The organism is Halorubellus amylolyticus (assembly GCF_034808145.1).
Taxonomy (GTDB): domain Archaea; phylum Halobacteriota; class Halobacteria; order Halobacteriales; family Natrialbaceae; genus Halorubellus.
The window spans coordinates 1-54,402 of record NZ_JAXHGM010000002.1 but is presented as its reverse complement, the minus strand read 5'-3'; the positions used below and the strand labels follow the sequence as shown (position 1 = coordinate 54,402).

Annotated in this window: 59 protein-coding genes and 3 tRNA genes (1 of these 62 only partly in view); 26 read left to right on the top strand and 36 right to left on the bottom strand. The window is 67.6% G+C overall.

All coding sequences use genetic code 11. The annotated features are described in order from the left end of the window. The 3 genes from SM754_RS05985 to SM754_RS05975 form a co-directional block, all read left to right on the top strand. A protein-coding gene (locus tag SM754_RS05985) for a group I intron-associated PD-(D/E)XK endonuclease (protein ID WP_323675317.1) crosses the window boundary here: on the top strand, positions 1-160 show its 3' end. 254 nt of this gene lie to the left of the window's left edge; 160 of the gene's 414 nt are visible here — the last part of the coding sequence; the start codon falls outside the window, past its left edge; its stop codon occupies positions 158-160. A 102-nt stretch (positions 161-262) separates the two neighbouring features. Then, positions 263-335 (top strand) — tRNA-Asp (locus SM754_RS05980). A gap of 457 nt (positions 336-792) precedes the next feature. Further along, positions 793-1,242 (top strand): Ig-like domain-containing protein, encoded by a 450-nt coding sequence (locus SM754_RS05975; RefSeq protein WP_323675316.1) that lies wholly within the window; start codon positions 793-795, stop codon positions 1,240-1,242. Between the two features lie 36 nt (positions 1,243-1,278). On the opposite strand, the gene SM754_RS05970 is transcribed toward SM754_RS05975, so the two are convergent. The 4 genes from SM754_RS05970 to SM754_RS05955 form a co-directional block, all read right to left on the bottom strand. Then, positions 1,279-2,013: a protein-L-isoaspartate O-methyltransferase family protein gene (locus tag SM754_RS05970; RefSeq protein ID WP_323675315.1), complete on the bottom strand. Its 735-nt coding sequence runs from the start codon at positions 2,011-2,013 to the stop codon at positions 1,279-1,281. Between the two features lie 24 nt (positions 2,014-2,037). Continuing rightward, complete coding sequence (locus SM754_RS05965) at positions 2,038-3,036, bottom strand: class I SAM-dependent methyltransferase (RefSeq protein ID WP_323675314.1); 999 nt, start codon at positions 3,034-3,036, stop codon at positions 2,038-2,040. A 96-nt stretch (positions 3,037-3,132) separates the two neighbouring features. Further along, the gene (gene pcm / locus SM754_RS05960) at positions 3,133-3,765 is read right to left on the bottom strand and encodes a protein-L-isoaspartate O-methyltransferase (RefSeq protein WP_323675313.1); all 633 of its coding nucleotides are present in this window, start codon (positions 3,763-3,765) and stop codon (positions 3,133-3,135) included. Between the two features lie 89 nt (positions 3,766-3,854). Beyond that, positions 3,855-4,508, bottom strand: coding sequence for an HVO_0476 family zinc finger protein (locus tag SM754_RS05955; protein WP_323675312.1), 654 nt, complete (start codon positions 4,506-4,508; stop codon positions 3,855-3,857). Positions 4,509-4,643: 135 nt separating this feature from the next. On the opposite strand from SM754_RS05955, the gene SM754_RS05950 reads away from it, so the two are divergent. Next, positions 4,644-5,333 (top strand): DUF5806 family protein, encoded by a 690-nt coding sequence (locus SM754_RS05950; RefSeq protein ID WP_323675311.1) that lies wholly within the window; start codon positions 4,644-4,646, stop codon positions 5,331-5,333. Between the two features lie 574 nt (positions 5,334-5,907). On the opposite strand, the gene SM754_RS05945 is transcribed toward SM754_RS05950, so the two are convergent. Next, positions 5,908-6,432 carry a DUF7529 family protein gene (locus SM754_RS05945; protein WP_323675310.1) on the bottom strand — a complete coding sequence of 175 codons (525 nt, stop codon included), beginning with the start codon at positions 6,430-6,432 and terminating at the stop codon, positions 5,908-5,910. A 161-nt stretch (positions 6,433-6,593) separates the two neighbouring features. On the opposite strand from SM754_RS05945, the gene SM754_RS05940 reads away from it, so the two are divergent. The 5 genes from SM754_RS05940 to SM754_RS05920 all read left to right on the top strand — a co-directional run bounded on the left by SM754_RS05940 (position 6,594) and on the right by SM754_RS05920 (position 13,568). After that, positions 6,594-9,149 carry an ABC transporter ATP-binding protein gene (locus SM754_RS05940; protein WP_323675309.1) on the top strand — a complete coding sequence of 852 codons (2,556 nt, stop codon included), beginning with the start codon at positions 6,594-6,596 and terminating at the stop codon, positions 9,147-9,149. A 130-nt stretch (positions 9,150-9,279) separates the two neighbouring features. After that, positions 9,280-10,962, top strand: coding sequence for an ABC transporter substrate-binding protein (locus SM754_RS05935; protein ID WP_323675308.1), 1,683 nt, complete (start codon positions 9,280-9,282; stop codon positions 10,960-10,962). Between the two features lie 227 nt (positions 10,963-11,189). Beyond that, on the top strand, positions 11,190-12,233 hold the full coding sequence (locus SM754_RS05930; RefSeq protein ID WP_323675307.1) for an ABC transporter permease: 1,044 nt from the start codon (positions 11,190-11,192) through the stop codon (positions 12,231-12,233). 1 nt (position 12,234) lies between these two features. Beyond that, on the top strand, positions 12,235-13,182 hold the full coding sequence (locus SM754_RS05925; RefSeq protein ID WP_323675306.1) for an ABC transporter permease: 948 nt from the start codon (positions 12,235-12,237) through the stop codon (positions 13,180-13,182). A 5-nt stretch (positions 13,183-13,187) separates the two neighbouring features. After that, positions 13,188-13,568 (top strand): DUF7268 family protein, encoded by a 381-nt coding sequence (locus SM754_RS05920; RefSeq protein ID WP_323675305.1) that lies wholly within the window; start codon positions 13,188-13,190, stop codon positions 13,566-13,568. 19 nt (positions 13,569-13,587) lie between these two features. On the opposite strand, the gene SM754_RS05915 is transcribed toward SM754_RS05920, so the two are convergent. Together SM754_RS05915 and SM754_RS05910 are read right to left on the bottom strand one after the other, a co-directional pair. After that, entirely contained in the window at positions 13,588-14,970 is a 1,383-nt protein-coding gene (locus SM754_RS05915; protein WP_323675304.1) for a dihydroorotase, read from the bottom strand. A gap of 66 nt (positions 14,971-15,036) precedes the next feature. Then, positions 15,037-15,756, bottom strand: a complete 720-nt coding sequence (locus tag SM754_RS05910) for a lipoate--protein ligase family protein (protein WP_323675303.1) — start codon at positions 15,754-15,756, stop codon at positions 15,037-15,039. Between the two features lie 55 nt (positions 15,757-15,811). Here SM754_RS05910 and SM754_RS05905 point away from each other — a divergent pair, with 55 nt between their 5' ends. After that, on the top strand, positions 15,812-16,777 hold the full coding sequence (locus SM754_RS05905; RefSeq protein ID WP_323675302.1) for a DUF8155 domain-containing protein: 966 nt from the start codon (positions 15,812-15,814) through the stop codon (positions 16,775-16,777). A gap of 84 nt (positions 16,778-16,861) precedes the next feature. On the opposite strand, the gene SM754_RS05900 is transcribed toward SM754_RS05905, so the two are convergent. The 3 genes from SM754_RS05900 to SM754_RS05890 all read right to left on the bottom strand — a co-directional run bounded on the left by SM754_RS05900 (position 16,862) and on the right by SM754_RS05890 (position 19,097). Beyond that, positions 16,862-17,281, bottom strand: coding sequence for an ester cyclase (locus SM754_RS05900; protein WP_323675301.1), 420 nt, complete (start codon positions 17,279-17,281; stop codon positions 16,862-16,864). Positions 17,282-17,453: 172 nt separating this feature from the next. Continuing rightward, positions 17,454-18,587, bottom strand: a complete 1,134-nt coding sequence (locus SM754_RS05895) for a DHH family phosphoesterase (protein WP_323675300.1) — start codon at positions 18,585-18,587, stop codon at positions 17,454-17,456. 81 nt (positions 18,588-18,668) lie between these two features. Further along, positions 18,669-19,097 (bottom strand): universal stress protein, encoded by a 429-nt coding sequence (locus SM754_RS05890; RefSeq protein ID WP_323675299.1) that lies wholly within the window; start codon positions 19,095-19,097, stop codon positions 18,669-18,671. A gap of 129 nt (positions 19,098-19,226) precedes the next feature. Between SM754_RS05890 and SM754_RS05885 the strand changes: the two genes are divergently transcribed. Beyond that, a complete protein-coding gene (locus tag SM754_RS05885) occupies positions 19,227-19,691 on the top strand; it encodes a universal stress protein (RefSeq protein WP_323675298.1) in 465 nt (154 codons plus the stop codon). Between the two features lie 42 nt (positions 19,692-19,733). On the opposite strand, the gene SM754_RS05880 is transcribed toward SM754_RS05885, so the two are convergent. The 4 genes from SM754_RS05880 to SM754_RS05865 form a co-directional block, all read right to left on the bottom strand. Continuing rightward, positions 19,734-20,282 (bottom strand): GNAT family N-acetyltransferase, encoded by a 549-nt coding sequence (locus SM754_RS05880; protein ID WP_323675297.1) that lies wholly within the window; start codon positions 20,280-20,282, stop codon positions 19,734-19,736. Beyond that, complete coding sequence (locus SM754_RS05875; protein WP_323675296.1) at positions 20,279-20,647, bottom strand: universal stress protein; 369 nt, start codon at positions 20,645-20,647, stop codon at positions 20,279-20,281. Before SM754_RS05875 ends, SM754_RS05880 begins: the two co-directional genes overlap by 4 nt. Before the next feature lie 105 nt (positions 20,648-20,752). Then, complete coding sequence (locus SM754_RS05870) at positions 20,753-21,709, bottom strand: aminopeptidase (protein WP_323675295.1); 957 nt, start codon at positions 21,707-21,709, stop codon at positions 20,753-20,755. Between the two features lie 120 nt (positions 21,710-21,829). After that, on the bottom strand, positions 21,830-22,036 hold the full coding sequence (locus tag SM754_RS05865; protein WP_227133310.1) for a hypothetical protein: 207 nt from the start codon (positions 22,034-22,036) through the stop codon (positions 21,830-21,832). Between the two features lie 198 nt (positions 22,037-22,234). On the opposite strand from SM754_RS05865, the gene SM754_RS05860 reads away from it, so the two are divergent. After that, positions 22,235-23,248, top strand: coding sequence for a type II glyceraldehyde-3-phosphate dehydrogenase (locus SM754_RS05860; RefSeq protein WP_323675294.1), 1,014 nt, complete (start codon positions 22,235-22,237; stop codon positions 23,246-23,248). A gap of 92 nt (positions 23,249-23,340) precedes the next feature. Further along, positions 23,341-23,730: an Hsp20/alpha crystallin family protein gene (locus tag SM754_RS05855; RefSeq protein WP_323675293.1), complete on the top strand. Its 390-nt coding sequence runs from the start codon at positions 23,341-23,343 to the stop codon at positions 23,728-23,730. A 119-nt stretch (positions 23,731-23,849) separates the two neighbouring features. Here the strand turns inward: SM754_RS05855 and SM754_RS05850 are convergent, their stop codons facing one another. The 3 genes from SM754_RS05850 to SM754_RS05840 form a co-directional block, all read right to left on the bottom strand. Then, positions 23,850-24,746 carry an ATP-grasp domain-containing protein gene (locus tag SM754_RS05850; RefSeq protein WP_323675292.1) on the bottom strand — a complete coding sequence of 299 codons (897 nt, stop codon included), beginning with the start codon at positions 24,744-24,746 and terminating at the stop codon, positions 23,850-23,852. Positions 24,747-24,906: 160 nt separating this feature from the next. Continuing rightward, on the bottom strand, positions 24,907-25,437 hold the full coding sequence (locus SM754_RS05845) for a 50S ribosomal protein L16 (protein WP_323675291.1): 531 nt from the start codon (positions 25,435-25,437) through the stop codon (positions 24,907-24,909). A gap of 324 nt (positions 25,438-25,761) precedes the next feature. After that, on the bottom strand, positions 25,762-25,995 hold the full coding sequence (locus SM754_RS05840) for a TrmB family transcriptional regulator (protein ID WP_323675290.1): 234 nt from the start codon (positions 25,993-25,995) through the stop codon (positions 25,762-25,764). A 503-nt stretch (positions 25,996-26,498) separates the two neighbouring features. On the opposite strand from SM754_RS05840, the gene SM754_RS05835 reads away from it, so the two are divergent. From SM754_RS05835 to SM754_RS05820, 4 genes are all read left to right on the top strand, one after another. Then, a complete protein-coding gene (locus SM754_RS05835; RefSeq protein WP_323675289.1) occupies positions 26,499-26,828 on the top strand; it encodes a hypothetical protein in 330 nt (109 codons plus the stop codon). Positions 26,829-27,162: 334 nt separating this feature from the next. After that, positions 27,163-28,362 (top strand): glycosyltransferase family 2 protein, encoded by a 1,200-nt coding sequence (locus SM754_RS05830; RefSeq protein ID WP_323675288.1) that lies wholly within the window; start codon positions 27,163-27,165, stop codon positions 28,360-28,362. A gap of 175 nt (positions 28,363-28,537) precedes the next feature. Continuing rightward, the gene (locus SM754_RS05825; RefSeq protein ID WP_323675287.1) at positions 28,538-28,900 is read left to right on the top strand and encodes a hypothetical protein; all 363 of its coding nucleotides are present in this window, start codon (positions 28,538-28,540) and stop codon (positions 28,898-28,900) included. 1 nt (position 28,901) lies between these two features. Continuing rightward, on the top strand, positions 28,902-29,414 hold the full coding sequence (locus SM754_RS05820) for a hypothetical protein (RefSeq protein ID WP_323675286.1): 513 nt from the start codon (positions 28,902-28,904) through the stop codon (positions 29,412-29,414). Positions 29,415-29,526: 112 nt separating this feature from the next. Here the strand turns inward: SM754_RS05820 and SM754_RS05815 are convergent, their stop codons facing one another. Further along, positions 29,527-29,772, bottom strand: coding sequence for a DUF8593 domain-containing protein (locus SM754_RS05815; RefSeq protein ID WP_323675285.1), 246 nt, complete (start codon positions 29,770-29,772; stop codon positions 29,527-29,529). 343 nt (positions 29,773-30,115) lie between these two features. Between SM754_RS05815 and SM754_RS05810 the strand changes: the two genes are divergently transcribed. Then, positions 30,116-30,997, top strand: a complete 882-nt coding sequence (locus SM754_RS05810) for a DUF5995 family protein (protein ID WP_323675284.1) — start codon at positions 30,116-30,118, stop codon at positions 30,995-30,997. Positions 30,998-31,025: 28 nt separating this feature from the next. On the opposite strand, the gene SM754_RS05805 is transcribed toward SM754_RS05810, so the two are convergent. From SM754_RS05805 to SM754_RS05775, 7 genes are all read right to left on the bottom strand, one after another. Next, on the bottom strand, positions 31,026-31,418 hold the full coding sequence (locus SM754_RS05805) for a methylglyoxal synthase (protein WP_323675283.1): 393 nt from the start codon (positions 31,416-31,418) through the stop codon (positions 31,026-31,028). Between the two features lie 68 nt (positions 31,419-31,486). Continuing rightward, the gene (locus SM754_RS05800) at positions 31,487-32,446 is read right to left on the bottom strand and encodes an NAD(P)-dependent oxidoreductase (protein WP_323675282.1); all 960 of its coding nucleotides are present in this window, start codon (positions 32,444-32,446) and stop codon (positions 31,487-31,489) included. 148 nt (positions 32,447-32,594) lie between these two features. Further along, positions 32,595-33,038 (bottom strand): DoxX family protein, encoded by a 444-nt coding sequence (locus tag SM754_RS05795; protein WP_323675281.1) that lies wholly within the window; start codon positions 33,036-33,038, stop codon positions 32,595-32,597. A 74-nt stretch (positions 33,039-33,112) separates the two neighbouring features. Then, entirely contained in the window at positions 33,113-34,069 is a 957-nt protein-coding gene (locus SM754_RS05790; RefSeq protein ID WP_323675280.1) for a hypothetical protein, read from the bottom strand. Between the two features lie 166 nt (positions 34,070-34,235). Continuing rightward, a tRNA-Phe gene (locus SM754_RS05785) sits at positions 34,236-34,309 on the bottom strand. Positions 34,310-34,367: 58 nt separating this feature from the next. Continuing rightward, positions 34,368-34,892 carry a GNAT family N-acetyltransferase gene (locus SM754_RS05780; RefSeq protein WP_323675279.1) on the bottom strand — a complete coding sequence of 175 codons (525 nt, stop codon included), beginning with the start codon at positions 34,890-34,892 and terminating at the stop codon, positions 34,368-34,370. 69 nt (positions 34,893-34,961) lie between these two features. Further along, positions 34,962-35,035 (bottom strand) — tRNA-Val (locus tag SM754_RS05775). Between the two features lie 83 nt (positions 35,036-35,118). Here SM754_RS05775 and SM754_RS05770 point away from each other — a divergent pair. Together SM754_RS05770 and SM754_RS05765 are read left to right on the top strand one after the other, a co-directional pair. Next, positions 35,119-35,649 carry a DUF192 domain-containing protein gene (locus SM754_RS05770; protein WP_323675278.1) on the top strand — a complete coding sequence of 177 codons (531 nt, stop codon included), beginning with the start codon at positions 35,119-35,121 and terminating at the stop codon, positions 35,647-35,649. 205 nt (positions 35,650-35,854) lie between these two features. Then, entirely contained in the window at positions 35,855-37,780 is a 1,926-nt protein-coding gene (locus SM754_RS05765) for an ABC transporter ATP-binding protein (protein WP_323675277.1), read from the top strand. 208 nt (positions 37,781-37,988) lie between these two features. Here SM754_RS05765 and SM754_RS05760 read toward each other — a convergent pair whose 3' ends face one another. Next, positions 37,989-38,252 carry a DUF7511 domain-containing protein gene (locus tag SM754_RS05760; RefSeq protein WP_323675276.1) on the bottom strand — a complete coding sequence of 88 codons (264 nt, stop codon included), beginning with the start codon at positions 38,250-38,252 and terminating at the stop codon, positions 37,989-37,991. 109 nt (positions 38,253-38,361) lie between these two features. After that, positions 38,362-38,550, bottom strand: a complete 189-nt coding sequence (locus tag SM754_RS05755; RefSeq protein WP_323675275.1) for a DUF7511 domain-containing protein — start codon at positions 38,548-38,550, stop codon at positions 38,362-38,364. A gap of 172 nt (positions 38,551-38,722) precedes the next feature. On the opposite strand from SM754_RS05755, the gene SM754_RS05750 reads away from it, so the two are divergent. Beyond that, positions 38,723-39,454: a creatininase family protein gene (locus SM754_RS05750; RefSeq protein WP_323675274.1), complete on the top strand. Its 732-nt coding sequence runs from the start codon at positions 38,723-38,725 to the stop codon at positions 39,452-39,454. 43 nt (positions 39,455-39,497) lie between these two features. On the opposite strand, the gene SM754_RS05745 is transcribed toward SM754_RS05750, so the two are convergent. Further along, positions 39,498-40,772, bottom strand: coding sequence for an MFS transporter (locus SM754_RS05745; RefSeq protein ID WP_323675273.1), 1,275 nt, complete (start codon positions 40,770-40,772; stop codon positions 39,498-39,500). A 103-nt stretch (positions 40,773-40,875) separates the two neighbouring features. On the opposite strand from SM754_RS05745, the gene SM754_RS05740 reads away from it, so the two are divergent. Next, positions 40,876-41,781, top strand: coding sequence for a DUF7351 domain-containing protein (locus SM754_RS05740; protein ID WP_323675272.1), 906 nt, complete (start codon positions 40,876-40,878; stop codon positions 41,779-41,781). Positions 41,782-41,832: 51 nt separating this feature from the next. Here SM754_RS05740 and SM754_RS05735 read toward each other — a convergent pair whose 3' ends face one another. After that, positions 41,833-42,249: a DUF5790 family protein gene (locus SM754_RS05735; protein ID WP_323675271.1), complete on the bottom strand. Its 417-nt coding sequence runs from the start codon at positions 42,247-42,249 to the stop codon at positions 41,833-41,835. Positions 42,250-42,409: 160 nt separating this feature from the next. Next, a complete protein-coding gene (locus tag SM754_RS05730) occupies positions 42,410-42,766 on the bottom strand; it encodes a dihydroneopterin aldolase family protein (RefSeq protein WP_323675270.1) in 357 nt (118 codons plus the stop codon). 653 nt (positions 42,767-43,419) lie between these two features. On the opposite strand from SM754_RS05730, the gene azf reads away from it, so the two are divergent. Further along, complete coding sequence (gene azf, locus SM754_RS05725) at positions 43,420-44,172, top strand: NAD-dependent glucose-6-phosphate dehydrogenase Azf (protein WP_323675269.1); 753 nt, start codon at positions 43,420-43,422, stop codon at positions 44,170-44,172. 51 nt (positions 44,173-44,223) lie between these two features. On the opposite strand, the gene SM754_RS05720 is transcribed toward azf, so the two are convergent. Next, entirely contained in the window at positions 44,224-44,691 is a 468-nt protein-coding gene (locus tag SM754_RS05720) for an HVO_2922 family protein (RefSeq protein WP_323675268.1), read from the bottom strand. 143 nt (positions 44,692-44,834) lie between these two features. Here SM754_RS05720 and SM754_RS05715 point away from each other — a divergent pair, with 143 nt between their 5' ends. Continuing rightward, positions 44,835-45,260, top strand: a complete 426-nt coding sequence (locus tag SM754_RS05715) for a hypothetical protein (RefSeq protein ID WP_323675267.1) — start codon at positions 44,835-44,837, stop codon at positions 45,258-45,260. Positions 45,261-45,291: 31 nt separating this feature from the next. Here the strand turns inward: SM754_RS05715 and SM754_RS05710 are convergent, their stop codons facing one another. Further along, positions 45,292-45,942 carry a DUF309 domain-containing protein gene (locus SM754_RS05710; RefSeq protein WP_323675266.1) on the bottom strand — a complete coding sequence of 217 codons (651 nt, stop codon included), beginning with the start codon at positions 45,940-45,942 and terminating at the stop codon, positions 45,292-45,294. Positions 45,943-46,091: 149 nt separating this feature from the next. On the opposite strand from SM754_RS05710, the gene SM754_RS05705 reads away from it, so the two are divergent. After that, positions 46,092-46,652 (top strand): hypothetical protein, encoded by a 561-nt coding sequence (locus tag SM754_RS05705; protein ID WP_323675265.1) that lies wholly within the window; start codon positions 46,092-46,094, stop codon positions 46,650-46,652. A gap of 640 nt (positions 46,653-47,292) precedes the next feature. Here the strand turns inward: SM754_RS05705 and SM754_RS05700 are convergent. From SM754_RS05700 to SM754_RS05690, 3 genes are all read right to left on the bottom strand, one after another. Further along, the gene (locus SM754_RS05700; protein WP_323675264.1) at positions 47,293-51,009 is read right to left on the bottom strand and encodes an Eco57I restriction-modification methylase domain-containing protein; all 3,717 of its coding nucleotides are present in this window, start codon (positions 51,007-51,009) and stop codon (positions 47,293-47,295) included. Between the two features lie 69 nt (positions 51,010-51,078). Beyond that, positions 51,079-51,306, bottom strand: a complete 228-nt coding sequence (locus tag SM754_RS05695; protein ID WP_323675263.1) for a DUF8139 family protein — start codon at positions 51,304-51,306, stop codon at positions 51,079-51,081. 332 nt (positions 51,307-51,638) lie between these two features. Further along, positions 51,639-52,139, bottom strand: a complete 501-nt coding sequence (locus SM754_RS05690) for an SWIM zinc finger family protein (RefSeq protein ID WP_323675262.1) — start codon at positions 52,137-52,139, stop codon at positions 51,639-51,641. Between the two features lie 207 nt (positions 52,140-52,346). On the opposite strand from SM754_RS05690, the gene SM754_RS05685 reads away from it, so the two are divergent. Continuing rightward, a complete protein-coding gene (locus SM754_RS05685; protein ID WP_323675261.1) occupies positions 52,347-52,571 on the top strand; it encodes a hypothetical protein in 225 nt (74 codons plus the stop codon). 347 nt (positions 52,572-52,918) lie between these two features. On the opposite strand, the gene SM754_RS05680 is transcribed toward SM754_RS05685, so the two are convergent. Next, positions 52,919-54,208: a hypothetical protein gene (locus tag SM754_RS05680; RefSeq protein ID WP_323675260.1), complete on the bottom strand. Its 1,290-nt coding sequence runs from the start codon at positions 54,206-54,208 to the stop codon at positions 52,919-52,921. Positions 54,209-54,402 lie beyond the last annotated feature (194 nt).

Below are 54,402 nucleotides of genomic sequence, written 5' to 3'. Positions count from 1 at the left end.
GGAGGTCGCTGACGCGTTCATCGTTCGATTCCCCGAGGACGACCAGCTCTATTGGGTGGACGTCGAGGATGCGACGGAGCAGAAGATGGAGTTACGGTTCGAGGCAGCGATCGATCACCCATCGATCAATTGGGCGTCTGACTTCGAGTTCCAGCCCTGAATAGCTCGCTCAGTACGCTAGTCAAACGGCGTGTTACCACGCTTCATCCACGCCTCCGATTGAAAAGGTATAAAAACACGAGTCACCTCGGTACTGTTGCAAGCCCGGGTGGTGTAGTGGCCCATCATACAACCCTGTCACGGTTGTGACGCGGGTTCAAATCCCGCCTCGGGCGCTTCTCCGAACGCAAAACTCTGAGCGGTGAGCTTGCTCGCCGCGAACAACCCCGTTCGGAGGACGGAGGGCATTTTCTGCGGCGTCGAACGAGGAGCGTCGTCTCTGTACTGGGGCGCGTTGAGTCCGGTTCGTGATCGGTGAGCTGTGACCGTTGGTGGTGGCTGTGGCGTGTGGTCGTGGGGAGAAGGTGTCAGAGGCGGTGGCGTTGGGGCACTTCCATCACCAGAGTGCCACCGGTTGGGGGGTCGTCGACAGGCGTCTCCGTAGTGGATGACAGGCAGTCCCGTCGACGATTCCATCTTCTGTGGGTACGGTATTAGTGTTCCCGGAGGGTCAAGTGCGCGTTTGATACTCCGTGGTTGGGGTGGGTGTCGTTGGAGTGTTGCGTGGGGTAGCGTGGGACTGGTGGGTGCTGGGGCGTGGGTTCTTGTGAGAGGGGGCGGCGAGGGTGGGGTATGCGTCTGGCTGTGTTCGGTCGTGATGGTCGTGCTATCGAGGGGTTACCGGTTCGGCTCGTAATCGCGCTCGTGGTGGGTGTGGCGAGTCTGTCGGTGATGATGAACATGCTCGCTGGCGTGGGTGGGTTGGCGGTGCACGAGGTGGATGCGCGGCCGACGCCGGCGGTGGTGTCGGAGGGCGAGTCGTCGGTGACGGTGCGGGTGGTGGACGATGCCGGGGAGCCGGTGGAGAACGCGACGGTGGTGTTGACGTCGGGGTCGGCGGACCTGGATGAGGTGGTGACCGGGAAGACTGGTGAGGACGGGCGGGTGTCGGTGTCGGTGTCGGCGTCGCTGGCTGCGAACCGCGATCAGGGGACGGTGGAGGTGGTGGTGAAGCCGCCGGCGAGTGGCGGGTTCGTGGACGACCGTGAGAACGAGATGCTGCTGGTGGTCGAGGACGGCTAGGCGCGGGTTGGGGGGTCGGTCGAGTGACGCGTGGGGTCAGTCCCACTCTATCCAGTCTTGCTCCCAGCCGGTCTGGGATTGGGCGGCGCGGGCGGCGCGTTCGGCGTCTTCGCGCGCGGTGCGGTTGCGTTCGATGGCGCCGGCTTGTTCGCCGTCGGCGAGGAGTGGCTGGAAGGCGACGGGGCCGTGCGTGGTCTCGGTGCCGTCGGCGGTGACGGCGACGAGGGTCTGTCGGGGGCCGCGTCCGCTGGGGAGGACGAGGCGGCCGTCGGTGGCGAGTTGGTCGCGGAGGGGTCGTGGTGGGTCGACGGCGGCGGCTTCGACGAGGATGCGGTCGTAGGGGGCGTACTCGGGGAGGCCGCGGGCGCCGTCGCGGCGGTCGACGAGGACTTCGGGGTAGTCGGCGTCGGCGAGGTTCCGTCGGGCGTCGTGGACGAGTTGGCGGGTGATGTCGACGGCGTGGACCCTTCGACTCCCGACGATTTCGGCGAGGACGGCTGCGGTGTAGCCGACGCCGGCGCCGACGACGAGGACGTCGTCGCCGGGTTCTGGTTCGAGGACTTCCAGGAGGCGGGCGGCGGTGCTGGGCGCGAGGACGCGCGTGCCGCGGTGTTCGAGGGACTGGTCGGTGTAGGCCTTGCGTTCGTCGTCGACGAACGCTTCGCGGGGGACGGTTCGCATGGCGAGGCCGACAGCGTCGGTGTCGACGACGCTCTTGGCGTCGTGTTCGAGGCTGTCGACCATGTCCTCTCGCAACGCCGCGGGCTCCATACCTGAACGTTCGGGTGCGAGGGATTAAGTGCTTCGTGGAGTTGCGACGATGGTTTGGGCGTCGAGTCCGGGGACGGCGTGGACGTCGACGTGTTGGAAGCCGGCGGTTTCGAGCGCGATACGGAGGGTGCGTTCGCTGCGGTGGTCGCCGCTGGTGCCGGTCGCGAGGGCGTCGAGGCGGCGCGTGGGGGTGCGTGGGGAGTCGTCGCGGAGGTGTTCGACGAGGACGAGTGCGCGCGTCGGTCGTCGGGCGGCGTCGGCGGTATCGAGGTCGGCGTCAAGGGCGGCGTCGGCGTTGCGGGCGAGTGCGTCGTGGGCGGTGGCTGCGAACGCGTCGAGGGCGTCGTCGTCGAGGCGTGGTGTGAGGTCGGTCGCGAAGACGAGGTCGGTCGTCGGGATGGGGTCGGTGAGGGTGCCGGGGTCGAGTTCGATGTCGCGGGGGGCGAGGAGTGGCCGTGCGGCGTCGACGCGCTCGGGGGTGTCGCGGAGCGTGACGTCGTGGCCGCGGGCGGCGAACTCGGTGGCGTGCTGGCCGGGGCTGCCGCCGACGTCGACGACGGTCGTGGCGCCGGGAGCGCCTCGTTGGGCGGCGCTGACGGCGGCGTTCACGGCGGCGTCCGGGGTGGCTTGGCGGGCGCCGAGGCGGTTGCGTTCGTGGTCGTCGCCGCGTGCCTCTTGGGCGGCCTCGGTGGGGTCGGCGGCGGCGAGCGTCTCGGGGAGGGCGGCGTACGCGTCGAACCGGTCGACGTCCCGTGGGGTGGTGCCGATGGAGCGGAGGTCGGTCTTCGTGAGGAGCCCGAGCGCTCGGTTCGTCGGTTCGTACGCGCCGTCGACGAGTTCGAAGAACCCGCGGTCGGCGAGGACGTCGACGAGGACGCTCGCGGCGCGGTCGTCGAGGCTGGTTCGGGCGGCGACGTCGCTCGGGGTGTCGGCGTCGTCGAGGAGCGCGTCGAGCGCACCGGTCTCGCGGGCGGTGCGGAGTGCGGCGACGGTCGCGAGGGCGTCGCGTGCGTCGTCGTTCATACGACGGCGGTCGGTCGCGGATGCCGTAAGTCCGCCGCCTGCGGGTGCGGTGGTGCCAGCGGCAGCGTCGGTCGCGAGCGGGGCTTGGAGCGCCGCTCACCCGCGCATGGTGACGAACCGGACGCCGCCGCGGTCCTCGCGGTCGAGGTCGCCGTCGCGTTTCTCGGCGTACACGAGGCGCTGGGTGCCGTCGCCGATCGGTGCGAGGAGTCGGCCGCCGTCGCGGACCTGGTCGACGACCGCGTCGGGGAGGTCGCTCGCGGCGCACGTCAGGTACGCGGCGTCGTAGGGCGCGTGCTCGGACCAGCCGTCGCGGCCGTCGCCGACGCGCACTGCAACGTCGCCGTACCCGATTTCCTCGAGCGTCTCGCGGGCGGTTTCGGCGAGGCGTTCGCTGTACTCGACGCTGTACACGTGCTCCGCGCCGACGACGGCGGCGGTGACGGCGGCGTGGTACCCGCAGCCGGTCCCGACCTCGAGGACGCGCTCCCCGGGGTCGAGTGCGAGCGCGTCGGTCATGATGGCGACCATGTGCGGCGCGCTGATCGTCTGTCCGTCCGCGATCTGGAGCGGGCGGTCCTCGTAGGCCGCGGAGCGGTCGCCGTCGCGGACGAACGCCTCGCGTGGGACGGCGCGCATCGCGTCGAGCGTCGACTGTCGCGAGACGTCCCGCCGCTCGGCGAGCCGGCCGACGAGCCTGTCGCGCCGCTCGGCGAAGTCGGACGTCACGGTTCGAGTATCGGTTCGCGTCGGCAAGAAGGTTCGCGTCGGGTCGCTCCGAGCGCAGTCCGCGACGACGCCAGACGTAGTCGGGGTCGTTACCAGGCGGACCAGGCGGTCGTGTTCTCGTCCCAGGCGTACACGCGCTTGACGTCTTTCGCGACGACAGTGTCGCCTTCGTGGTCGCGTTTCTTGAAGTCGTGGCTGACGGCGTCGTCGCGGACGGCGATGTTCTTGATCGTGAACTCGTCGTCGCCGAAGCTCTCGGTCTCGCCGACGGTGAACTCGAAGTCACCGGGGACGTACACTTTGAGGGAGCGCGTCTCGTCGTTCGAGCCGTCTCGCGGGTTCGCGGTGACGTTGACGGGGACGTTGTCGACTTCGCGCGTCCAGATCGTCTGGACGTCCTCGGCGGTCGCCTGCTGGCGGCGTTTCTGTTCGTCGAGTTCGAGGCTCGTGATGCGGACGGTCATGAGGGCTTCGGGCGTGTCGAGCACGAACTCCTCGCCGACGGCGAGGGTCTCCTCGGCGGGGACTTCGGCGCTCGAACTGAACGATTCGCCGTCCTGACTGACGACGACGTCGGTGTCGATCGTTCGTTCCTCCTCGATGCGGGTCTTGTGGGTGTGGTCGCACTCGGTGCAGCGGACGGTGTGCTGCGCGCCCGTCGCGGTGAGTACCTCGTGAACCGTCTGCGTCGCTGGCGCGCACGAGGGGCACGCGAGCGCGACGCGCTCGGCGGTATCGCTCATATCCGGGATACCGCGTCCAGCCCTAAAAGCCGTCCGAGTTGCGTTCGAGTCGATTCGAGTGGAACCGGTGTGACGTCGGGCAGCGGGTGTCTCGTGGGCGAACGCTTTTTGCCGCGGGCCGGGCAACGGAGCGGTATGACCGAGAACCCGCCGGCGGCGGCGGACGACGACGGCGAACGCGACCGGGTTGACGCGTCGACCGCCGGAGACCGCGAGGACTCCAGTACGGATGCGTCGACCGCCGGAGACCGAGAGGAGTCTAGCGTGGACGCGGCGGGCCGTGGGAGTGACGGGCCGTCGCCCGGCGTCCCCGACGATTCGAACCTGCCGAGTGACGACGAGGTTCCGGCGGACGTCCAGAAGTACGAGCGGTTCACGAAGATGGACGGTGCGCAGTACGAGCGCGTGAACGACTTCATCCGGGAGCGGACGTACGTGACGGCTCGCGAGTGGGCGATCGCGCGGTTGTGCGCCGACTTCCGGACGGAGACGGGCGTGGAGATGACGAAGATCGGTGAGAACCTCCCGGAGCTGGTGCCGTTCATGACGGACACGTACACGCCGCAGGCGGTGAATCAGGCGCGGGCGTCGTTCGAGGAGAAGGTCCGGAAGGCCGGTGCGACGTTCCTCTACGGTGCGATGTGTGATTTCTTCACGGCGGAGGAGTTGGACGACGTGATGTACGAGTCGACGGAGGTGGCGAAGTTCCTGCTTGAGGTCGAGGGCGTCGATCTCTCCGTCGAGGAGGAGTTGGACGCCGAGGAGCGGATCTCGTCGGTGATGCGGGAGGTCCGGCAGGCGAGCGAGGAGTTGCGCGACGAGTAGCAGTCGGTTACGTGGTGTTCGGGCGCTATTGCTGCGAGTATGCCGTGTCTTCGATGGGTCGAGAATCCGGGGAGAGCGTAATGGTGCGGTGCGTCGCGATCGGCCTCCACCCCCGTGATGGCCGACGGGACCGTCCACCGCGATACGTGCGTGGAATCGAGCCGCCCGTTGTGTCGGGTTGGCCTGCCTCTGCGTTCCGGCCGACGCGCCGTCGGCGGTGAACGCTATCCTACCGTGTGGGAGCGTCGTAGATAAAGGGGGAGAACCGTTTGGGACGGTTTCGGTGGGTATAGCGCTTCTTGCCCGGTTTCAAGCGGTGTTCGCTGGTTCTCTGCGGCCGGTTGAACGCCGGTTGGCGACGGGTCGGGAGCAGTTCCGAATCCACCCGGTCGAAACCGGTTTCGTCTTGCGATTCAAGGCCCGGTTGAGGTGCTTCTGGCGGGGGTATCTTCAGCGCGAAACGCGGATGGTGTAATATACCCAACCACTGTCCGACGGCTGTTGGGTTCCCAACCATTTCGCGTGGTAGTCGCGACGCGAACCCGTCACGTGGCTCGCGCGCGCCGACCGAGCTCTACTCCTCGCCGGGCGGGAAGAACAGCGACGGGTCGTCGTGCGTGAACGTCGCGACGTTCTCGGAGGCGAGGTCGCGGACGTGCGTCCGCATCTCGCCCTCGCGAGTCGCTCGCTCGATCATGTCCTGGGCGACCTCGTCGTCGCTGTCGTAGAACGCCGGGGCGATCACCGCGACGTCGCGGCCCGCGTCCTCGACGACGACGACCAGGAACACGATACCGGCCTCGACCGCGCGGAACACCGAACACGCGTCGAACGCGGCGTCCTGCGCCCTCACGAGCTCGGAGAGTTCGCGCGCGAGTTCCCCGGGGACGACGAGGTCGAGGCCGAACCGGTCGACGGTCGCGTGCTGGCCCGACACCGGCGCGATGTCGCCCGGGAACACCTCGACGACGTCCCAGCCGTCCTCGCGGTACTCTTCGACCGTCGCCTCCATGTCGGCGACGACCGCGTCCCAGTGGTCGAGGACGCCCTCGGGCGGCAGGTGTGCTTCGGGGTCGACGTCGACGTGGTCCTCGTTCATGCTCGACTCCGCGTGACCCCGCTCCAAGAGGGTTTTGGAAGCGAGCGCGCACCCCGTCGGCCGGAACCGCCAGATTCCACTCGCTCGACCGGCGAACGTATCCGTTCCGCCGGAGTTCGTGTGGAAACGTTTTTCACGAGTGGATGTGCCACGTGCGGATAGTGACTGATCTACTCTCCATCTCCGGCCTGCACACCCGGTTCGATACCGATCGAGGGACGGTTCGCGCGGTCGAGGACTTCGATCTGACCATCCCAGAGGGGAAGACGGTCGGGCTCGTCGGCGAGTCCGGCTCCGGGAAGTCCGTGACCGCGCTGTCGGCGATGGGGCTCGTCGACGACCCCGGATACGTCGCCGAGGGCGCGGTCGAGTTCCACGACCGCGACCTCGCCGCGCGGTTCGCCGAGGAGTACCCGAAGCAGGCGCCGAACTTCGTCGACGAGGGACGCGGCGTCGTCGACCTGACGCAGGCGCCGGAACCGGCGATGCGGTCGGTGCGCGGCGGCGAGATGAGCATGATCTTCCAGGACCCGATGACGTCGCTGAACCCGGCGGTGACCGTCGGCGAGCAGGTCGCGGAGAGCCTGCGCCTGCACCGGTACGGCGACCGGTCACCGGACACGTGGTGGAGCGCGGTCCGAGAGATACTCCCGAAGTTCAGCGGCGACGGGATGCGCGAGGAGGTCCTCGAGGACACCGTCGACATCCTCGAGGAGGTCGGTATCCCGGAGCCGACCGCTCGGCTCGACGAGTACCCCCACGAGTTCTCCGGCGGGATGCGACAGCGCGTCCTCATCGCGATCGCGCTCGCGTGCCAGCCCCAGCTCCTCGTCGCTGACGAGCCGACGACCGCGCTCGACGTCACCATCCAGGCGCAGATCCTCGATCTCATCAACGAGCTCCAGGCCGAGCGCGGCATGAGCGTCCTGTTCATCACGCACGACCTCGGCGTCGTCGCCGAGACCTGTGACCGCGTCGCGGTGATGTACGCGGGGAACGTCGTCGAGGAGGGCCCCGTGGAGGAGATCTTCGCGAACCCGTCGCATCCGTACACGTACGCGCTCCTGGAGTCCATCCCGCAGGAGGACAAGGAGCGGTTGACGCCGATCGAGGGGAACGTCCCGGACCTCATCGACATGGACGAGGGCTGCCACTTCGCGGACCGGTGTCCGTGGGCGCACGAGGCGTGCGTCGGCGAGGAGGTGCCGTACCGCCAGCACGGCGGCGCGGGCGTCGACCACGTCTCGAAGTGCGTGCTGGACGACTTCGACGAGGCGGAGTACGCGAGCGGCCGCGAGGGCATCCGGTCGACCGACGAGACCGCGGTCGGTGACCCGCTCGTGGAGGTCCGAGACCTGAAGAAGCACTTCTCGCGAGCGGACGACCTCCTCGACAAGTGGCTGTCGACGGAGCAACAGAGCGTGAAGGCGGTCGACGGCGTGAGCTTCGACATCCGCGAGGGCGAGACCCTCGGGCTCGTCGGCGAGTCCGGGTGCGGGAAGTCGACGACCGGGGAGACCATCCTTCGACTGCTGGAGCCGACGGACGGGAGCGTCGTGTTCGCGGGCGAGGACCTCGCGGACCTGTCGGGCCAGGACCTGCGCGCGAAGCGCCGGGACATGCAGATGATCTTCCAGGACCCGCTGTCGAGCCTGGACCCGCGGATGACGGTCGGGCAGATACTCATGGAGCCCCTGCAGATCCACGACCTGCCAGAGGAGCAGCCCGCGGAGGGGCAGAGTCGGCGCGAGCAGCGCCGCGAGCGCGTGATGGAGCTCATCGACGAGGTCGGGTTGTCCCGCGATCAGGTCGACCGGTATCCCCACGAGATGTCCGGCGGGCAGCGCCAGCGCGTCGGGATCGCGCGAGCGCTCGCGGTCGACCCGGACTTCATCGTGTGCGACGAGCCCGTGAGTGCGCTGGACGTGTCCGTGCAGGCCCAGATCCTGAACCTCCTGGAGGACCTCCAGGAGGAGTTCGGGTTGACGTTCCTGTTCATCGCGCACGACCTGAGCGTGGTTCGGCACGTCTCGGACCGCGTCGCGGTGATGTACCTCGGCGAGGTCGTGGAGGTCGCGGACACGCAGTCGCTGTTCGCGAACCCGAAGCATCCGTACACGCAGGCGTTGCTGTCGTCGATCCCGGTCCCGGACCCGACGGTGGATACGGACGACCGCGTCATCCTGGAGGGGGACGTGCCGAGCCCAATCGACCCGCCGTCGGGCTGTCACTTCCGGACGCGGTGCCCGCAGGTCATCCCGCCGGACGACGTCGACCTCCCGCAGGAGACGTACCGGGAGGTGATGAACGTCCGGCAGCGCATCGAGGACGAGGCGATCGACCTGGAGTTGGCGTGGAACATGGCCGAGGAGTCGGCGGCGGCGACGGACGGGGGGACGGCTGTCGATGAGGGCGGGTCGATGCCGACGTCCGTGGACGCGTTCGTGGACGCACTGTGGCGCGAGCTGTTCGACGACCCGTCGGTCGTCGGCGGGCGTTCGCGGGCGCTGCTGGACGAGGCGTTCGAGCAGTTGGCGCGCGAGGACTGGGAGGGGGCGGCTGCGACGCTCGCTGATCGGTTCGAGAGCGTCTGCGAGACGCGTAATCCGGTCCTACAGGACGACGAGCATCCCGCGTCGTGTCACCTCTACGAGCAGCCGGCGAACGCGGTCTCGGGGACGGCGGACGTGTCGTCGGTCGACGGCGACGACGCGTAGAGAGGACTACAGTCGTTGTAAATTTATAAGCGAATCGCGCTCGTCGGGGCCGTGCTTTCGCTATCAGGCGCCCGAATCCGGCGATAACGTATCACGAACGTTTATATACGTGGCCTTGGTGTCGTTGGGTATGGCAGATGGTGACAACGGTATGGAGAGACGCGACTTCCTAAAGACAGCCGGTGCGGCGACCGCGGCGGCGACGACCACCGCGACCGCCGGCTGTATCTCGAGTCTGACCGGCGGCAGCGGCGGTGGCTCGCTCGTGTACGCGCGCGGCGACCACCCCGAGAACTACGACCCCCAGCAGACGACGAGTGGCGAGGTCGCGAAGGTCACGAACCAGATATTCGACCAGCTCATCCAGTTCCAGCCCGGGAGCGGCGGCGCACTGAGCGACGGGCTCGCCAAGAGCGACGGCTGGTCGCTCAGCGGGACCACAGCGACGCTCGAACTCAAGGAGGACGTGACCTTCCACGACGGGAGCGACTTCACCGCGGCCGACGTGAAGGCGACCATCCGTCGGTTCACGGACGAGAACTACCAGTACTACCTCGGCACCGAGAACGCGTCCGGGTACGCCGGGTTCACGTTCGGGAACTGGGTGGACAGCATCGACGCGTCCAGCGAGTACACCGTCGAGTTCACGCTCACCCAGAAGTACGCGCCGTTCCTCCGGAACCTCGCGATGTTCGCGGCCGCGATCCTCTCGCAGGACCAGATCACGGGCCTCGACGACCAGACCGAACTCGGCACTGACCCGATCGGGACGGGGCCGTTCTCGTTCGAGGAACTCGACAACTCGAACCAGCGCGTACGTCTGGCGGCGAACGACGACTACTTCGGCGAGGGACCGAACGTCGGCGAGGTCATCTTCAAGACCATCGGGCAGAACTCCTCGCGTGCGCAGGACGTCGTGAACGGCGACTCGCACATCACGGACAACCTGGGCGCGGAGTCCTCGACGACCATCGAGGAGTCGGACACGGCCCAGATCAAGTCCAAGCCCGGCATCAACACGGGCTACATGGCGTTCAACATGGCTCGCAAGGAGGCGTTCCGCGACCGGCGCGTCCGTCGCGCCATCAGTCTCGCGGTGAACACTGAAGCGGTCGTGAACGACATCTATCAGGGCTTCGCCGTGCAGTCCAGTCAGCCGCTCCCGAAGGGCGTCATGGGCCGCAAGGACGACCTGAGTCCGTACGCGAACGACAAGGAGCAAGCCCAGTCGCTGCTGGAGGAGGCCGGTGCGGCGGACATGGAGTTCGAGCTCGCGACGTTCAGTAACCCGCGCGGGTACAACCCGAGCCCGATCCAGACCGCGAACCAGTTCAAGTCCGACCTGGAGGAGATCGGGCTGACGGTGAACATCAACCAGTTCTCGACGTTCTCCTCGTACCTCGACTACACGGACGCCGGGAACCACGACGCGTGTTTCCTCGGATGGTACACCGACAACGCCGACCCGGACAACTTCATGTACGTCCTGCTCGACCCGAAGGTCAGCATGGACGCGGTGCCCGAGGGGCAGGACTGGGTCAGCCGCAACAAGGATGGCTACAGTACGCTGAACGCCGCGAGCTGGGCGAACACGGAGTACATGCAGCTGGTGCGCGACGCGCAGTCGACGTACGACGAGGCGACGCGCAAGCAGAAGTACCGGAAGGCGAGTCAGCTCGCGCACGACGAGGCGCCGTGGGTGTTCATCGACTACGCGAAGACGATCCGCGCGATCAACGAGGCGGTCGTGTCGGACTCGTTCACCGTGAGCTCGGTCGGCGGTCCGCACCTCGGGCTCGTCGAGCTCGAGTAACGGCTCGTCGTCGCGACGAGTATCGGCTGCGGGTGGTGTCCGTCCCGACCGTCGCGGTCGGGGAGGCGTCGCCCGGGTCCGTTCGACCCGACGGTAGTCGTTCGAGTCAACTCGCGGAGTGTTTTCGCGTCGGGTAGTGGCTGGAAGAATCGGGTGACGGCGTCGGTCATCGCGTGTCGATGGCAAGTGTTTTATTGGGACAGTCTGTGTGACGAAGCAACACAGGAATGGTCTCGAAGCGATTCATCGTGAAGCGGCTGCTGTTGCTCGTGCCGGTGCTGTTCGGCGTGTCGACGTTCGTGTTCGCCATCCTCCATCTCTCGGGGGGTGACCCGGCACGTATCATCGCCGGCCAGCGAGCGTCGGAGGAGGTCGTCCGACAGGTCAGACAGGACCTCGGCTTGAACGACCCGATCCTCGTCCAGTACGGCCGGTTCCTCGTCGACGTCGTCCAGTTCGACTTCGGGAACTCGTACGCAATCTCGAAGGGGAACCCGGTCCGGGACGTGCTCGTCGCTCGCCTCCCCGTGACCATCGAGCTCGCGCTCTACGGGCAGTTCATCGGGCTCGCGCTCGGGCTCCCGTTAGGTATCCTCTCCGCGATCAAGCAGGACTCGTTGCTCGACCACACGACGCGCATCGGCGCGCTCGCCGGCATCTCCGTGCCGATCTACTGGTCGGGGCCGCTGCTCATCCTGTTCTTCTCCGGGTTCCTCGGGCTGTTCCCGGCCGCGGGCCGTATCGGGTCGACGATCTTCCTCGACAACTCGTGGACGCTCATGGGCGTCGAACTCCCGTTGACGGGGATGGTCACCGTCGACACGCTCCTGCTCGGACGCCCGGTCGCGTGGCTGTCGGCGGTCTCGCACCTGTTCCTGCCAGCGGTCACGATCGGCGTGTACTCGATGGCGCTCGTCTCCCGGATGATGCGGTCGTCGATGCTCGAGGTCATCAGGCAGGACTACATGCGGACCGCTCGCGCGAAAGGCCAGGGCGCGAAGATCACCGTCATGAAGCACGGGTTCCGGAACGCGATGATTCCCGTCATCACGGTCGTCGGCATCCAGTTCGGGACGTTGCTCGGCGGTGCGGTCCTCACGGAGACCGTGTTCGGGATCGGCGGAATCGGGACGCTCATCGTGAGCGCGATCAACGCGACGGACTACCCGGTCGTCCAGGGCGCGGTCCTGACGTTCGCGCTCCTGTTCACGCTCGTGAACCTCGGCGTGGACATCACGTACAGCTACCTCGACCCCAGAATCCAACAGTAACATGAGTACCGAAACCACCGACGTCGGCGCGGAACGCGAGGAACGCGGCCGCCTCCAGCGGCTCTTGAACTCGCCGTTCCTCTCGGATCTGCTCTCGAATCGCCTCGCGCTCATCGGAATCGGCATCATCCTCGCGATGCTGCTGATAGCGCTCTACGCCAGGGTGTTCTACGACCTCGGCGCGCTCGAGTCCTCGCGGCTCGGCGGGTCGTTCCCGAGCCGGACGGCGCCCGGCTGGGCCGGTGGCCCTGGCGCGGCGAACGAGCAGTTGTTCGGGACGGATCAGGCGGCGCGGGACATCTTCCGCCGGACGATGTACGGGGCGTGGATCGCGATGAAGTTCGGGACGATCACGGTCGGTATCTCGACGGTGCTCGGCGTGACTCTCGGCATCATCGCGGCGTACTACGGGAACGTGACGGACAACGTCATCATGCGGACGATGGACGTCCTGTTGGCGTTCCCGTCGCTCCTGCTGGCGCTCGCGCTCGTCGCGATATTCGGCGCTGGCCTCTGGAAGGCCGTGATCGCGTTGACGCTCGTGTACACGCCGCGGTTCGCGCGCGTCGTCCGCGGTGCGGCGCTGAAGGTCCTGGAGGACGAGTACATCGACGCGACCGAGGCGCTGGGTGCGAAGGACCCTCGTATCCTGTTCCGACACATCATGCCGAACACGCTCGCGCCCATCACCGTGCAGTCGACGCTGAACTTCGGGCTCGCGATCATCGACATCGCCGCGCTCTCGTTCCTCGGGTTCGGTGCGCCGCCGGGGTCGCCGTCGTGGGGGAAGATGCTCGCGAACGGCGTGGAGTTCGGCCTCCAGTCCGGACGCTGGTGGATGTCGTTCTTCCCCGGGCTGTTCCTCGCGTTGACCGTCCTCGGATTCAACCTTCTGGGTGACGGGATGCGGGACGCGCTCGACCCGCGGATGCAGGACGCGGTCGACTGATCGCGATGGACGCGGAGGCCACGCTCGGGGAGCGCGTTCGAGCGTACGCGTGGCCGCGGCTGCGACTCGTCGGCGGGGCGTTCGCGGTCGGCGTGCTCGTCGGCGGTCTGTTGCTCGGCGCGCTCGTCGTCGCGGGTGGCTGGACGGTCGTCGGTGCGTCCCAGTTCGCGTTCGCGCTCGGCACGCTCGCGTTCGGCCTCGGCCTGCTGGGGTGGTCGGGGTCGGCGATGGCCGGTCGTGGGTTCGAGAACATGCAGGCGCACCTGGACACGAACACGAACTGGACCGAGGCGGATTCGCGCCGTGCGATGGCGCGCATCGGCGGGTTCGGCGGTGGTGCGATGGTCGCGACGGGCGTCGTGGAAGTGCTTGCGCTCGGCGTGTGAACGCCCGTCGCGTCGCGGATTATTCTTCGACGTTCTCGCCGATGGCGCCGGCGGGGAACGCGTCGTCGGCGTCGGGGCCGCCGGCGTCGCGGCTGGCGTCGTACGCGAGGTGGCCGCGCAGGTAGACGCGCTCGGGGAACACGCCCCGCCAGCCCGCGAACGGCGTCCACCCGCACTTCGAGTGGAGCGCGTCGCCGTCGATGGTGGCGGGGTCGTCGAGGTCGACGAGCACGAGGTCCGCGTCCATCCCCGCCGCCACGCGCCCCTTCCGCGGGAGGTCGAAGACGTCGGCGGGATTCGCGCTGACGAGGTCGCGGACGCGCTCCAGCGGGAGTCGCCCCGTGCGCGCTTCCTCGAGGAGCAGCGGGAGCATGGTCTCGACGCCGGGGACGCCGCTGGGGGCGTCGGCGAGCGTCGCCTCCTTCTCGGCGACGGTGTGGGGCGCGTGGTCGGTCGCGACGAGGTCGACGGTACCGTCGGCGACGCGCTCGTAGACGGCCTCGCGGCGGTCCTCGCTCCGGAGTGGCGGGTTCATGCGGCCGTACGTGCCGAGCGGGTCCCCGGGCTCGCGGGACTCGGGTCGGCCGGGCGCGTCGTCGCCGGTGAGGTCCGCGCGGGAGAGCAGGAGGTGGTGCGGGCTGACCTCGCAGGTCGCGCCCGCGGCCGCGGCGGCGTCGACGCCCTCGGGCGTCGAGGTGTGCGCGATGTGGAGCGCGGCGTCGGCGTCCGCGGCGACGTCGCACGCGCGCTCGACCGCGGCCGCCTCAGCGTCGGCCGTCCGGTACGCGCTCCAGGCGTCCGCGTTCGCCGCGCGACCCTCGCCGTCGCCCGCGTCGTCGAGTGCGGTCTCGTCGAACAGCGTCGCGTCCTCGGCGTGCACGGTCACGGTGACGTCGGCGTCGCCGGCCTTCGCGACCGCGTCCGCGAACAGCTCGGCGTCGATCCCCATGTTGCCCGTGGAGTCCGCGAGGAACACCTCGCCGAGCGCGAACAGGTCGCGGTCGAGCAGGGTCTCGGGGTCCCAGTCCTCGGTGACGCCGCCGTTGATCCCCCAGTCGACGTGCGAGTCCGCGGCGAACGCGGCCTTCTCGTCGAACGCGGTTCCGGAGGTCGTCGGCGGACTGGTGTTTGGCTGGTCGACGACGGTCGTGACGCCGCCCGCGACCGCGGACCGCGACCCGGTCTCCCACGTCTCCTTGTGACCGTAGCCGGGCTGGCGGAAGTGCACGTGCGCGTCGATCGCGCCCGGGAGCAGGTGCTTGCCCGTGGCGTCCACGACCGATTCGTCGTCGCTGGTCGTCGACTCGCCGCCGTCCAGGTCGCCGACCGCGGCGATCTCGCCGTCTTCGACGCGGACGTCCACCGTCTCGCCGTCCGCGAGCGTCGCGTTCCGGAAGAGCATACGCAGGGGTCCGCCAGCGAGCGCCCTGAAGCCTCCGGTCCGGGAGCGCGTCGATGCAGCGAGCGCCTACGCGTCGACGACGGCCGTCACGTCGACGACCTCGCGGTCGCGGTCGCCGACGAGCGCGTCCTCCAGGGCCGCCCGGACGCGGTCTGGGTCGCTCGGTCCGCCTGCGTTCGCGACGCTCCCGACGCTCGCGGGGTCGAAGGGGACGTCGAGCGCGCGGTAGACGGGGGCGAGGACGCCGGCGAGGTCGTCGCGGTTCGCGACGACGAGCACGCCGCTCGTGATGGCGGCGCCCTGCGTGACGCGCTGGGCGAGTCCCGCGAGCTTGCCGCCCGCGGTCGTTCGCAGGGAGTGCTGGCCGGGGCAGAACGACTCCGGTGGTTCGCCCTCGCTGGCGTCGACGCCGAGGCCGGCGAGCGCACCGCGGACGTCGCGGGTGAGGGCGTCGTAGCGCTCGTCGAGGCCGCCGCGGACGCCGTCGACGGGCGTGATTCGGGCGAACGCGAGCGTGGTCTCGCCGTCGTACGCGACCGCGCGCCCGCCGACGCTCCGCTCGACTGGCTCGTAGCCGTGCTCGCGCGCCGCGGCCGCCGCGGCGCCGTAGCCGTCGCTGCGGGTGTCGCGGCGGCCGAACGCGACGATGCGCGCCGGCGCCCACACGCGAACCGCGGGCTGGCCGGTCTCGGCGACGCGGTCCCGGAGCTGTCCGGTGGCCGCGCCGTCAGCGAGCGCGTCGTCGAGGCGACCGCGGACGACGAGCGTCGGCGAGTCCGCTTCCATACGACAGCGGTCGGACCGCGCCGGTTTAGGCCCGTCGCCCCCAAGCCGCGACCGAATGAGCGCCGAGGACGGGACGGATACGACGGACGGGCGGACCGCCGAAGCCGAGAACCCCGGAGTGTCGGTGAACGAGGACGGCGTCGTGACCCTCCCGGCGAGCGTGCTGGAACGCTACCGGCGGTACACGCTGTACAACTCGCCGTACGCCGCGCACGACCACGGGTGCGCCGTCGACTGCTACCCGATGGACGGGACCGCGCCGAGCCCCGTCAGCGGCGAGGTCGTCGCGACCGAGACCGTACGCGCACCACCGAAGCCGTACGCGCCCGCCCAGGACCACCTCGTCGTCGTCGACTGCGGGCCGGTCGTCGCCCGCATCATGCACGTCGAGCCGACGGTCGCGGTCGGCGAGACGGTCCGCGTCGGGGACTCCCTCGGCGACCTCGTCCGCGCGGGGTTCTTCGCGCGCTGGGTCCCGAACCACCTCCACGTCGGGTTCCGTCGGCACGACCAGGACCACCTTCGCGCGAGCGGCTCGCTCCCGCTCGACGTCGGCGTCGACCCGGTCCCGCTGGAGTGGGACGGCTCCGGGACCGTCGTCGACGCCGCGGACTCGTACGCGCTGCTGGACGCACCCGACTCCGGCGACATCGAACCCGGCTCGTTCGCCGGGGTCGCCGCCGACGTCGACGGCGAGCGCGTCGTGCTCGACGGCGGGTTCCAGCACTACGACGCCGGCGGCGTCCATCCCGCCACCGGCGCCGACGGAGACAGGGCCGCCGAGGCGACCGGGCCCGTCGACCTGCTCGGCGAGCACGTCGGCGACGCCGTCGCGAGCCGCGGGAGCGCGAACGACGTCACCTGGCGGCCCGTGACCGTCCGCGCGAACGACCAGCCCGTCCACGGCATCTCCCTGTTCTGCGGCCAGCGCGGCGACTACGCGGTCAAACTCGTCGGCGAGAACCTCGATTTCGCGGTCGGCGAGCGCATCGACGTCGACCTCGAGCCGACCGATCGCTGACGAGGAGCGAGGGGTGACCCGCTCGCCGGCTCGCTCCCCCTCGTCGACGGAGGGTTCCTCGCTGAGGTTGGGTCGCCGGCGGCGTCAGTCGGCGACGCCGAGTTGACGCATCGCGCGGAGGAAGTCCGCGACGATCCACGCCTCCGCTATCTTCGAGCCCTCGAACCGGTACATGGCGATGGCCTCGGTCTCTATCGGCTCGCCGGTGGCGGGGATGCCGCGGAACTCGCCTTGCTGCGTGCCGGTCATCGTGTACCGGATCACGGCTCGGTCGTCGGTCGCGACGACGTCCGCGGGCTCCTTTTGCATGTCCGGGACGGCGTCGCGCATGTGCTCGAGGGCGCGCTCGAACGACTGGAGCGTGTGCGTCTCCGCCTCGCCGAAGTTCGTGTGGACCCGGTAGTCGTCCGCGAGGACGCTCTCGTCTACCTCGCCGTGGTTCCAGACGCGGTCGAAGTGCTCGCGAGCGATTCGCTCGGTCTCTGTGGCTGTGGTGGTGGACATCGGTGTGGCTCCGGGCGTCCGCGACGCCGCAGCGTCGTCGAGCCACGTAGTCGGCTGAGGACTGACCCATCCGAGATACGCCCAGTAGAGTGTTAAGCGTTAGCACGCGCCGATGCGGCACCGGTCTTACTCGTGCGCCCCGACCGCGGGCGTCACCGACGCCAGATGCGACTCACTCGCCGTCCGCCGCGTCGTTCCCTGCCGCGTCGTCGTCCCCGGCCTCGTTCTCCGCCGACTCGTCCTCGCGGTCGAGGTGCCGGAACCCGTCGAGGATGACCTGTTTCGCGGTGGCGCCGCGGGTCGTCCAGTGGTGCGCGTAGTCGAGCATGTCGTCGTAGATGTCGGGCTTGCACCCCGCGGCCTTCGGGTGCCCGCCGCCGTTGACCTGGCCGGCGACCTCGTGACAGCGCTCGAACTCGTCCGTGCCGCGGATGCTCGCCGAACCGGCGGGTTTGACGACGACGCTCGCGTCCGCGCCCTGCTCGCGGAACGCCTCCGCGACCTCGTTCTGCGAGCACCGGCCGTACGTCACGCCGACCGTCCACCCGTTGACCTCCCGTATCTCGCCGCGGTCCACGGCCTTCTCGATGAGCGCCTCCTTCTCCACGCGACGCTCCGCGAGCAGTTCCCGAGCGTCCGCGGGCAGGTCCGCGCCGCCCTCGCGGATTATCTCGATGTACTCCTCGGGGTCCACCCAGTACGCGAGGTCCGCGAGGTCGTCGCTCCGCTCGTCCTCGCGCAGCCAGAGGTCGTGGTCGCGCGTGACGGCGGCCAGGTCGACGTACTGCTCGTCGAACGCGTGGTCGAGGCTGCGGACGGTGACGTCCGCGGTGCACTCCTCGTCGCTGTCGCCGACGACCAGGTCCACGCCCGCCTCGCGGACCTTCGCTGCGACGTCGTCGTCCCACTGGTGGTGGTCGAACCACCTGACGGAGTCCGCGGTCTCGACGAGCGCGTCGAGTTCCTCGTCGACGTACTCGTAGCGGTCCGGGCAGAGGTCGCAGACGAACACGTCCAGCCCCGGCTCGCCGTGCTCCGCCACGAGCTCCATGCCGTCCTCGAGGTCGTGCGGGCCCGCCGGCACCAGGCCGGCGTCACCGTACGCCTCCCGCAGCAGCGCGACACACGCCAGGCCGTCCGCGTCCGGGTCCGCGACCACCGCGACCGACTGGCCCGCCAGGGCCTCGGCGGCCTCGCGCTCCCGTCGCTCCTCGTCGACCTCGTCCGGCACGAAAAAGCCCGTGCCAGGGAGTACCGACTTCCGCGCGAGCGACATATCGTCCTGCTCGATGAGGGACTCGTCCATACCCCGAGGACGCGAGCACACGGCAAGTAGCCGGCGGTTCGGGGTTGGAGCCACCACGCTCCCCCGCGACCGCCAGTCTCGCTACTCCTCCTGGAGCTGCCGTACCGTCAACACGGGCCTGTCGCACGTGCGGACGACGCGCTCGGCGACGCTCCCGATGAGGAACCGGTTCTCGCCGTGGCGACCGCGCGTCCCGCTGGCGACGACGTCCGCGTCCACCTCGCGAGCGTACGCCGTGATCTCCGCCGCCGGACGGCCCTCGCGGACCGCGGTCGTGACGTCGACGTTCGCGCGCTCCGCGACCGCCGACAACGCATCTTCGCCGTCCGCTTCGAGCGCACTCCGCAGTTCGTCGCGCACCGACTCCGGCGAGGACTCCACCTCGGAGGCGTCGACGACGTACAGCGCGTGCACGGTCGCGTCGAACCGCTCCGCGAAGTCGAGCGACACGTCGACCGCACGCTGTACGCTCTCGGAGCCGTCCGTCGCGACGACGACCGAATCGAACATACCCGATGGAACGACCGGCCGTGGCTTAAACCCACCCGACGTGTCACGGCGACCGACGCCCACTCGCAGCCGACCGCTCGCGACCCGAACGCACGCACCTTTTTGGTTCCCGGCGTCGCACTGCCCGCTATGAGTACGCCCGCGCCAGCCGAGGCGCTCGAGGTCGACACCGTCCTCGTCCCCGTCGACGGCAGCGACGAGTCCGTGAACGCCGTCGAGTACGCCGTCACCATCGCCGACGAGTACGACGCCAGCGTGTACGCCGTGTACGTCGTCGGCCAGGACGTCGTGCGCGCCGTCGAGGAAGGAGCGGTCGAAGCGGACGACGTCTCCAGCGACAACCAGTCGTTCATGGACGACGTCGCACCGATCGCCGCCGAGCACGACGTCGAACTCCGGCACTCGACCGCGTACGGCTTCTCGACCACGCGCAAGACCCAGCACCCCGGGAGCGTCGTCCTCGACACCGCCGACGAGGTCGACGCCGACTTCCTCGTCGTCCCCCGCGAACCCATGGGCGAAGGCGGCGACGTCCTCGCGAAAGCCGCCGAATACGTCCTCCTGTACGCCAGCCAACCGCTCCTCTCCGTGTAGCCGACCCCAAAACCGCCGGCCTGGAGGCCGCCGGATGCTACCTCAGTCCGCGAGGCGCAGACTCATCTCGAGTTCGAAGCTCTCGCTCCCGCACGTCTCGAAGCCGACGTCGCGGTAGAGCGAGACCGCGGCGGTGTTCCAGCGTTCGACCGTGAGCCACACGCGGTCGACGCCCTCGCGGGCGCCGTGCCCGAGGAGCGTCACGAGCAGTTCACGGCCGATACCGGCGCGCTGGTACTGCTGGAGCACGAAGATGGCGAGTTCGTACGCGTGCTCGCCGGGTTCGCCGTGGGCTTCGTCCGGGACGAGCGTCGCGTGCCCGGCGACGTCGTCGCCGTGGAACGCCGCGACGTTGATGCCGTCATCGAAGATCGCGTCCAGCCAGTCGTACACGCGCTCCTCGCCAGCCGGCGGAATCCCCTGCGCGCGGTCGGCGGGGTCGAACTCGACGTACATCTCCGCGACCGCGTCCAGGTCCGATTCGTCGATACCGTCGATACGGATCTCGCGGTCCTCCCGGTCCGCGAACGACCGCGGTGGCGTCGGGAACCCGCTCGCCGCGTCGTCGGGGAACGAACGGTTCCCGGTCATCGGACGAGTCGAACGGACGTCGTGGCGTTCAGGAGCACGAACTCGGTGACGGGGCCGAGTCGTATCTTCCCCATCGGGCTCTCGGTGCCGCCGCCGATCGCGAGCTCGTCGAACCCCTCGCGTTCGGCGGTGTCGACCAGCGACGCACCCGGGTCGCCTTCGAGGACGCGCACGTCCACGTCGAGTCCGTGCCGTTCGGCGACCGCACGCGCGTCGTCGGCGACCGCGTCCGGTGACTGCTCCATGTCGTCCTTCTCGATGACCGCGATGGTGAGGTCGTCGCCGGCCTCGGCAGCGCGCTCGACCGTCGACTCGAGCGCCCGCATCGACTCCTCGCCGCCGGCCACTCCCAGCAGTACTCGCATACCCGCACCCACCCGCGGAGACGTCAAAGTGGTTTCGCCGACGACCGACGATTCCGGACGTGCGTCGACCGTCGAGAGCGCGACGGCGTTCGGCCGTCGAGACGCTCAGGACCGTTCGGGCGTCGGGAGGTCAACCTCCTCGCCGTCGGCGTACACGGTCGGGTCCCGGATGACGCCGTCGGAGTGGATGGGCGCGTCGGTGTCGCCGCCGATGCCGGCGTTGTCGCCGATGGCGATGTGGACCGTTCCCGCGGCCTTCTCGTCGAGGAGGACGGAGCCGACGAGGTCCGTGACGGCGACGTTCGTCCCGATACCGAGCTCCGCGAGGTTGTACACGACGTCGCCCGCGTCCGCGGCGAGCTCCGCGAACTGCTCGGCGATACGGTCGTCCTCGATGTCCGTCACCTGGCCGTCCGCGACGTCGAACGCGAGCGTCTGGTCGTCGTCGAGGCGCTCGTACGGCATCATCGTCCCGTCGACGACGAACCGGCCGTTCGCGGTCTCGGGCGCGACGAACACCTCGCCGGCGGGGAGGTTCGAGAAGTCGCCGTCCTCGTGGACCATCCCGGTGTCCGCGCGCCAGTCGCGGTCGCCCGCCTCGAACGTGATGTCGGTGCCGAGGTCGGTCGTCACCCGGACCTCCTCGGCGTCGGCGACCTGCGCGAGGACGTCCTCGCAGCCCGCCGCGATCCGCTCGTAGTCCGCGTCCAGCCCGGTCGTGAACACGTCCTCGGTGATACCGGGGAGGGTCGCGCCGCGCGCGCCGGCGTCGGTCGCCGCGGAGCGCGCTCGCGTGTGACTCAGGCTCTTCGACGTCGGCGCCAGGAACACGTCCGCCGCCGCCATCGCCGCCGCGACCGCTTCCGGCGGCTCCTCGCCGTGGTTCTCGCCCGGCGGATACTGGAGGACGGTCGCGTCGTCGGTCGCCGCGAGCGCCGCCTCGTACAGCGCCTCGCCGATGGGACGGCGCTCGTCGTCGGTCACGACGACCACGCTCTCGTCCTCGCGCACGTCCATGCACTGCTCGATGGCGGTCCGCGCCGGTACCGAAAGGTCGCTCATGGCGCGCACTCCGAACGGAACCGGATTAGGTCTTGCCGTCTGGGCGTCCCGCGGCGCGCGTGACGAGACGGCCAGCCGGCGCCGGCGAGGCCGGCGTCGAGTCCGACGGACCCGGCCCGGTCAGACGAGCGTGGACGCGAGCATCGCGAACAGGCCGACGACCCCGAGGACGGCGCCGTCGGTCTGCACGTAGCTGAGCGCGGACCGACGGCCGCCGACCGCGAACAGGCGCGCGGGCCGCTCGCTGTACTCCGCGGGCGGACGGACGGCGTTCACGCCGCCGACGAACAGCACGAGCCCGGCGACGAAGGTGGCGGCTGCGAGCACGTTGAATCATCCCACATAAGCATAGATGATAAAAAGCATCCTTGTGAAAGTAAGTTCGTTCGGGGTGCAGTTCGTCGAGCGGACGCGCCCGGACCGACCACAGAAGAGTACTCGGCCCCGAGTCATCTTTCGAGCGTTCTCGGCGTCGTCGCGTCCGCACTCGGAACTATTAGGACGGTGGGCGGCGCAGCCTCGCGCATGATACAGGTCGCGGTCAACGGGTACGGAACGATCGGCAAGCGCGTCGCGGACGCCGTCCGCGCACAACCCGACATGGCGGTCGTCGGCGTCGCGAAGACACGCCCGAACTTCGAGGCGGAGACCGCCGTCGAGAAGGGCTACCCGCTGTACGCCGCCATCGAGGACCGCATCGAGCGGTTCGACGACGCCGGCATCGACCTCGCCGGGACCGTCGACGAGCTCGTCGCCGAAGCGGACGTCGTCGTCGACGCGTGCCCGAGCGGTATCGGCGCGGACAACGTCGCGATGTACCGCGAGCACGACACGCCCGCGCTCCTCCAGGGCGGCGAGGACGCCGACGCCGCCGACGCGAGCTTCAACGCACGCTCGAACTACGACACCGTCGAAGGCCTCGACGTCGTCCGCGTCGTCTCCTGTAACACCACCGGCCTCAGTCGCCTCATCAAGCCGCTCGAAGAGGCCTACGGCGTGGAGAAGGTGCGCGCGACGCTCGTCCGCCGCGGCGGCGACCCCGCCCAGACCGGGCGCGGCCCCATCAACGACATCCTCCCGAACCCCGTGGGGCTCCCGAGCCATCACGGCCCAGACGTCGAGACCATCTTCCCTGACCTCGACATCGACACGCTCGGCCTCAAGGTCCCCGCGACGCTCATGCACATGCACTCGATCAACGTCACTCTGGAGGACCGCCCGAGCGCGGGCGCCGTCCGCGACCTCCTCGACGGCGAGTCGCGGACGTTCGTCATCCCCGAGCACCTCGACCTCGACGGCGCCGGCGCCATCAAGGAGTACGCGATGGACTCCGGCCGGCCGCGCGCGGACGTCTGGGAGAACTGCATCTGGGGCGAGTCCATCACGATGGAGGACGACGACCTCTACCTGTTCCAGGCCATCCACCAGGAGTCCGACGTCGTCCCGGAGAACGTCGACGCCATCCGCGCCGTCCTCGGGACCGAGGACCAGACGTCGAGCATCGAGACGACGAACGACGCGATGGGCATGGGCCTCTAGACGACCCGCCGCTGGCGTCCTCGAACGTCCGGTCCATGCCACGGATTCCCGCGGACAGAAGGCTTTTGAGTACGCTGACGTTACTGGTAGCCATGCGGCGTGACGACAACGACGAGCCGTTCGACGACTTCTTCAAGGAGATAGAGCGGATGATGAACGACATGATGGGGGACGGCTCGGACGTGCACTTCGACGGCGGGGACGCCGGGTTCGGTGCCGACACGCACGTCGACGTCCACGAGACCGACGACGAGATCCGAGTCGTCGGCGACCTTCCCGGGGTGGAGAAGGAGGACATCAAGCTCGAGTGCGACGGCGAGACGCTCACCATCGGCGCGCACACCGAGCACCGACAGTACGACGAGCGCGTGTCGCTCCCGGTACGCGTCGACGAGCACTCCGCCACCGCGACGTACAACAACGGCGTCCTCGAGGTCGTCTTCGAGCAGGCCGACTCCTCGGCCGGTATCGACCTCGAGTAACGACCGACTACGGCCGTTTCTGGAGCGCGACTCACCGGTTCGAGACGTTTCGCGTTCGCGAGCGTCGATGATGCCGGGACGCGTCGCGGTCGCGGACCCGGTCGCCGCGAGCGTTCTTCTCACGCCCGGTCGCCGCGGGCGGTGCGTTCGACGAGGGCCGCGAGCCGGTCGTAGAACCCGGGTTCGTACTTCGCGGCGGCGTCGACGGTCGGGCGGGCGTTCGTCTCGTTGACGACGGCGCGCTCGGGCGTGACGAGGAGGTCGACGCCGAGGAGGTCGACGTCGAGGACGTCCGCGACGCGTTCGGCGAGCCGTCGGTACTCGGGGTCGAGGTCGACGCCGGTCGCCTCGGCGCCGCGATGGACGTTGTGCTTCCAGCGCCCGCGAGCGCGTTCCCGGTCGGGGAGCGAGCGCTCGACGGCACCGACGTACTCGCCGTCGAGGACCATGACGCGGTAGTCGGTCGCGTCCGCGAGGTACTCCTGGACGAGGAACGCCTTGTCGCCGGTCGCACGGTAGTCGTGGACGAGGTCGAGGTAGTCGGTGACGCCGAGGAACGAGTCCGCGTCGCCGAGTTTCGCGACGCCGACGCCGCGCGTGGTCGAGTTCGGTTTCACGACCACGGGCGGGTCGAAGCGCTCGTACGCGTCGACGAGCGCGGCCTCGCCCACGGGATTGGAGACCATGGTCGTCTCGGGGACGGGGAGCCCTTCGCGGGCGAGCGTCGCGAGCACGCCGGCCTTGTTCCGCGACGCGAGCACGGCGTCGCGACCGTTCACCCACGGGACGGCGAGCAGCGCGTCGGCGACCGCACCCTCCATGAGCCGTCCGGGGTAGACGAACCCGGCGTCGAACGCGTCGAGCGGGACGTCGACGCCCGCGATACCGCCGTCGCCGGTCAGGTCCACGGTACGCTCGCTGACCGGGACGTGCTCGACGCGGATGCCGCGCTCGCGTAGCGGCTCGCGGATGCGTTCGAACGTCTCCTGGCGGTTCGCCACGGCGAGCCGGAGCATGCCCGCTGGTTCGGGCGGCGTGCTACAAAAGCCCGCGGTCGGGGACGGAACTGCCGGCGTCAGACGGTGGACGAACACGGGACGGCCGCCGCGAACGACGACGGCGAGCGCTCGCGCTCAGCGTTCGAGGCGCGTGCGACGCGAGAACTCGGGGCGTCGCTCAGGAGATGAGGAGCTCTTCGCCGCGTTCGACGTCGATGCGGCACGGCGGGCTGATCTTGTTGTACGCGCGCCGGAACGCCTCCTTGCCGGCCTCGGCCTGGTCCACGTCGCAGTACAGCGTGAACAGCCGCTCGCCGTCCTGGATGCGCGCCGCGGTCCCGACGACCTTCCCGAACGCCTGACGCATCCCGTCGGAGACGCGGTCCGCACCCGCGCCCGTCGCCTGCTTGTTCTCCCGGATCACGTGATGCGGGAACTTCCGCAGGATCATCTTGTAGTTCCCCTCGCCCTGCGTCTTGATCATGTGACGGTTCGCCGACAGGCGCGCCGCCTCCAGGCTACCGTGGCGGATCTGGAGCTCCTCGTCCACGCGCAGACTGATCTGGACGTCGTAGTCGTCGGCGTCGCTCTCCGCGTCGCCCATCTTGTGCTGTGCGATCTTCGACCCAGGGATGCCCGTGATGTACTCGCGCCGCGTGTACGGCGGCTTCGAGATCTCCCGGTACATCGACGCCGGCTTGTCGCTCATGGTTATTACGGCAATGTCCGCCGAGCGCGCAGTTAAGCGCTTCGAAGCGGACCGCCTACGTCGCCCCGCTCGCGTGGCGGGTGGATACCTGGGTCGTGAGACGTGCGAGCGAGTGACTCGGCGAGGGTCGAGAGAGCATCCGAGGAGGGAGTTCGCGGGACGAGCCGCGGGAGCGTTCGGGACGGTGTCGCGTCTTCCGGCCGTACGCGAGTCGTTCCCGATGGTCCGTGGCAGGTGCGCCGGCCCGGGTGTGGGGTCGGGTGCGCCAATCCGCGCGTGGTGACGGATGCGGCGGTCGGCGGTGGAGCGTCGGGTGGGGCGTCGTCAGGCGGTGACGGCGTACGTGCCGTCGTCGCTGGCGACGTGCCCGGCGCTCGTGAGGCTGTTGAGGACGCTCAGGAGGTCGATCTTCTTCATGTCGAGGCACTCTTGTAGGTCCTCGACGGTCGCGGCCTCGGTGACGTCGAGGTACAGGTAGACGAGCTTCGCGCGCGGCGAGGCGATGGTCTCGGGGAGCGTCTCGGGTTTCGCGATGGCGGCGGACTGTTGGATGCTCATGACGATTGAACGGTCGACGACATCGAATATAAGCCTATGCCTGAGAGTGTTCAATCTCCTAGAATGGCATTATATGGATAGACAGTGCATTGCACATTGCTCGTAGTATGAGGTACACTCTCGTGGGGTCGAGATGGTATCTGCTCGGCGTCGATGGCGGCGCTTCAGAATCGTGGATGACGGCCGTGCAGCCACTCACGGCCGCCTAGCATGAGTTGCGCGTGCTCACAGAGACGGCGTGGAACGCCATCCCGACGATACCGACGCGGCCTGTTGCCGCGACTGATACTTGTGGACATAAGTCTATAAGTATACCGGCGAAGACAACATCTAGAAGCTATTGAGCCCAGAGACCACGTTTCGTGGTCTTATAGAGCATTTTCACCAAGTTTCCTCGTTTTCTGTAGTCCGCTGTGGGGTTGAGTCGGACGAACGTCGACCACGGCGACGACCGTCGGTCGGGAGACCGGTGCGTTCTCGTGCCGGGCAGCCCTCGATGCGGTATGGTCGACGACGACGAGACGGAGTACGCGAGTTGGGGCGAGGCGGAGTCGACGGCCAGTGACGCAGTGGACGGGAACGGCGTCGACGACGGGCCGGACGGGTTCGAGATGGCGCGCGAGGAGCGGGAGTCGATGTACCCGATGACGGGGTACGCGCTCGTCCGCATCGAGTACCAGGAGCCGCCGGGGGAGGCGCTGACCGAGGTCGCGCACTACGGGCGGCTCGGCGACGTCGAGCTCCCGGACCCGGCGCCGATGGCGGCGTACGTCGTGTACGACGCCGAGGGGAACGCGTACCGGCGCGCGGACGTCGAAGCCGCCCGGGAGTGACGACGCGGCGACCCCCTGGTTTCTCGTCGAGACCGACAGCCGACGGGCTAGCTGGCGTGCAGTCGAAACGAAGCTACGAGGTGCGGAGCGCGTCGCGACGCCGCGCGCGACGGATCGAAAACTGCGGACGCTATCGTGGTCTCGTCCAGAACTTGAAGATATCGGTCTCGGTAGCGTGCTCGTCGACCGCCGCGCCGGTCAGTGCCCCTGGCAGCCCACACGGGCACCCCGGAGCAGTCGTGCGGTTGAACGAAATGAACCCCGTCGAACGGCCGCGAACCACCCCGAACGGCGTCGCCCGTTGAAGGGCCGCGAGCGGCACGGGTCGACCACGATGAAGGTCGAACGCGTCGCGCTCGTCGTCGTCGCTGCCGTGCTCGTGCTCGCGGGCGCGGCGACGGCGGGCGTCACACCGCTGGCTGCCGGCACCGTCGAATCGCTCTTCGAGTTGACGCTGTGGACGACCGCCGCGCTCTTCGCGGGGACTGCCGTCGTCTGGTTCGCGCTCGCGTACGTCGTCGGCGCGGGGTACGAGTCCCCGCCCGCGGAGCACGACGGCGACGACGTCCAAGTGCGGATCCTCACCATCGACGCCGCCGACGTCGTGCAGGCGACCGTCGACAGCCTCCCCGACGACCTCGACGACGTCCACATCGTCGCCGAGGACGCAATCGACGTCGCGGGCGCGGACGTCCACGTCGTCCCCGAGGCGTTCGAGTGCGACGCCGTCCGGAAGGGTCGCGCCATCGAGTGGGCGCGCCGCACGCTCGACACGGACCGCGAGTACGTGCTGTACCTCGACGAGGACAGCCTGCTCTCCGAGTGGCGGGGGCTCCCGGACGCGGACGTCGTCCAGCTCCGCGAACGCCCCCGTCACACCGGCTCCGCGCTGTCGTACCTCGCGGACGTCTACCGGATGGGCGTCCAGATCGAGCAGCGCGCGTTCGCGCGCCTCTCGGTCCCGCTGTTCGCGTGGGGCGGCGGCATCGCGGTCCGGTCGTCGGTCGAGGACGCGGTGACGTGGGACCGCGAGACGCTCGTCGAGGACACCGCGTTCGTGTGGGCGGCCGCCCGACGGTTCGACGTCGACTTCGCGCTCTCGGAGTCGGTCTGTCGGAACGAGGCGCCGCCGAACCTCACGGAGATACTCCAGCAGCGCCGGCGGTGGGCGGCGGGGAACCTCGACGCGACGAGCCTCCTGCCGACCCGGTACAGGGTCCTGACGCGCGTTCGGAACTACGCGTGGGCGCTGTCACCGCTCGTGACGCTCGTCGTCGTCCCGCTCTCCGTGCTCGGCGCGACCGTCGTGTACGCGACGCTGTTCGTCGCGGTTTCGGGCCTGCTCGCGGCGTTCACGGCGTTCTGGTACCTCCGTGGCGTCCTGTACTACGACGGGAACGAGCAGGTGCCGCTCGTGCTCGCGCTCCCGCTCGCGCCCGTCGTGACGGTCGTGCACTCGATGGGGACCGTCGCGGGCATCCTCGCACCACCCGCCGACTTCCGCGTGACCGAGAAGGCCGGGCCGGACAGCTGAGGCGGACAGGACGACTCTCTCGGTCGAAGCGACTGTGGCGGACTGGACGACTCTACCGGTCGAGACGGCTGCCGAAATCGTGACATCTCGTCGTCGGGTCGTTCGACGAGGCGTCGCTTCTCGTCGGGTGCGAACCACCAGTATCCATTTGGGCGTGCCGCGTGCACGCTCGGGTATGGAGTCCGAGGTCTCGTCGTTGTCGCTGTCGAACCGGGTCGTCCTGCTGGGACTCGCATCGCTCGAAGCCGCCGACGAGACGCCGGTGCACGCGCCGGCGGTCCGGAGCGCGTGCGGCGACTGTACGGACGCGCTCACGGACGCCGTCGTCGGGTCGCTCGACGAGGCGACGGTCGCCCGCGGACTGAACGTGCTCGAGGTCGAGGGACCCGTGGTGCGCGTCGACGACGGGGAGACGTCCGCGGTCGGGAAGGGCCGGCCGGCGTTCGCGCTCGACGCCGAGGTGAGCGAGGTCCTGAACGCGCTGGCTGGTGATGAGGCGCTCGCGCCGGCCGTCGAGGGCGTTCGCGAGCGAGCGTAGGATGCTGCGTCGCGTCCGCGAGACCGCGCCGGCCGGACTGGTGCCACTCGCGTGGACGTTCGCGGCGCTCGCGCATCTGGAAGTGGCGTCGCCGCACACGGTACTGGTCGCGCACGTCGTGATGGACGTCATCCTGGTCGCGTTCGCCGTCCTCTCCTGGCGGGACATGCAGGAGCATCCAGTGTTGCGTGCGTGGCTCGCTGTCATCGTGGTCGGTGCGGGCGTCACGCTCGTCGGGACGTACGCGCTCGCGGTCGACGGCGGGGAGACGCTGCTGCGCGCGACCGTGTTCGGGTGGCTGCTCGTTCCCGCGGTCGCGCTCGGGTACACTGAGCGCGCGCTCTCGCGAGAGGAGGCGGCGTGGGTGTACGCTGCGGGCGGCGTCCTCTCGGCGGTCGGCGCGCTCGCGTTCCTCTACGGGTCGCTCGCGGGGGTCGCGCTCGCGCTCCCCGCCATCGCGCTCGCGGGCATCGGGCAGACCGCCGGCATCCTGAACGCGGTCCTCCAGTACTGACGCCAGCGCTATCGAGTCCACGCCAGCGCAATCGTGTCCACGCCGGCGCTCGACTGGGCCGAGGCTGACGCTATCGGGTCGATGACGCGAGACGTCGTGGGGTGTGCGCCGTCTAGAGGTCGGTCATGACGCGGAGTTCGGTGTCGGTCACCGTCTCCACGCTCTCTGCGGGGACCTCGATGTCGTCGTCGTCCTTGTCGCCGTACCCGAGGCCCTGTATGATGGCCTCGGCCATACCGGGTTCCGGTTCGACGTACGCGACCTGCGCCTCGGCGTCGACCTCGGTCACGATACCGATCTGTTCGCCCTCGACGTCCATCAGGAACTTGCCTTCGTCTGCGGTGGAGAGTACCGTCATCGTTTCCATGTTTCAGGTGCCGCGTTAAGAATTAGTCGGTGGGGTCCGGGGAAAATCGGGTGCTCTGGGTTCGCGTTCAGGTGTCGACGACGTCGGCGAGGTCCGGGCGGGTGGCGTCGACGCCCGCGGGGAGGTCGACGGCGTCGGTACCGGCGTTCGTTGGCGGCGTGGTGCCAGCGCGTGTAGTGCCGGAAGACGTCGAGGTTCATGCGCGGACCCGGAGAGACGAGCGGGGCTGGGACGAGAGTTACGGCTCGTCGACACCGGCGTCATCTGGAGTCTCGTCAACTGACCGGGTAGCGTTCGAGCGTAGCGTTATGTCCATGGCACGCGTCCACCCGGTATGGATCCGGCCTCGCTCGACGTCGCGCGGCGACGGCGCGACCTCCGGGCCGTCGCCGCACACGCACGTGCCAGGGCCGCGGACGACACCATCCCCGCCAGCGACGACATCCCCGCCAGCGACGACGACGCCGCCGCACTCACCGCCGACCCCTACGTCGACGTCGCCGACGCCGACGCCCGCCTCACCGAACTCCTCCGGCACTTCGAGGGCCGCGGGGACCGCCGCGCGGTGTTCCTCTCCGTCTACGCGCGGATGACCGGTGCCGTCGCCGACCGCATCGACCGCGGCGGCTTCGAGGACCCCGAGTGGGTACGCGGGTACCTCGTCGCGTTCGCGGACCACTACCGGCGCGCCGTCCACCGCTACGAGACCGGGCGCGTCGACGCCGTCCCCGACCCGTGGCTGCTCGCGTTCGACGCCGCACGCACCGAACGCTGTCTCGTCGCGCAGGACGCCGCGCTCGGCGTGAACGCCCACATCAACCACGACCTCTCGCTCGCACTCGTCGACGCCGGCGTCGACGACGACCGGCGGACGCGCCGCGCCGACCACGACGCCGTCATCGACGTCATCGCCGGCCTCGTCGACGACACCCAGGACGCGCTCGCCGCGCGCGACGCCGCCGGCATCGCCGGCGTCGACGACCGCCTCGGTCGCGTCGACGAGTGGCTCACCGTCACCACCATCGACGGCTGCCGGACGAGCGCGTGGCGGACCGCCGTCGCGATGACCTCGCGACTCCGCGTCCGTCGACGGTTCGCCCGCTGGTGGAACGCCGCCACGGCAACCGGCGCAGCCCACATCATCCACGGCACGCACGCCAGCGACCGCCTGCACGACACGCTCCGCGACCTCGAACGCGCCGACGCGAACGACTGACCCGCGAAGCAGCCAGCTACTCGACCGATCAGCCGGTCAGGTCCACGCCGTCTTCGGCAGCGACGCCCGCGAGCACGTACTCCGCGGCGGTGCGCGTCGTCGCCAGCGGCACGTCGTGGACGTCACAGATGCGCAGCAGCGCCGAGATGTCCGGCTCGTGGGGTTGCGCGGTGAGCGGGTCGCGGAGGAAGACGATGGCGTCGACCGCGCCCTCGGCCACCTGCCCGCCGATCTGGAGGTCGCCACCCATCGGGCCCGACGCCTTCCGGTCGACGGCCAGCCCGACCTCGTCGCGGATGCGTTCCCCGGTCGTCCCCGTGGTCACGATGTCGATGGTCGAGAGGTACGACTCGTGCGTCGCCGCGAAGTCGAGCATCTCCGGTTTCTCGTCGTCGTGCGCGATGAGCGCGATGCGCGTCATGCCGGTACGTCGCGCGCCAGCGACAAAAACCTCGACGGCGGTCCGCGGACTACCCCGGTGACGGGGCGTCAGGTCACGCGAACGCGCTCGGGGACCGCGTCGCCGTCGACGACGGCCGCGACCGTCGACGCGACCGTCTCCAAGAGGTCCGTCGCCGCCTCCACCGAGCACCACGCCGCGTGCGGCGTGACGAGCACGTCGTCGCGGCCGACGAGCGGCGAATCGACCGGTGGTTCCGTCGGAAGCACGTCGAGCGCCGCCGCCGCGACCGGGCCGTCGTCGAGCGCCGCCGCGAGCGCGTCCGCGTCGACGATGGCTCCGCGACCGACGTTCACGACGACCGCGTCCTCGGGGAGGGCGGCGAGCGCGTCCGCGTCGACGAGCCCGCGCGTCTCGTCGGTCAGCGGTGCGGACACGACGAGCGCGTCCGCGCGCTCGCACACCGCCTCGAAGTCCGCGAGCGCCACGCCGTGCTCGGCCGCCAGTGCAGCGTCCACGTACGGGTCGTACGCCACGGCCTCGTCGAACAGCGCCACGAACGACGGCGCGGCCGCCCGGGCGATGGCGCCGAACCCGACGAACCCGACCGTCGACGCCGCGAGCCGCCGTGGCGCGACCGCACCCCGCCAGTCCCACTCGCCGTTCCGGGTCTGGCGGTCGTACGTCGAGAGTCGACGTGCCGCCGCGAGCGTCAACGCCAGCGCGTGCTCGCCGACCTCCTCGCGACAGTACGACGGCGTGTTCGTCACCGCCACGCCCAGCTCCGCGGCCGCCTCGACGTCGACGTTGTCCACGCCCACGCCGGCACGCACCACCACAGTCGGGTCGACCGCCGCCAGCACCGCCCGCGTCACCGGCGCGTCCGGCCCGACCACGAGCACGTCCGCGCCCGCCGCAGCCGACGTCAACGCGTCCACCTCATCGACGACCGCCCACGCGAACTCGACGTCACCACCCGACGCCTCGGCGACCATCGACTCCAAGCCCTCCAACATCCCCATCCCGTCGCTCACGAACACGCGAACCATACCCGACGCCACGGCCGCCAGCACCGAGAAAGCACGGGCGCCCCGCCCACGTGAGCGACCCGACCGACCGGACCTGCGCTTGGCGACCCGACCGACCGGACCTGCGCTTGGCGACCCGACCGACCGGGCCAGCGCCCGACGACCGCGCCTACGCCGACGCTTCGCCGGTCGCGTCCGCCTCGTCCTCCGTCGGGCGCGTGTACCACCACGCCCACAGCACCAGCACCGCCTGGAGCGGCAGTCGCGCCAACAGCGCCGCGTCCGACGGCTCGAACCGCTCTGGCAGTCCCTCCACGGCCTCGTCGTCGACCGCCATGTACACGTTCGCCGGGAACACCGCCACGAGCAACGCGACGAGCCCCCACGCCGACGCCTCGCGCGTCTCCGGATGCAGCACGCCCAGTCCGAACGCGATCTCCGCGAGCCCCGACGCGTACACGAGCTCTCGCGGCCGCGGGAACACCGGCGGCACCACGCGCTCGAACGCCTCCGGCGCCACGAAGTGCGCCACGCCGGCCAACACGTACAACGGCGCCATCACGAACAACAACACCCGCTTCACCCGCGACATCCCAGTAGCACGCTCGCTCATGTCTCGTCCAAAGCGAACGAACGCGCAAAACCGTTCCCCTCGCCGAACCGTCGAACCCGTCACGCACCGAGCCGTCACGCGACGCGCTCGCGAGCCGCCGCGACCGCACGGTCGCCGCCCGCGACCGCCAGACACGACACGAACGCGGTCGTCCCGAGCTTCCCACCCGCACCGGCGAACGCGGGCGCGACGACGACGAACACGACCCCGCAGACCGCTCCCGCGAGCGCGACCGAACGCACGCTCCCGAGTCGCTCGCGCGACGACATCCCGACGAACGACGCGCAGAACGCGACCGCCGCGAGCCGCTCACCACCATCCACGACCACCGCCGGTAGCACCACCCCACCCACCACGCCAACCAGCGCAGACGCCACGACCGGCCCGAGCCCGAACCGGGTGCTCGACACCGACGTGACCGCCGCCGCCACCGCCGCCGTCGGCACCACCACCACCGCACTCGCCCACGGCACGCCACCCGCCGCCGCGTACTCCACGCCCAACACCAGCCCCGTCGACGCGCACCCGAACAACGCAAGCGTCCCCAGCTTCCCACCGAACCCCGCGAACGACTCCGTCGCCGCGACGAACGCCACCCCCGAGACCACGCCCGCAGCGACCACCCCCTCGACCGACGGGAACACGACCGGCGACGCCATCCCCACGAACGACCCACAGTACGCCGCCGTATCGACGTCAGCGAACACGACCCCAGAAGCGAGCCCCACCAGCCCCGACGCCACCACCGGCCCCGCCCCAGCGTGCACGCTCACGACGTACGTCACCCCGGCCGCACCCGCAACCGCCACCACGTCAGCCACGTCCCCACGCTCTAGCACCACACCATCTATACCACCGAGCGCCCGCCGACCCTCCACGCCCGCCATCACGCCACCGACGACCACCACCCACCCACCAACACTCGCCGACGCCACCGAGAACACCCCCGGCTCCACGACCGCACCAGCGAGCAACGCCAGGGCCGTCCCCACCAACGCAACGAACCCACCGCTCCGAACCAACCACTGCACGACCCAGCATCAGCAGAACGCACCCGAAAACGTTCCGGAACGCGACAACCAACCACCGCCCCTGAGCGCCCACCGCACTCACCACCCGCTCCCCACGCTCACAGCAACAGCTCGATATTCGATCGAGCGCGCACCGCTCTCGGACGAGAGTCGCGTAGAAACGGGATGCCGCCTCCCGGATTTGAACCGGGGACAGCTCGATCTTCAGTCGAGTGCTCTCCCAGTCTGAGCTAAGGCGGCTTACGCTTCTACGTCGGGCGGTTCGTTGTAAAAGGATTTCGAATCGGTGCGGTGTGGGTCAGAGGTCGCCGGTGTGGATGGCTTCGTCGAGCGTGGCCCCGGCGAACGTGATGGTGTCGTCGTGGCTGTGCGTGTAGCCGTGGTCGGCGTAGAACTGGCGGGCGCGGTCGTTCGCGGCGAGGACGGGGACGACCATGTGCGTGAACTCGCGGTCGCGGAGCGCGTCCTCGATGGCGGTGAGGAGGGCGTGGCCGACGCGTTCGTCCCAGTGGTCGGGGTGGACGTAGCACGTGTACAGCGTCGCCTGGTCCGCCGGTGGGTCCGCGTCGTCGGCTGGGGAGGGACCGGCGGAGGCGTACCCGAGGACGCCGTCGTCGGGGTGGTCGGCGACGACGAGCGTCGAGGCGTCCCGGAGGACGCGGTTCTCGACGCCGTCCTCGCTGTACCACTCGTCGAGCTGGGCGTCGAGGGCGTCGGCGTCGACGAGGTCGCCGTACGCGGCGTGGTACGCGTCGTGGGCGACGCGGCGGATACCGGGGACGTCGGCGAACGTGGCGGGACGGACGTCGACGGTCGAGTGCATACGGTTGTGACGTCGCGACAGCCCGAAAAGTGCTTCGCGGGTGCGTCGTCCACCCGCGTGGCGTGGGAGTGGGCACGGACGGAGTCGAACCGTCGGCCTCTTCCTTGTAAGGGAAGCGTCATGACCAGCTAGACCACGTGCCCGCAGTCGACGAGAGCAGACGCGTGTTCATACCGTTTTCGCTCTCTTCCGAAGCGCTTTCCTCGTCGAGTGCGACGATTCGGGCGTGCAACTGGACCGGAGGCAACTGGGTCGGGTGGCGGTCGTGGTCGTGCTCGGCGTCCTCGTCGCCGCGGTCGTCTACCAGCTCGGCGGGTTCGCGCTCCCGTGGGCGACGGACCACGAGGTCGGCGTGGTCGCCGTGACCGACGTCGACGCCGGGGGGAGGACGTGCGTGGCCGTGGAGGTTGCGGACCGGCGGCCGGAACGCATCACGGGGTTGAGCGAGCACGAGTCGCTCTCGAACGGGAGCGGGATGTGGTTCGTGCATCCCCGGGAGGAGAACGTGACGTACGTGATGCGGGACATGGACTTCGCGCTGGATATCGTGTACGTCGGCGCTGACGGGCGCGTGAGCTCGGTGACGTCGCTTCCGGCACCCGACCCCGGGGAGGACGGCGAGTCCATCCGCGCGCCGGGACGCGCGAAGTGGGTGCTGGAGGTCCCGCGCGGATACGCGGCGGCGAACGGCATCGACGCGGGCGACCGCGTGAACGTGACGTACGGGACGACCGATCGCACGGGCTGCTCGAACTGACGGGGGACACGAGCCGCGTCGGCCGCGGTTCCGGCAACCTCGACCGCGACCGACGAACGTTACCGAATCACAGGCCGACTTTTTGTACGTGGGTTCGACGATGCGGTCGTGTCATCGACTCGTCTCCCCGGTCGCCGGTCGAACTACCGGCAACGGTTTCGAAACGTAACAAGCCATAACCGTCCGCAGTTCGAGAAGTAACCCAATGGAACTCGACGACGCCGACGACGACCCGTTCGAAGAACAACGGGAGAAGGCCGAGAACCCGATGAAGCGCCTGTTCTTCGAGTACGGCTCGGACAACAAGCTCGCGTTCGTGGTCGGAGTGTTCGCAAGCATCGTCGCTCGACTGCTCGACCTGCTGCCGCCGCTCCTCCTCGGGGTCGCGATCGACGCGACGTTCCGCGACGACTCGCCGTTCGCGCTCGGTCCGATTCCGCTCTACGAGTGGGCGTCGGACCCGGAGTCCCAGGTCATGCTCTCGGCGGGAATAATCGCGTTCGCGTTCATCGGTGGGGCGGGCTTCCACTGGATGCGTAACTGGGGGTGGAACTCGTTCTCCCAGCACATCCAGCATCGCGTTCGCACCGACACGTACGACAAGATGCAGCGACTGAACATGGACTTCTTCGCGGACAAGCAGACCGGCGAGATGATGTCCATCCTCAGCAACGACGTGAACCGCCTGGAGCGGTTCCTGAACGACGGGATGAACTCGGCGTTCCGACTGAGCGTGATGGTGCTCGGTATCGCCGTCATCCTCTTCTCGAAGAACTGGCAGCTGGCGACGATCACGCTCGTCGTCGTTCCCCTCATCGGGTACACGACGTACAGGTTCGTGAACATCATCCAGCCGAAGTACGCCGACGTCCGGTCGTCGGTCGGCCAGATGAACTCGCGCCTGGAGAACAACCTCGGTGGCGTGCAGGTCATCAAGACGTACAACACGGAGGACTTCGAGTCCGACCGCGTCGACGACGTCTCCCAGGAGTACTTCGACTCGAACTGGAACGCGATCAACACGCGCATCAAGTTCTTCCCCGCGCTCCGCGTGCTCGCGGGCGTCGGGTTCGTCGTCACGTTCCTCGTCGGCGGCCTCTGGGTCTACAACGGCGAGGGCCCGTGGTTCCTCACGGGGACGCTCTCGACGGGTGACTTCGTGGTGTTCATCCTCCTCAGTCAGCGGTTCATCTGGCCGATGGCGCAGTTCGGGCAGATCATCAACATGTACCAGCGCGCTCGGGCGTCCAGCGAACGCATCTTCGGGTTGATGGACGAGCCCTCCCAAATCGCGGAGGACCCGGACGCCGACGACCTCGTGGTCGACGACGGCGCGGTCGTGTACGACGACGTCTCCTTCGGGTACGACGACGAGACCATCGTCGAGGACATCGACTTCGAGGTCGACGGCGGCGACACGCTCGCGCTCGTCGGCCCGACCGGCGCCGGGAAGTCGACGGTCCTCAAGCTCCTGCTGCGGATGTACGACGTCGAAGCGGGCGCGATCGAGATCGACGAGCAAGACCTGCGGGACGTCTCCATCCCGAGTCTCCGCCAGCACATCGGGTACGTGAGCCAGGACACGTTCCTGTTCTACGGGACGGTGGCGGAGAACATCACGTACGGGACGTTCGACGCGGACCGCGAGGACGTCGTGGAGGCGGCGAAGATGGCGGAAGCGCACGAGTTCATCCAGAAGCTCCCCGAGGGCTACGACACCGAGGTCGGTGAACGTGGCGTGAAGCTCTCCGGCGGGCAACGCCAGCGCATCTCCATCGCGCGAGCCATCCTGAAGGACCCGAGCTTGCTCGTGCTCGACGAGGCCACGAGCGACGTGGACACGGAGACTGAGATGCTCATCCAGCGCTCCATCGACGAGCTCGCCGAGGACCGCACGACGTTCGCCATCGCGCACCGCCTGTCGACCATCAAGGACGCGGACCAGATCGTCGTCCTCGAGGACGGCCGCATCGTCGAACGCGGCACGCACGACGACCTCATCTCGAACGACGGCCTGTACGCGCACCTCTGGGGCGTCCAGGCCGGCGAGATAGACGAACTCCCCGAGGAGTTCGTCGAACGCGCGAAGAACCGCGAGAACCGTATCGAGGTCGACCAGGACGACGATTAACCGGCTCGACTAGCGTACGGCCGCCGCCAGGCGGCCGTTTCTCTGCGCTTTCCCGTCCAGGCGGCCGTTTCTCGCTGCCATAACTCCCAGGCGGCCGGTTCTCTCTGTGGCGTCCGCCGGGGAACCGTTTCTTGCTGGTAGTCTGCTGGGTTGTTTCTGGGTGGTCTTCCGGGGAAAGGTCGTCGTTGGCGCCGTCGTGGCGTCGTGTCTATCGCCACTCGTCGAGGTCGCAGAGTGCGTCCGCGTCGACGGTGAGCCACGTGGTGACGAGGTCGGTGGCGTCGCTGTCGGCGGGGCAGACGGTGCAGCGTCGGCCGTCGTCCGTCTCCTCGACGAGTGTGACGAGTTCGACGGCGGCGTCCGTGGTCTGCGTACTGTCGTGGGACGCGTCGTCGCGTCGCCGTTGGGCGCCGACGGAGCCGTCGCTGTCGTCGTCGGTGCCGGGGTCGGGCGGGGAGGTGGGTGCGGCCATGGGTCTCGCCTCGTGTCGTCGTTGGCCGCGGTATGGGATATAAACGACAGGTCGTTACAGGTCACTGAGAGCGAGCGTCCCGGGCGTCGAGCGGGGAGTGGTTCGTCGGTCAGCGCCAGTCGGTGACGTCGACGACTGCGTTCGCGTCGACGGTGAGCCACGTCGTGACGAGGTCGTCGTCGCCCGCGCACGTCGGGTACACGGTGTACTCGTCGCTGTCGGCGTCGTGCTCGCCGGAGAGGGCGGTGGCTCGCTCGCCTGCCGGTCGCGCGTCGGCGCGTTCGACGGTGCGCGTCATGACTCCACGTACGCGTCGAGTTTGCATAGCTTTGTGGCCGAAACAAATAGGGGCACGGTGACGTCGCGGGGAGTCCGCGGGGCGTCCACGGACTGTCGCTGGCCCGTCGCCGGGGGCGTTCGTTCGTTCCCGGGGCGTGCGTTTCTTGCGGTCGGGGGTCGAGGTGCGTGGTATGGACTTGGCGGATGCGACGTGGACGGACGTGCGTGAGGCCGCCCCGACGGTGGGCGTGGTGCCGGTCGGGAGCACGGAACAGCACGGGCCGCACGCGCCCCTGGGGACGGACGCGATCGCGGCGGAGGCGGTCGCGGAGGCGGGCGTCGAAGCGTACGAGCGCGAGCACGACGCGCCAGTCGCGCTCGCGCCGACGATACCGGTCGGGGTCGCCGAGGAGCATCGGGCGTTCGCGGGGACGCTGTGGGTGTCGCCGGACACGTTCCGGGCGTACGTCCGGGAGACCGCGGAGAGCCTCGCGAGTCACGGCGTCGACGCGGTCGTCGTCGTGAACGGCCACGGCGGGAACGTCGACGCGTTGCGGGAGGTGACCGCGCGCCTCTCGCGCGACGGAACGGCGACGGCGGCCGCGTTCACGTGGTTCGACGTCGTGGACGCGGACGTCCCGATGGGCCACGGTGGGGGGCGCGAGACCGCGCTCCTCCGGCACGTCGCCCCGCATCTCGTCCGCGAGGACCGCGTGGAGGAGGCGGCGGCGGGCGCGAGCACGCGCTGGGGCGACTGGGTCGGCGGCGTGAACGTCGCGCACGACACCGACGCGTTCAGCGCGAACGGCGTCGTCGGCGACCCGCGCGACGGCGACGCTGCGACCGGCGACGCGATGCTCGACGACGCCGCCGACGCGCTCGTCGACGTGCTCGACGCGCTCGCCGACCGCGTCCGCGAGTAACCTGACCCGGTCGTGGGCCGCGTCGACGACCGACGTCGTCCGCTCAGGCGCGTGCGGCGTCGACGTCGTCGGCGTCGGTGAGTGCGACGGCACCGCGAACGACGAGGACGCCCGCGGCGAGGACGGCACCGAGGCCGGCGACCGTGGCGAGCGGCCCGAACGCGTCCGCGACCATCCCCGCGACGGGTTTGAGGACGAGGCGGACGGTCCCGTAACACATCGCGGCCGCGGACAGCACGGTCGTGCGGCCGACCGAGTCGACGTTCGCGTTGACGTACCCGCTCGCGACCGGCGCGACGACCTCGCGAGCGCCTTTCAGTGCGACGAACGCGGGCACGGCGAGAGTGGGTGCGACGGCCGCGGGAACGACGAGGGAAGCACTGACGACGACGGGGACGCCGGCGAGGACGCCCGCCGTTCCGAGGGCGCGTTCGAGGCGGTCGGCGTGATAGCTCGCGACCGCGGCGACCGCGGAGAACCCGGCGTACAGCGGCCCGAGCGCGAGCTCGGAGAGGCCGACGGCGTCGACCGCGATCGGTTGGATGTACGTGTCCACGGCGCCGACGACGCCGAAGAACAGCGCGACGCCGGCGACGACCGACCGAACGGGCGGGCGGAGGAGTTGCGTGCGGACGATGCGAGCGGCGTCGCCCACGCCGAGGTGACCGTCGCCCTCTCCGGTGCCGTCGCCGTTTCGCTCGCCGTCCCCGGCGCCGTCGCCGTTTCGCTCGCGGTCTCTGGTATCGTCGACGCGTGGCATCGCGAGGAGGACGGGGACGCCCGCGGCGTTGACGGTGCCGCCGACGAGGAACGGGAGGCGCGGGTCGGCGGCGTAGAGCGCGCCGGCAGCGAGCATCGTGACGGCGCTGACGGTCATGTTGACGGCGCCGCCGCGACCGCGAACGCGCGTGAACGCGGAGGCGTCGAGGCGTTCCGCGAGGACGTCGTAGAGCCACGCGTCCCCCGCGCCGGACGTGAACGCACCGCCGACCGCCCAGACGACGTAGAGCGCGACGAACGCCGGGAAGGACTCGGCGAACGCGAGCGCGTACACCGAGACCGCGCGGGCGAGTGCGCCGAGCAGCAGACTGTTCCGGCGGCCGACGCGGTCGCCGACGTACCCGGTCGGGAGTTCACCGAGGACCGACACCGCGGCAGAGAGCGACCCGAGGAGCGCGATCTGCGTGTACGAGAGGTCCCTGGAGAGCAGGAAGACCGTGAAGATCGGCCAGAAGAACCCGAACGTCGCGGTCGCGCGGTACGCGTAGTACTTCGCGACGAGCGCCGGTGGTCGCGACGGGAGCGACGGCGTTCGCATCGGACGAAGCCACGTGCCGGCGGTTTGTAGGCGTAATCTACCCCGCGTTTTAGTAGCTCGTTCGACACGAACGGCTTTGGGTCTGGGCGCGCGAAGACGAGGTATGCCCGCGAGCGACGACGACACCGACGCGGACGCCGCGGCGGACGCGTTCGCGCTCGCCGGGAACGAGCACCGGGTCGCCATCCTCCGCGCGCTGCTCGCCGCGCACGCCGACCCGGAGACGCCGTACCCGACGCCGTTCGCGGTCCTCCGCGACCGCGCGGGCGTCGACGTCTCCGCGCAGTTCGCGTACCACCTCGACGCACTCGTCGGCCCGTTCGTCGCGAGGACCGACGACGGCTACCGACTGCGGTACCCCGGCTGGAAGGCCGCCGCGGCGCTCGCCGCCGGGACGTACACCGACCAGCCCGCGTTCGGCCCGACGCGAAGCCGCGGCGAGTGCGCGCACTGCCGGACCGCCGCGTTGCACGCGAGCTACGGCGACGCGTGGCTCACCGTCGCGTGCCACGGGTGCGAGCGCGTCCTCACGCGCTACCCGTTCCCGCCCGGCGCCGCGGCCGCACACCTCGACGACGGCGGCGTCGACGCGCTCCTCGCCGCGTTCGACGACCGCACCCGCTCGCACTTCGCGCTCGGCGTCGACGGCGTCTGCCCCGAGTGCGCCGGGCCGATGCGAACCCGCCTCGCTCGCGTCGAGGGCGAGAACCCGACCGACACGCGCGGCGACGGCCACGCCGTCCAGGCGGTCGCGGACTGCGAGACGTGCGGGAACCACCTCACGCTCCCCGTCGGCTGCGTCCTCCTCGCCGACCCGCGGACGGTCGCGCTCGCGGCCGACCACGGCATTGACCTCGTCGAACGCCCGTACTGGCAGGTCCCGCAGCTCGTCGGCGACGCACGCGTCGAACGGACCGGCACCGACCCGCTCGAAGCCACCGTCTCGCTCGACGCCGACATGACCGTCACCGTCACCGCCGACCTCGACGTGACGCACACGACAGATTGAGAACGAGCCGGACCCGTCGCGACCGCCTCGACCGCGCACTCGCCAGCGACGCTACTCGTCGTCCCCGTCGTCGCCGTCGGCGTGTGCGTCCTCGAGCGTGCTGCGGAGCTCCGGCACGGACGACGCGAGGTCGCCGACCTGGTCGTGCGCGTCCTCGATCGTCCCGATGAGGTCCTCGACGGTCTCGATCGCCTCCTCGAGGTCGTCGGCGTCCTCGAAGGCGTCCGCGCGTTCGCCCATCACGAACGCCTTCTTCGCGTCCCGCAGGTGGTCCTCCGCGTCCCCGACGTCGAGCGCCGACCGCAGCCCGTTCAGGACGCCGAGGACGTTGTCCGCGTCGGTCTCCCAGACGTCGTCGGCCGCCGGAAGGTTCTCGCGCGCCGCCTCCAGTGCCTCCTCGACGTCCTCGCGCATCTCCGACGCCATCTCGCCGAACAGCTCGTCGTCGTCGAGACTGGTCTGACTCATGCCACGACCGACGCCCGCGAGGAGGTTAAGTACCCGCCTGAAAGTGAAAGTGAAATCCGCACCGAGAGCGCTCGTCGACGCCGAATCCGACTCGCGGACCGATAGCGATGACCAGCCCGCGAGCGACGGACTCCACACGTCGGCCGTCACACCGCCGTCGTCAGTCGCGTTCGACCGAATCCACCTGCATCAGCGGGTAGCCGTCCTGCATCGCCATGCTCGTGTACACGGTCGCGTCCTCGTACGCGATCCGCATCGAGACGTCCACGAGCGACCCCGTGAGTTCCACGTAGTCCGCGCCCGCGTCGTCGATGGCGGCCGCGAGCGCGTCCTCGCGGATCGCGACCTGGACGTCCTCGCAGTGCGGTTGGTTCTCGATGGCCTCCTCCATCGCCGTCGCGAGGCTGTCCGCGCTCGACGGCGACACCGGCGTCCCCGCGAACTGATGGTAGAGCGACCCGAACTTGATACCCGCCTCGAACGTCGCTTCCTCGCCGCTCGTCGGCTCCTCGTCCATACGTCGCCTCCGGGAGCGACGCAAAAGTGGATTCGGGTTCCGCGGTCGGCGACCCCGACGCGTCCCCGGGTGCATCCACCGCGCTGAACAGGTACCCCGGGAGCGTCCCGTCCTCGTAGAGAATCTCGACGACCTCCGGCGGGTCGTCGCGGAGCGCCATCGCGGCGCGGAACGCGTCGCGAGCGCGCCGGTGGGTCGGCCGTCGCCGCGGGTCGTCCGGCGCGAGAAAGAACTCCGCGGTCTTCAGGTACGTGAACGCGCGCTGGAACGCGAACCGCGCCGTCCGGTCACGGTCCGCGTCCCGCGCCGCCTCCGCCTGTCGCTCCACGCGCACCCCCGTCCGTCGCCACTCGGTGTGCCACGGCGCCGTGTCGCCGTCGTCGATTCCGTCGACCGTCACCAGAACCTCTCCGGGTTCCGCTCCCTCGAACGTCGCGAACGACAGCGCACGAAGCGTCTGGTAGTCGAACGCCCTTCCATCGAACTGGACGTGCATACGACAACGGACGCGAGCGCACGCAAGAAACACGACCCTGCCCGGAAGGTCAACGCAGGGGTGCCAGACGGTCGCCGCGCCGCGCCCGGGGCGAAGCGAGTGCGGTGCCGCACGGAACCGGACGCTTCTTGTCGGCGCCTCTCCTGCCATCAATCGAATGGACGACCCCGTCCTCCTCACGGGCGCTCGCGGGCACGTCGGCACCGCGCTCCTGGACTGGGCCGGCGACGAGTACGACTGGCGGCTCCTGGACCGCGACCCGCCGGCGAACCCGGACGAGTACCCCGGCGAGTTCGTCGTCGCGGACATCACGGACGAGGACGCGGTCCGCGACGCGATGGCGGGCTGTGGCGCGGTCGTCCACCTCGCGGGCGACCCGCGGAAGACCGCGCCCTGGTCGAGTGTCCTCTCGAACAACATCGACGGCACCCACACCGTCCTCCAGGCCGCCGTTGACGAGGGCGTGGAGAAGGTCGCGTTCGCGTCCTCGAACCACGCCGTCAAGCACTTCGAGACCGAGCGCAAACCGGACCTCTACCGCGAGCACGACGACTTCCTGCTCGACGGCAGCGAACTCCCGCGCCCCGGGAACCTCTACGGCGTCTCGAAGGCCAGCGGCGAGCTCCTCGGCCGGTACTATCACGACGAGCACGACCTGAGCTTCGTCGCCGTCCGCATCGGGAACCTCACCGAGGAACACCCGCCGAAGGACTACGAGCGCGGCCAGGCGATGTGGCTCTCCTACCGCGACTGCGGTCACCTCTTCCAGCGCTGCATCGAAGCCGACTACGGCTACGAGATCGTCTACGGTATCAGCGACAACGACCGCAAGTACTACAGCCTGGAGAACGCCAAGGACGTCCTCGGCTACGAGCCGATGGATAACTCCGCGACGTTCCCGGACGCCTGAGCGCCCTGGACCACCGGCCGCTGGTTGGAATCGCGGCGACCGCCGTCGCGGTCAGTCCTGTTCCTCGACGTCGGCGCCGGGGGCGTTGCGTTTGACGCTCTGGATGCCGTTCCGGGCGTTGGCTTTCTTCCCGTAGCCTTCGCCGCTGTCGGCGATGATGTTCCCGTTGTCGTGGCGGAGCCGCCATCGCCACTCGCTGGCCTTGTCCTCGTAGAGCTCGAACGTCGCCTGGCTGTCGGGGGAGCCGTCGTCCTCGGCGACGCCGTCGTCGACGGTGGCGTCGGTGTCGACACCGCCCTCGGACTCGGGCCACGCGAACTCCAGTTCGTACGTCAGTTCGTCGCCCGCCCGTTCGACGTCGACCTCCATCTCGGATTCCGGGGGCATGTCGACGGTCACGGTGTCGTCGACCGGTGCGGCCTCCCCGCGCTCGAACGCGTTCGCGACGCGATGCAGGTACGCGCCGATCGCCGCTCGCGTGGTCTTGCGTGTGGACTTGTGAACGGTCTCCTCGGTCATGCTTCGGTCGACGCACGCCACCGTCATAGGTGTTGGTTCCGTGAGAGCTCTCGCGGCAGCCGTCGCCACCACGCATCGCGGCCTCGTTCGTGCGCGAGGTCGAACTGGCTGAACGCTAAGTCCGAGCAGCACGTAGCCACTGTATGAGCACTGGTAACGAATCACATGATTCGGGCCTGACGGACGTGGAGGTCGACGCCCTCCACGAGGTCGACCTCGGTATCGAGCACCTCCACCGCGCGCACGGCCACCTGGTCGCGTTCCACCACGCGACCGGCCGCGGCATGGACCACCTCGCCGACGCCGAGGCGCTCCTCCGCGACGCCGGCCACGACGACCTCGCGGACGCCATCCGCGACGACTTCCTGCCCCGCGGCGTCGTCGAGAGCACGCATCCCGACGACCAGGGCCGATGGTCGTACGACATCCTCGAAGCCTACCAGGACGCGTTCCTCGACGACATCGTCGCGTTCGGCGAGCGCGCCAGCGACGAGCTCGCGGACGGCCAGCGGCACGTCAGGGAACGAACGCAGGAACGCGACTGGAAGGGACGCGCCGGCGGGGAGTGACGCCCCTCGCCGCCGCGGGACGACGGCGCGGTCAGTCGAAGAGACCGTCGACGTCGCTGGCGCGGTGATCGCGGCGGTCGACGTGGTCGCGGAGTCGCTGGTAGACGATGTCGTAGTCGTCGTCGGCGGTCGCGAAGTCCACGAGGAACCGTTCGAGCTTCGCGGCCTCGTTCCGGCCGCTGGCGGCGAGCGCGTCCGCGTCCCGCTCGCGTTCGCGGTCCTCGCGAGCGTACGCCGCGGCGCGCTCGACGACCGTCTCGTCGAGCCCGCGCTCCTCGGCGAGCGCTGCCGCCGCGAGCGCCGCCGCGTCGGCGTCGAGTCGTTCGCGCGTCACGCGCTCGCCGTCGACCGCCAGCGTCGGCATCGGGCGGCGTTCGACGACCTCCGGGTCGGTCGCGAGCGTCCCGAGCACGCGCTCGACGAGCGCGACGTCCACCCCGCGGTACTCGTCCGGGACGTCCTCGAGGTACGCGAGCGCGCTCTCCGCGAGCCCCACGCAGCCCTCCCAGTTCCGGCCGCGAGCGTGATGCACCGCCGCCGTCAACTGCACGAGCCCCTGCAGGAATTGCCCGTCGACGTCGTCGCGGTCGCTCGCCAACCACGCCGCCTCCAGCGGGTCGTGGGCCGCGTGATAGTACCCGTCGTTGAACAACGCCACGCCGGCACGAACGTTCGCTCGCACGCCACGTGGTACGGTCGCGACGGACAAACCACCTTCCCTCTCGACGTGCCCGCGCGCACTCGACGACCCACAGTCCGAACCCTGACCTCGGTCAATTCGTTCTTTCAGTCAACACAAAGCTTCCGTCGCTCGGAACCGCACGACGAGGTATGCGACGCCGTGCAATCCTCCAAGCGACCGCCGCATCGACCGCCATCGGTTCCCTCGCCGGCTGTCTCGACAGCCTCGGCGGCGACGACACCGAATCCACGACGAATAATACCGACCCGACCACGAACGACACCGACCCGACCACGAACGACACCGACTCGACGGCGAACGACACCGACCGAACGACGACGCGACCCGCCCTCGCGGTCGACTCGAAGGCCATCGAGACCACGACCACCGCGTGCGGCGCGCAGAACACCGCCAGCATCGAGTTCACCGACAGCGGCGCGACAATCACCGGCGCCGTGCAAGCGTCGACGCCGTGCCACGACGCCCAGTACGTCGCCGAGCGCGTCCTCGGCGGCGTCCTCCAGGTCACCATCGGCACGACCGAGACCGACGCCGAGAGCTGCCAGACCTGCATCGGGCACGTCGAGTACACCGCCACCGTCCAGACCAACCGCGACCCCCACTCGCTCGTCGTCGTCCACGAGTACACGCCCGAAGACAGCGACGAACCGGTCACCGAAACCATCGCCGACAAGACTCGCGAGGACTGACCACCCAGCGACCCACCGCCGCCTCCCCCTCACGGCGTGACCCCACGCGAGAACCCCTCAGACGGCGTTCAACGCGAACACCGCGAGCGTCGAGCACGACCGAGCGCTCGCGCCCGGTCGGAGTCCCCGCGAGCGCAGCGAGCGGGGGCACGTCCGGACGTGACGAAGTAACTGAACGAAGGAACGTCCGGACGGAGATTTGAACTCCGGTCCCTGGCTCCGCAAGCCTCCTCGACACTTCGTGCCTCGGAAGTGATAGTACTTGAATCAACCCAAGTATGGCGGTCTTGCGATCAAGCTTTCGGCTGTGACGATAGTTTAGAAGGGGTGAGAGTATATAAAACCCACCGTGCTGGCGGTGGCAACAACCACGGGAAACTCCTATATGACTGCTCGGGTGAATCGCCCGGGATGGCACCGGCTGGAGCGTGCTTGAGTTCGCGAAAATCTCGGGCTTGGCGTCTACGATTGCGCCACGCTCCTCAATCCAGCTCGTCGTACTTCTCCAGCACCATGTCGAAGTAGTCGTCGTCCATCACGCGCGGGTTCTGCACCTGGTGGAAGTCATCGAGAACGAACGCGGTCTGCTCCCGATCCAGCCCGTAGGCGTGAACGCAGTAGAAACCAGAAAGACGTCTAATCAGAACACTTCCAAGTAGTCTTCAATGACCTCACGTTCTTCTTTGGATAAATCAAACAGGTCATACACTTCTTGGTCAATCTCCGCTTCAAGTTCGTTGATATCGGTTTCCGAGACCGCTTGCTCGTCTTTCCGTAATTCCGCAAGAAGAGCCGTGACATCGTCATCACGCCGGGGAATCGGGATAGACATCTCTTCGCCACTTTCGACCTTCTCACCATCTACAGCCTCATAGACATACTGTGCTCGTTCTTGTCCGTCGATTTGGGGGCCAGTGATCCTGTCTGTGCGTCCCGCCTCAATCGCATACAGACCGTCAGTCCGTTCCTGAACACTCGCGTCTACTGGCCGGCGATTAGTTTGCCACTCGTAGGTGAGATACTCGACTTCTCCAGAAACCGAGTCAAGGTACGTTTCAGGGAAGTCGTTGACCTTTCGTTGGAGAGATTCAGCCTCTATAAGCTGCTGAACAATCTGCTCTATATTCGAGGTAGACTTGGGAAGCGGTATTGATTCGATATACTGTGTTTTGTATCGGTAGTACCGGTCGTTCAGAAACGGACTCTCTTGCTTGATTATGAACTCTGCTACAGAACTGTTTAGCAGACCAAGAAGTTCTTTCTCCGAGTACGGTTGCTCGTCGGAGAACGTCAAGACGTAGTCTGTGTTCTTGAAGCAATCATATCCATCGATAAACGAGAAATGGTTTTCAGTAGCCATATCCGGAACAGCGATCTTGAAATCACCTTCAAACACGGACTTTGGCCGAGGGCCGTCGTACTCGTAAATGTCCTTTCCACCAGTCTCAACACAATACCGGCTTCTAAGTGGGTCTTCGTACTGGTCTAAGTGAGCCTTGATATTCGGGTAGTCTTCTACTCCAACGTACTCCTCGTCTTCGTTGTACGGGTAAATTGCGAGGTCGCCGTCCCATTTCACCTGCCAGCGCCGGGTGAACTTCCCCTTGATTATCGGGTACAGTAGGTCGTTCTCTAAATTGTGTTTTTCGGCGTATTCGGGGGTGACTATGAACGCCTCGTCGGCATTTGAGGCCACACCGCTACGGATACCAATAGAAGCATTTTCAACGTTCGTTTCAGCAACCTCTTCCAACTTATCCACAAGCGCCCGTGCGGGTCGTGGGGTGAAAGCCCAAATCTCTTCGTCCAAATCCGCTGTCGGATAGGATGAGACTTCGAGAGATTCGGTAAGAACGTCGTTTCCGAACTCCCTTTCAATCGTTTCTAAGGGGTTCTCAATCTCTTGGTGGATTTTTGCGTAAGGAACTTCAGTCCGTGTTCTATTCCGGTCCACGAAGAAGATACAGGGATAGTTCGTAGCGTCCTCAAAGACCTCGGTATCACCGAAGTCCACATACCTTGCAAGCGAGTAATCCTCGGTGATAATCCGCCGAATCTCTTTGCCATACTTCGAGCGAGCGAATTTGTTGGAGGTAATGTATCCGAGTTTTCCGTTCTCGGAGAGGAGGTTCAGACCGCGTTCAATGAACAACACATAGAGGTCGAATCGGCCGAAAGCAGAGTCGTAGAGTTCCCGGTAGTACTCCTGATTTTCGTCGGGGATATGCTTGATATTCACGTAGGGAGGGTTCCCTACGACGTACTCGTAGTCCATGTAGTTTTTAACTACGAGTGCCAACACACTGTCCTCAAACATTTTGAACAGTCGCCCATCGTTGTGAACCTCCTTGAGGTATTGAACCGTCTCCAAAATATCGTCCACGTAGGGCGCAAAGAACTCTTCCACGCCCTCGTACTCGCGAGTAGTGTACCGGTGGATAGCCTGCTCAAGTCCACCTCCGTACTCCCACCATCCTTGCCTCATGTGCCACTTCACAACGTCAAGAACACCCTGCAACGCTGCGAAATACTCACCAAAGTTTGACACGCCAGTCTCCAGCTGAATCGTGTCGAACAACGGCATACGCACCCGCCGCACAAGGAACTCGCTATCGGCCTCTGTTTCCTCCCCTTCCTTGGCCTCAACGGGAAGTGGCACGGGAATCCGTACGTCCCCACTATCTTCCGTCATAGCATCCAGCGTCACCTGCCGCGACCCCGACTCCCCAATGTCCTCAACAGTACTGTCTCGCTCGTTCCGCAATGAGTCCGTGCGGAAAATCGGTAGCCGACGGAGCGTGAAATCGGGATTCTCGCGCTTGGCTTCCCGATACTCGGGAAGGATTGCGACCATAAACCGGATTTGTGCCATGAGAACGGCAAACGGGTGAATATCCAGCCCGACGATATGCGGGCGGGTACAGAGTTCTCGCAGGTGGGCTTCCCAATCCGGATCGTCGTTGAACCGCCGCACGTCCTCCAAATACCGCTTGACGGCTTCCACAAGGAACGTCCCTGACCCACACGACGGATCGATCAGCCTGTCGTTAGAAACCCCAGTATCGTAGCCGACATCGTCCATAATGTAGTCAACGACCGGCTGGGGCGTGTAAAACTCCCCGAGGGCCTTGCGCGTATCCGGGTCGAAATACTGCTGGTAGAGGTCACCGAGTGGGTCGCCTTCAACCGCCGAGAAGTCGAACTTCAGCACCGAAAAGAACGTGTGTGCGACTGCCCGACTGAACCGTTCCCGAGTCGCACGCAGAGACTCCACAGACTCTGTGACCTCAATCGTGTCGTCTCGACCTTCAGCCACGTCCTTGAACTGGTTGAGTGGGTTGTCGTGGCCGCGTCCCAATTGCTCTTTGTAGCCGTCACGCCACCAAATGAAGATATCGTCCTCAAACAGGCTCTCTACCAATTGTTCGTGCATGTCTTCCATGAGGCCGTTCGCGGCGACCGGGTAGGCGTCGAGATTTATGTCGTCGCTGAAGCCCTGAAGCCCCTCGACGTACTGCTTTAGGCCACGATTGTCAGGGAAGAAGTCGTGGTCGTCGCAGGCCTTGGCGAGCAACAGCCGGGCGAGCAGGGCGTGGCCGGACTCCAAACAGAACATGAAATCCATGAGGGACTGCTCGCCGTTAATAAACGAGTCCCAAGATTCCGGTATATCCTCGGGTTCGCTCGCATAACTTGCTTCCCAGAAGTCGTATGCACCCTCAACGAATTTCTCCTCCCGGTGGTCGCGGAGTTCTTCGAGTAGGTCCATTTGGGCGGTCACGAGATCAGCGAACGGACTGCCTTCTTCTAACCGGAAGGTGTCGAAGAAGTGCCCTTGGCCGAGTTCCGTGTCGAGGGCGACCGGGTCGAGACCAACCAGGAACTCGTCTACGCTGTCGGGGTCGGTAATATCCCATTTGGGTTTCTCAAGAGCGCCTATCAGGTCGCGGACGTCCCCTCCGGTAGTTTCAGAGAGGGAGACAGAGAGAAGGGGGCCACGACCACCACGTTTGTACAAGCGGAGTTCGGTGCCGTTGGTTAGTACGCCATAGTCGGCGGAAAGGGTATTGACGTAATGAAAGAGTTGGTCGGTGTGCGAGCCGAGATTACGGTCAGGAGACTTGAACTCGTAGACGGCGGTGACGGATTCGTTGGCGTCGAGTGTGACGTAGTCGGGACGACGGTCGTCAGGAAGAGTCCACTCACTTCGGAGGTCGTGGCCGGCTCCCTCGTAGCCGAGGGCAGAGTAGAAGCCTTCGTTTAGGAAGGCGTTTTCAACGTCTTTCTCGCTCATGTCTTCCCCAACGCGCTCCCTGATTCCGTGGAGAATATCACCAAAGGCGGCGGCGTCAGTCATGTGCTACGCGAGACAGTCCGATGGTAAAAATGCTGGTACTCAACGCGACAGGATTCCGGTGAGGTCACACTATTCGATTGCAGGCCGCAGGTCTCGATACCGGAAGTCGACTTGCTCGCCCGTCTCCAGTTCCAGCCGGTAGATCGTCGAGTGTCGGTCGTCGCCGGTGAACTGGCCGGCTTCGTCCTCCAGGTGGTCGACGACCGTACCGTGGACTCCATGATACGTGTCGTGGTCGGGGTCCGTCTCGTCGGGAATATCCACCCGGACGCGGTCGCCCTGCTCGAACTGGACCATCTGATTGCCTCAGGATACGCGAGCGGACGCATTAGTCTTGGGCAACCTCCGTCCACTCGAACCCGCAGGCGTCGCACGGATAGCACTTCTTCGTGACACTCCCCTCCGGCTTCTCGAACATCCAGACCTCGGTATCATCGCGACAGCGCGGGCAGGATTCATGTGTGGTGTGAGCGATAGGCATCGGTGGGAGTCCGCTACAGACCCTCCTGGCCCTCGTCAGCGTGCTTGAGACAGCACCGCGTCTCTACACCCATCCATGCCCCGGGATGCACCTGGGGGCCACCAGGGGACGCGAGCTGCACCGGCGAGACGGGAATCATCGGTCCGACTTAGTTCTCCACCGAGCGTTTGCCATCGCGGACACACGCCCAACATGGCATCGAGGACAGGCCAGCACACTCCGGACACTCCTCGGACTGGGCATCATCGGGAACGCCGCCCCTCAAGGTCAGCAGGTCCGCCGCGGTGGTAGCACTCGCCAGCGCGTCGGGGTCTGGCGCGGGGTTCTCGAAGTCGACCGCCGCGTTGAGGACCGTGGGTCCGGCGACCGTCGCAGCTGCTACGCGATGCTTACACGCCTTGTCACCGTGGACGTCCGCAGGGCAAGCGCACTCCGCGGGTACGACCACACCCTCGCGCTCCTCAACACCCACCACGTAGGCGTGTTCCTCACTCAGGTAGCCGTAGGACGCGTTCGTGACCTTGACCTGATAAGGTCCGACGACGGTGAACTCCCAGGCTTCCCACTCCGCGCGCTTGCGAGTGAGTGCGGTGAAGGTCAAATGCTCTACTGCGGTACGCTTTTGATTCGATGGCTTCGTAGTTGACATTGGCTTTCTGCTCCAAGAAGGCCCAGTCCGTGCGCCTCTAACGCACGGGCGTTTCCGATGATTCACGCCCCGAGGGACCGGTTCTTCTACGTTAGTTCCTTAGACGGCAGTAATAGTAAACCTATCTTCTACCAACTGACACGCCGTCTCCCTCGTGTTACCTCCTTAGACGGTATCTTTAATCACTGGAACGACGACCACACACACATGGGCGACTCGAAACCAGGGCGAAAGCCACGCGTCACCGACGAGGAAATCCTGGCCGTGTTCGAGGAAACCGACGACCCAGTCCTCTCAACCGCCGAGGTAGCAGAAGCACTCCCGCTGCAACGGCGGTCCGTATACAACCGTCTCGTACAGCTGGAGGAGACAGGGCGACTTACACGGAAACAGATAGGCGGGCGGAACACCATCTGGTGGCTGACCGACTAACTGGAAGACATCGGGAAGCGCCGGGTGATGGGGGTAAGAACATGAGACCGTTTTGGCCGGGCTGCGAGAGTGTTAGTTCGTGCGAGGATTTTTACCAAATTTTCGCCGGTTCAACGGGGCAGTAGCACACCCTCTATCACCCTGTTCTATGGACTGACAGTATCTTACTGACAGTCCCTTACTGACGGTCCGGAGCGTAAGACGGCCGCGGCGGTTCCCGTTGATTTACAGTAAGACGAGTACAGTTCTTAAGTACTGTAAATTACTTACAGGGTCTCCCACTGGGACTCCACGTTCACGAAAGCCCGGCATATAGTACTCTATATGTGAGGCTTGCGGAAACACCGTCACACACCGAAGTCTACGTGACCGCACTTCCCGACTGATCTGATTCCATTGTCGCTCCAGATGAACGGCTTACCACGACCGCTTCCACGACGTGAGTTCAAGAACCCGAACTCTTCCAGGCGGTTCAGGTGAGTACGTACTTGTTGTGCAGAGAGCGGTACACGTTCCACTATCTCGCTGCTCCGCCACTCCGCACAGTCAAGCTCACCAATTGCGGCAATCACCTTCTTCATCCCGTCTTTTGGACCAACCCACGTGTGGATTCTCGGCACAACAACCTCACATGGAACCCACTCAGGGAGAGCCGACGTATGGACGTAGACAGTCGCACCACCACCATCACGGCCAAATCGCATCACGGCCTGGATGACCATCTGGTCTCGCATCCAGTGTAGCAATTTGTTTCCATAGTCACCGTAGTCGATGTCCCGACCGTATTGCTCCTCAGCTCGCTCCACGGATTCGCCTGCAAGCGCACACCACTTCACGAGTTCCGGGTCGCCAAAATGCGGGCTTCCAACGACGATGCCAACGCGCTTCTCCGCAAACGTGTTCACGCCTTTCGTCGCACCGTAGTGAGTCCGGTCATCGACAAGCTCGTCAAGACCAGATGGTTCGTATAGGCCGATTGCTTTCTTCGATGAGATGAGGGAGGGTAACTCCTGTTCGGCAAGTCCCACCCCTTCGATGAGGGCAAGGTCCTTGGGTGGACTGACGTGCATGCCGCTGGAATACGGTTTCGGATCTTCACTCGTGCGTACTATACGGAGGCCGAGTTTCCGCTGGAGGAACTCTGCTTTCTCTTCGTCGGTGTGGATCGCTTCGTGTTGGAGGGAGTCTCCCAAGAGTAGACGCCACAATTCGATAGTAGGCGTTCCATCAAGCGCGAGACCTCCTCGTGCGCCCTCAAGCGACGGCCGGGTGAGTATCGTCATGGACTCGTCATGAGGATTAATGACTGCCCTCCCATCGGGGAGCAAAGCTAACTCCCACCCATTGCCCAAATCCTCGGCGGTGAGTAGAACAGACGCCATTTTCGCAGCGTCGATATGCGCGTCGCCACTTGCATCATTGACGACCTGCGACACATCTCGCTGCGCGTGGTTCTCCGCCAACCACTCGCTTCCTGCTTGACGTCGCGCATCGTCGTGTCTGTCTTTCAGAAGGTCTTTCTTGAACCGCCACGGGCTATCGTCCTGCGTAGCCAGTAGCTGGTTTACTGCTGTGGTGATTGATTCCGTGTTGAAGGTCTCCAGAAACGCTTGATCAGGGAACTCGTCGATGGCCACGAATCGGTCTTGGAGGGCATCAATCCCGTGCGGTGACTTGGAGGTGTGTGCGTGGGTGTAGTGCCCAATTAGGACATCGTAATCTTCGGGATTGAAATCGCGGTTCGCGTGAAACGAACGGCGGTGTTCAGATAAGCACTGAAAAGTGAGGAACGGCATTTTCGAAGTGTTCTATGCCAGAAAACGCCGTCCTC

Excerpts from the sequence above, each read along its gene's own strand:
- SM754_RS05975 (WP_323675316.1), top strand. The coding sequence starts at position 793 with ATGCGTCTGGCTGTGTTCGGTCGTGATGGTCGTGCTATCGAGGGGTTA.
- SM754_RS05970 (WP_323675315.1), bottom strand. The coding sequence starts at position 2,013 with ATGGAGCCCGCGGCGTTGCGAGAGGACATGGTCGACAGCCTCGAACAC.
- SM754_RS05965 (WP_323675314.1), bottom strand. The coding sequence starts at position 3,036 with ATGAACGACGACGCACGCGACGCCCTCGCGACCGTCGCCGCACTCCGC.
- SM754_RS05955 (WP_323675312.1), bottom strand. The coding sequence starts at position 4,508 with ATGAGCGATACCGCCGAGCGCGTCGCGCTCGCGTGCCCCTCGTGCGCG.
- SM754_RS05950 (WP_323675311.1), top strand. The coding sequence starts at position 4,644 with ATGACCGAGAACCCGCCGGCGGCGGCGGACGACGACGGCGAACGCGAC.
- SM754_RS05945 (WP_323675310.1), bottom strand. The coding sequence starts at position 6,432 with ATGAACGAGGACCACGTCGACGTCGACCCCGAAGCACACCTGCCGCCC.
- SM754_RS05935 (WP_323675308.1), top strand. The coding sequence starts at position 9,280 with ATGGCAGATGGTGACAACGGTATGGAGAGACGCGACTTCCTAAAGACA.
- SM754_RS05930 (WP_323675307.1), top strand. The coding sequence starts at position 11,190 with ATGGTCTCGAAGCGATTCATCGTGAAGCGGCTGCTGTTGCTCGTGCCG.
- SM754_RS05925 (WP_323675306.1), top strand. The coding sequence starts at position 12,235 with ATGAGTACCGAAACCACCGACGTCGGCGCGGAACGCGAGGAACGCGGC.
- SM754_RS05920 (WP_323675305.1), top strand. The coding sequence starts at position 13,188 with ATGGACGCGGAGGCCACGCTCGGGGAGCGCGTTCGAGCGTACGCGTGG.
- SM754_RS05915 (WP_323675304.1), bottom strand. The coding sequence starts at position 14,970 with ATGCTCTTCCGGAACGCGACGCTCGCGGACGGCGAGACGGTGGACGTC.
- SM754_RS05910 (WP_323675303.1), bottom strand. The coding sequence starts at position 15,756 with ATGGAAGCGGACTCGCCGACGCTCGTCGTCCGCGGTCGCCTCGACGAC.
- SM754_RS05905 (WP_323675302.1), top strand. The coding sequence starts at position 15,812 with ATGAGCGCCGAGGACGGGACGGATACGACGGACGGGCGGACCGCCGAA.
- SM754_RS05900 (WP_323675301.1), bottom strand. The coding sequence starts at position 17,281 with ATGTCCACCACCACAGCCACAGAGACCGAGCGAATCGCTCGCGAGCAC.
- SM754_RS05895 (WP_323675300.1), bottom strand. The coding sequence starts at position 18,587 with ATGGACGAGTCCCTCATCGAGCAGGACGATATGTCGCTCGCGCGGAAG.
- SM754_RS05890 (WP_323675299.1), bottom strand. The coding sequence starts at position 19,097 with ATGTTCGATTCGGTCGTCGTCGCGACGGACGGCTCCGAGAGCGTACAG.
- SM754_RS05885 (WP_323675298.1), top strand. The coding sequence starts at position 19,227 with ATGAGTACGCCCGCGCCAGCCGAGGCGCTCGAGGTCGACACCGTCCTC.
- SM754_RS05880 (WP_323675297.1), bottom strand. The coding sequence starts at position 20,282 with ATGACCGGGAACCGTTCGTTCCCCGACGACGCGGCGAGCGGGTTCCCG.
- SM754_RS05875 (WP_323675296.1), bottom strand. The coding sequence starts at position 20,647 with ATGCGAGTACTGCTGGGAGTGGCCGGCGGCGAGGAGTCGATGCGGGCG.
- SM754_RS05870 (WP_323675295.1), bottom strand. The coding sequence starts at position 21,709 with ATGAGCGACCTTTCGGTACCGGCGCGGACCGCCATCGAGCAGTGCATG.
- SM754_RS05860 (WP_323675294.1), top strand. The coding sequence starts at position 22,235 with ATGATACAGGTCGCGGTCAACGGGTACGGAACGATCGGCAAGCGCGTC.
- SM754_RS05855 (WP_323675293.1), top strand. The coding sequence starts at position 23,341 with ATGCGGCGTGACGACAACGACGAGCCGTTCGACGACTTCTTCAAGGAG.
- SM754_RS05850 (WP_323675292.1), bottom strand. The coding sequence starts at position 24,746 with ATGCTCCGGCTCGCCGTGGCGAACCGCCAGGAGACGTTCGAACGCATC.
- SM754_RS05845 (WP_323675291.1), bottom strand. The coding sequence starts at position 25,437 with ATGAGCGACAAGCCGGCGTCGATGTACCGGGAGATCTCGAAGCCGCCG.
- SM754_RS05840 (WP_323675290.1), bottom strand. The coding sequence starts at position 25,995 with ATGAGCATCCAACAGTCCGCCGCCATCGCGAAACCCGAGACGCTCCCC.
- SM754_RS05835 (WP_323675289.1), top strand. The coding sequence starts at position 26,499 with ATGGTCGACGACGACGAGACGGAGTACGCGAGTTGGGGCGAGGCGGAG.
- SM754_RS05830 (WP_323675288.1), top strand. The coding sequence starts at position 27,163 with ATGAAGGTCGAACGCGTCGCGCTCGTCGTCGTCGCTGCCGTGCTCGTG.
- SM754_RS05825 (WP_323675287.1), top strand. The coding sequence starts at position 28,538 with ATGGAGTCCGAGGTCTCGTCGTTGTCGCTGTCGAACCGGGTCGTCCTG.
- SM754_RS05820 (WP_323675286.1), top strand. The coding sequence starts at position 28,902 with ATGCTGCGTCGCGTCCGCGAGACCGCGCCGGCCGGACTGGTGCCACTC.
- SM754_RS05815 (WP_323675285.1), bottom strand. The coding sequence starts at position 29,772 with ATGACGGTACTCTCCACCGCAGACGAAGGCAAGTTCCTGATGGACGTC.
- SM754_RS05810 (WP_323675284.1), top strand. The coding sequence starts at position 30,116 with ATGGATCCGGCCTCGCTCGACGTCGCGCGGCGACGGCGCGACCTCCGG.
- SM754_RS05805 (WP_323675283.1), bottom strand. The coding sequence starts at position 31,418 with ATGACGCGCATCGCGCTCATCGCGCACGACGACGAGAAACCGGAGATG.
- SM754_RS05800 (WP_323675282.1), bottom strand. The coding sequence starts at position 32,446 with ATGGTTCGCGTGTTCGTGAGCGACGGGATGGGGATGTTGGAGGGCTTG.
- SM754_RS05795 (WP_323675281.1), bottom strand. The coding sequence starts at position 33,038 with ATGAGCGAGCGTGCTACTGGGATGTCGCGGGTGAAGCGGGTGTTGTTG.
- SM754_RS05780 (WP_323675279.1), bottom strand. The coding sequence starts at position 34,892 with ATGCACTCGACCGTCGACGTCCGTCCCGCCACGTTCGCCGACGTCCCC.
- SM754_RS05765 (WP_323675277.1), top strand. The coding sequence starts at position 35,855 with ATGGAACTCGACGACGCCGACGACGACCCGTTCGAAGAACAACGGGAG.
- SM754_RS05760 (WP_323675276.1), bottom strand. The coding sequence starts at position 38,252 with ATGGCCGCACCCACCTCCCCGCCCGACCCCGGCACCGACGACGACAGC.
- SM754_RS05755 (WP_323675275.1), bottom strand. The coding sequence starts at position 38,550 with ATGACGCGCACCGTCGAACGCGCCGACGCGCGACCGGCAGGCGAGCGA.
- SM754_RS05750 (WP_323675274.1), top strand. The coding sequence starts at position 38,723 with ATGGACTTGGCGGATGCGACGTGGACGGACGTGCGTGAGGCCGCCCCG.
- SM754_RS05745 (WP_323675273.1), bottom strand. The coding sequence starts at position 40,772 with ATGCGAACGCCGTCGCTCCCGTCGCGACCACCGGCGCTCGTCGCGAAG.
- SM754_RS05740 (WP_323675272.1), top strand. The coding sequence starts at position 40,876 with ATGCCCGCGAGCGACGACGACACCGACGCGGACGCCGCGGCGGACGCG.
- SM754_RS05735 (WP_323675271.1), bottom strand. The coding sequence starts at position 42,249 with ATGAGTCAGACCAGTCTCGACGACGACGAGCTGTTCGGCGAGATGGCG.
- SM754_RS05730 (WP_323675270.1), bottom strand. The coding sequence starts at position 42,766 with ATGGACGAGGAGCCGACGAGCGGCGAGGAAGCGACGTTCGAGGCGGGT.
- azf (WP_323675269.1), top strand. The coding sequence starts at position 43,420 with ATGGACGACCCCGTCCTCCTCACGGGCGCTCGCGGGCACGTCGGCACC.
- SM754_RS05720 (WP_323675268.1), bottom strand. The coding sequence starts at position 44,691 with ATGACCGAGGAGACCGTTCACAAGTCCACACGCAAGACCACGCGAGCG.
- SM754_RS05715 (WP_323675267.1), top strand. The coding sequence starts at position 44,835 with ATGAGCACTGGTAACGAATCACATGATTCGGGCCTGACGGACGTGGAG.
- SM754_RS05705 (WP_323675265.1), top strand. The coding sequence starts at position 46,092 with ATGCGACGCCGTGCAATCCTCCAAGCGACCGCCGCATCGACCGCCATC.
- SM754_RS05700 (WP_323675264.1), bottom strand. The coding sequence starts at position 51,009 with ATGACTGACGCCGCCGCCTTTGGTGATATTCTCCACGGAATCAGGGAG.
- SM754_RS05695 (WP_323675263.1), bottom strand. The coding sequence starts at position 51,306 with ATGGTCCAGTTCGAGCAGGGCGACCGCGTCCGGGTGGATATTCCCGAC.
- SM754_RS05690 (WP_323675262.1), bottom strand. The coding sequence starts at position 52,139 with ATGTCAACTACGAAGCCATCGAATCAAAAGCGTACCGCAGTAGAGCAT.
- SM754_RS05685 (WP_323675261.1), top strand. The coding sequence starts at position 52,347 with ATGGGCGACTCGAAACCAGGGCGAAAGCCACGCGTCACCGACGAGGAA.